Genomic DNA, 57,671 nt, shown 5'->3' with positions numbered 1-57,671 from the left:
CAACAGGCCGAGCTGATCAAGCAGATGCAAGCCGGTCACGCCCGCGGTGTGGTCTCGGCCCAGCGTGTAGACAGCGTCGCCCGCGTCCTGGCCGATCAGAGCCTGGGCAAGACCGACGAGAAAACCGCCCAGTCGTTGCTCGAAGGCATCGCCCCCGGCTACCCCGCTTCCTGGGTCAGCCTGGCGCAGCTGCTTTACGATTTCCCCGAGCTGGGTGACGTCGACAAGATGATGCAGTACCTGGAAAACGGCCGCGCCGCCGACCAGCCGCGCGCCGAGCTGTTGCTGGGCAAGCTGTATTACGAAGGCAAGTGGGTGCCCGCCGACGCCAAGGTCGCCGAGGCGCACTTCCAGAAAGCCGTGGGCCGTGAAGTGGCGGCCGATTATTACCTCGGCCAGATCTATCGCCGTGGTTATCTGGGCCAGGTGTACTCGCAAAAGGCTCTGGACCACCTGCTCAAGGCCGCCCGCAACGGCCAGAACAGCGCCGACTACGCCATTGCCCAGCTGTTCTCCCAAGGCAAGGGCACCAAGCCCAACCCGGTCAACGCTTACGTGTTCAGCCAGTTGGCCAAGGCACAAAACACCCCGCAGGCCACCGAGCTTGCCCAGACCCTCGAAGCACAATTACCGCCGGAACAACTTGCACAAGCGCAACGCCTGCTACAACAAGAGCAGGCCATTCGCGGCGCCATGAGCCCCGATACGCTTGAACTGCAAGCCCTAAAAGAAGATGACGGCGAGGAACCTCTATGAAGCTTTTGAAGCTCAACCCTTTTGTACAGGCTGGTATTGGCCTGTCGTTTGCCCTGCTGTGGTCCTGCCCGACCCTGGCGGCGCTGACCGAAAGCAAGAATTTCGGCCTGGAAGTGAAGATCACCGGCCAGTCCGAAGATGACCGCGACCTCGGCACCCAGAGCGGTGGCGACGTCAACGGTATCGGCCTGGACCTGCGCCCTTGGATCTATGGCGAAAGCGGTAACTGGAGCGGCTACGCCATGGCCCAGGCCGTGACATCCACCGACATCATCGAGACCGACACGCTGCAGCAGTCGGATGACGCGACCCAGCAAACCGACAGCGGTGATCGCGAAGCCGAAAAAAGCTACCTGGCAATGCGCGAATTCTGGATTGGCTACAGCGGCCTCACGCCTTATCCGGGCGAACTGTTGAAGTTCGGTCGCCAGCGCCTGCGCAACGACGACGGGCAATGGCGCGACACCAACATCGAAGCCCTGAACTGGACCTTCGACACCACCCTGCTGCGCGCCAACCTGGGCGTGGCCGAGCGTTTCAGCGAATACCGCACCGACCTCAAGGAACTGTCGCCCCAGGACGAGGATCGCCTGCACGTCTACGGTGACGTGGCGTACCAATGGATGCCAGGCCAATGGGCCGGGATCCGCGCGCACCACACCCATGACAACGGCAGCCTGGACTACCCGACCCCGGGCGAAGCCACCGACACCCTGGACAAGACCCAGAACGGTGACCTGACCTGGCTCGGCCTGGAAGCCAACAGCGATGCCTACAACTGGCGCAACACCAACACCGTCAATTACTGGGCAAGCATCACCGGCATGACCGGCGACCGCGACACCGTCAACCCGCTCGACGCCGACGGCACCCGCCCCGCGCAGCTCAAGCGCAGCGACGACGTTGACGGCTGGGCCACCGACCTGGGTATCCGCCTGCGTCTGGATCCGCAATGGCAAGTCGGTGCGGCCTACGCCCGCGCCAGCGAGGACTACGAGCAGAACGGCCTGCAGAGTAACCGCTCGAACTTCACCGGCACCCGCTCGCGCGTCCACCGTTTCGGCGAGGCCTTCCGTGGCGAAATGGCCAACACCCAGAGCGCCAGCCTGTTCGGCTCCTGGCAACTGCGCGACGAATACGACGCCAGCCTCGTGTACCACAAGTTCTGGCGCGTGGACGGCAACAAGGCGGTGGGCAGCAACGGCATCAATGCCGTGCAAAACAACACTGACGACGTGACCGGCGCCATCTTGTCCACCTCGACCCTGCCGCTGCGCGACGGCGAGAAGGACCTGGGCCAGGAAGTCGATCTGGTGGTCACCAAGTACTTCAAGCAAGGCCTGTTGCCGGCTGCGCTGAGTCAATCCATAGATGAGCCGTCGGCGCTGGTGCGCTTGCGTGGCGGCGTGTTCAAGCCAGGCGACGCCTACGGCAAAGAGGTCGATTCGTACATGCATCGTGCCTTTGTCGACGTGATCTGGCGCTTCTGATGCGAACGGCCATGGGAGTGCCCGATATGAACCGCTACCTCAGGAACAGCCAGGCGATGAAAGGTTCGATCAGCCTGTTGGCCGCAGCGATGCTGCTGGCCGGCTCATCGGCGTTCGCCAACGTTGAACCGGCGGTCAAGCCGGGCAACGTGGTCAAGGAGCTGCAACGAGCCAAGACCTACACCGTCAGCAGCGCGCCGACCGCGCCGCTGGAACTGGCCGCGCCAACCCTGCCCGACCTCAAGGGTTATACCGCCGAAGCGGTCGCGGCGAAGATCGTGCGCAGCAAGCCCGGCAAAGTCAGCGTGCGCCGGATGATGCAGGAAAACGCCTTGAAGGACTTCATCGGCGGCGACAACAAGATGGCCGAGTGGGTGGTGCGTCAGCACGGCATCCCGCAGGCCATCTTCATCGACGACGGTTACATGAACCTCAAGGACCTGGTCAAGAAAGTGCCTAAGCAGTACCTCAAGGAAACGTCGCCAGGGGTGTTCCTGGCGCGAATTCCGATTGTCGTGGGCGAAAAAGGCATCCTGGAAATCGACAAGCAGACCCAGGAACTGCGCCTGTCCCAGGAGGGCGGCTCGTTCCTGGTCAACGATGGGCACATGTTCATCCGCGACACCAAGGTCACCGGCTGGCGCGAAAAGGACAACGGCCCCGCCACGTTCCGTTCGCCCAACGAGTTCCGTCCGTTCCTGCTGTCCTGGGGTGGTACCGAGACCTACATCGTCAATACCAAGATGGCCAGCTTCGGCTACGCCAACAGTAAGTCGTACGGCGTGAGTATTTCCCAGTACACGCCGAACATGGCCAAGGTCCTCAAGCGCCCGGAACCGACCGGCTGGATCATCGGTTCCGAGTTCTCGGACATGTGGTACGGCTTCTACTGCTACGAAACGGAAGACTTTGTGATCAAGGGCAACACCTACAAAGACAACATCGTCTACGGCATCGACCCCCACGACCGTTCCCATCGGCTGATCATTGCCGACAACACCGTTTACGGAACCAAGAAGAAGCACGGGATCATTATTTCCCGTGAGGTCAATGACAGCTTCATCTTCAACAACCGCAGCTACGACAACAAGCTCTCGGGCGTGGTGATCGACCGCAACAGTGTGAACAACGTGATCGCCTACAACGAGATCTACAAGAACCACACCGACGGCATCACGCTTTATGAGAGTGGTGACAACCTGTTGTGGGGCAACAAGGTGATCAGCAACCAGCGCCACGGCATCCGGATTCGTAACAGCGTAAACATCCGACTGTACGAAAACCTGTCCATGGCCAATGGCCTGACCGGTCTGTATGGCCACATCAAAGACCTGTCCGACACCGACCGGGACATCAAGCTCGACCCGTTCGACACCGAGGTGTCGCTGATCGTGGTCGGCGGCGAACTGGCCGGCAACGGCAGCGGCCCGCTGTCCATCGACTCGCCTTTGAGCGTCGAGCTGTACCGCGTGTCCATGCTCGCGCCGACCAAATCCAGCGGCATCAGCTTCACGGGGATCCTGGGCGAACGCCAGGACGAAATCCTCGACCTGCTGGTGCGCCAGCAAAAAGCCGTGCTGATCGACCCTGTTGAAAGCCAGACCGAATTGCGGGACTGAGGAATGACCTTTATGAACCCACACATGATCAAACTTCTGGGCCTGTCCGCCCTGACCGCCGGCATTCTCGCCGCCGCAAGCGGCGCGCGCGCCGATGAAGTCAAAGCACCGACCTTTACCGCCGAACCTTGCTGCAACCTGTGCCCGGCTGCCCATGACGCGAAAAACTACACCACGCGCTACCAGCAGAACTTCACCACGCTGGTCCAGGCCCAGGGCGATTGGCTGTTCCGTACCCAGGAAGACCTGCGCACGGAGTTCAACACCACGCCGGCCGGCTACAAGCGCATGCAGCAGTTGCACGATGCGTTCAAGAAAAAAGGCGTAGAACTGGTGCTTGTCTACCAGCCGACCCGGGGCCTGGTGAACCGCAACAAGCTCAACCCGCAGGAAAAGGCCGCCTTCGACTACGAGAAGGCGCTGACCAACTACAAAACCATGCTCGGCCGTTTCGCCCAGATGGGTTACGTGGTGCCGGACCTGTCGCCGCTGACCAACGAAAACCTGCCCGAAACCCTGCCGGCCCATGATTTCTACTTCCGTGGCGACCAGCACTGGACCCCGTACGGCGCCCAGCGCACGGCGAAGATCGTGGCCGAGAAGGTCAAGCAGATCCCGGCATTCGCCGACATTCCCAAGCGTGAATTCGAGACCAAGAAGTCCGGCCGCATGGGCAAGACCGGCACCCTGCACAACATGGCCGGGCAACTGTGTGGCACCAGCTATGCGATCCAGTACATGGACCAGTTCACCACCGAGCCCAAGGGCGAGGCGGGCGATGGCGACCTGTTCGGCGATGCGGGCGACCCGCAAATCACGCTGGTGGGCACCAGTCACAGCGGCAAGAACTACAACTTCGCCGGGTTCCTGCAAGAAGCCATCGGCGCCGACATCCTCAACGTAGCCTTCCCGGGCGGCGGTTTCGAGGGTGCGATGATCCAGTACCTGGGCAGCGAAGAGTTCCAGAAGAACCCACCGAAGATCCTCATCTGGGAATTCTCGCCGCTGTATCGCCTGGACCAGGAAACCATCTACCGCCAGATGATGGCGCTGCTGGACAACAACGGTTGCGAAGGCAAGCCGGCATTGATGAGCAGCAAAGCCAAGCTCAAGCCGGGCAAGAACGAATTGATGGTCAACAGCAAGAATATGGACCTGCGTAACGGCAGTCACCAGATCGACATCCGCTTCGCCGACACCTCGGTGAAAACCTTGCAAGCCACCCTCTGGTACATGAATGGGCGCCACGAGGACATCAAGATCGAAAAACCGAACACCTCCGAAACCGACGGACGTTTCGCCTTCCAATTGCGCACCGACGAAGACTGGGCCTCGCAGAACCTGCTGGCTGTCGAAGTCCAGGGACCCGAAGCCGGTAAAGAACCACTGCAAATCGAAGCGAAAGTCTGCAAACGCAATGCATCTCCGCAAGCCGAGCAACAAACGGCTCAAATCGGACAATGAGGTCTCGTCTCATGACCAGAACCATGCGCACCCGAACGTTGAAAACGCTGCTGGCTCCGTCCCTGCTGACCCTGGCGATGTTCGCCGGGGCCACGCAGGCCGCGGCGCCACTGCGCCCGCCACAGGGCTACTTCGCACCGATTGAAAAGGTCAAGGAAGGCGACGGCGGCAAGGGCTGCGAGGCAGTGCCGACGCCATACACGGGCTCGCTGCAGTTTCGCAGCAAATACGAGGGCTCCGACAAAGCTCGCGCAACGCTGAACCTGCAATCGGAAAAAGCCTTCCGCGACAGCACCGCCGACATCACCAGGATCGAGCGCGGCGTGAGCAAACAAGTCATGCAGTTCATGCGCGACGGTCGTCCCGAGCAGCTTGAATGCACGCTGAACTGGCTGACCGCCTGGGCCAAGGCCGATGCGCTGATGTCCAAGGACTTCAACCACACCGGCAAGTCCATGCGCAAATGGGCCTTGGGCAGCATGGCTTCGGCCTATGTGCGCCTGAAGTTCTCCGAGTCGCGCCCGCTGGCGAACCATCAAGAACAGGCGCAACTGATCGAAGCCTGGTTCAGCAAGATGGCCGACCAGGTGGTCAGCGATTGGGACAACCTGCCGCTGGAGAAAATCAACAACCATTCGTACTGGGCCGCCTGGTCGGTCATGGCCACGTCCGTGGCGACCAACCGTCGCGACCTGTTCGACTGGGCCGTCAAAGAATACAAGGTCGGCGCCAACCAGGTTGATGCCGAGGGCTATCTGCCCAACGAACTCAAGCGCAAGCAACGCGCCCTGTCCTACCACAACTACGCCCTGCCACCGCTGGCGATGATCGCCAGCTTCGCCCAGGTCAACGGCGTGGACCTGCGCCAGGAAAACAACGGTGCCCTCAAGCGACTGGGTGAACGAGTGCTCGCCGGGGTGAAAGACCCGGACATCTTCGAAGAGAAAAACGGCGAAGAACAGGACATGAAGGATCTGAAGATCGATTCGAAATTCGCCTGGCTCGAACCGTTCTGCAGCCTCTACACCTGCTCCGAGGACGTGCTGGAACGCAAGCACGAAATGCAACCGTTCAAGACCTTCCGCCTCGGCGGGGACTTGACCCGGGTGTATGACCCTTCGCGGGAGAAAGGCGAGAAAGGTAGTTAAGACTCAACACATTTGCTGTGGCGAGGGAGCTTGCTCCCGCTGGGGTGCATAGCGCCCCCAAGCCTGACGATGCGACTGCTTCGCAGCCGAGCGGGAGCAAGCTCCCTCGCCACAGGTAAGCAAGCGTTCGAAATGCAATAACCCCCCGGTTTTCATGGGGGGGTTTGGGGGGGCTCTGGCCCTTGACTGTTGATTCAACAAGGAGAGATCGGGATGGTATTTTCATCCAATGTGTTCCTGTTCCTGTTCCTGCCGATCTTTCTCGGCTTGTACTACCTGAGCGGGCAACGCTATCGCAACCTGCTGCTGCTCATCGCCAGCTATGTGTTCTATGCCTGGTGGCGCGTGGACTTCCTGGCCCTTTTCGCCGGTGTCACCCTGTGGAACTACTGGATCGGCCTGAAAGTCGGTGCCGCCGGCGTGCGCACCAAGCCGGCCCAGCGCTGGCTGCTGCTCGGCGTGGGCGTGGACTTGGCCATCCTGGGCTACTTCAAGTACGCCAACTTCGGCGTGGACAGCCTCAACGCGATCATCACCAGCTTCGGGCTCAACCCGTTCATCCTGACCCACGTGCTGCTGCCGATCGGCATCTCGTTCTACATTTTCGAGTCCATCAGCTACATCATCGACGTGTATCGCGGTGATACGCCGGCCACGCGCAACCTGATCGACTTCGCGGCATTCGTGGCGATCTTCCCGCACTTGATCGCAGGCCCCGTGCTGCGTTTCCGTGACCTGGCCGATCAGTTCAACAACCGCACCCATACGCTGGACAAATTCTCCGAAGGCTGCACGCGCTTCATGCAGGGCTTCATCAAGAAAGTCTTCATCGCCGATACCCTGGCGGTGGTGGCGGACCACTGCTTCGCTCTGCAGAACCCGACCACGGGCGATGCCTGGCTTGGCGCCCTGGCGTACACGGCGCAGCTGTACTTCGACTTCTCCGGCTACAGCGACATGGCCATCGGCCTGGGCCTGATGATGGGTTTCCGCTTCATGGAAAACTTCAAGCAGCCCTACATCAGCCAATCGATCACCGAGTTCTGGCGTCGCTGGCACATCAGCCTGTCGACCTGGCTGCGCGATTACCTCTACATCACCCTGGGCGGTAACCGCAAAGGCACGCTGATGACCTATCGCAACCTGTTCCTGACCATGCTGCTCGGTGGTCTGTGGCACGGCGCGAACATCACCTACGTGATCTGGGGCGCGTGGCACGGGATCTGGCTGGCGATCGAAAAAGCCGTGGGCATCGACACCAACCCGCGCAGCATCAACCCGATCCGCTGGGCACTGACGTTCCTGCTAGTGGTGATGGGCTGGGTGATCTTCCGCGCCGAGAACCTGCACGTCGCCGGCCGCATGTACGGCGCGATGTTCAGCTTCAACGACTGGTCGCTGTCGGAACTGACCCGCGCCAACCTCACCGGTTTGCAGATCGCCACGCTGGCGGTGGCCTACATCACCCTCGCCTTCTTCGGCCTGCGGGACTTCTACACCAACCGTCCGCCGGTCAAGGCCAAGCCTGAGGTGAGCGCCGAAGCCAATGGCCCGGCCACCGCGCAACCGGGGCTGATCAAAGCCGTACCGGGCGACAACCCGTCGACCATCCATGAACCTGGCTACACCGTGGGCCTCGAAGCCCAGGTGCAACCGGCCTACTGGACCGTGGACTGGTCACGCTATGTGATGCGCGCCCTGGTACTGCTGTTGTTCATCGCCTCGATTCTCAAACTGTCGGCGCAAAGCTTCTCGCCGTTCCTTTACTTCCAGTTCTGAGGGATCCGGACATGACCCGCTCATTACGCATCTTCTACGTCGCGCTGTTTATGTTGATCCTGACGGCGCTGGGTATCTGGTCGATGCGCAGCTTCCTAGGCTTTAGCACCAACCCCGATGCGACCGTGCTCAACGGTCGCTGGGCCAAGGCCGTGGAAACGCACTACGACGATGAATTCCCGATCAAGCGCCTGGGCACCAACATCTGGGCCGCGCTGGACTACAAACTGTTCAACGAAGGCCGCAAGGGCGTGGTCCTGGGCCGCGACCAGTGGCTGTTCAGCGACGAAGAGTTCAACCCGATCGTCAACGAAGAGCAGAACCTGCAAGGCAACTACGCGCTGATCGAAGGCGTGCGCCAGAAGCTCAAGGAACAAGGCATCACCCTGGTCATGGCGATCGTGCCCGCCAAGGCGCGGCTGTATCCCGAGCACCTGGGTGAAGTGAAGCCGTCGAGCATCCACGCCAACCTGTACCAGGACTTCCACGCCCGCGTGGCGACGGACAAGATCCTCGCTCCTGATCTGCTCGGCCCGCTGCAACAGGCCAAGCAGAGCGGCCAGCAGGTGTTCCTGCGCACCGACACTCACTGGACGCCGGAAGGCGCGCAAATTGCCGCGGAACATCTGGCCAAAGCCATTGCCGAACGCACACCACTGAATGGCGAACCACAGCGTTTTGTCACCGAGCCTGCGGAGAAGATCATCCACAAGGGCGACCTGCGTCAGTTCCTGCCGCTCGATCCCCTGTTCGAAAACCTGATGCCGGCCCAGGAGCCGCTAGTCAAGCGCAACACCCGCGAAGCCGACGACCAGCCGGCCAGCGATGACGCGTTGTTCGCCGATGCCCAGGTGCCCGTGGCCCTGATCGGCACCAGCTACAGCGCCAACCCCAACTGGAACTTCGTCGGTGCTCTCAAGCAAGCGCTGCACAGCGACGTCGTCAACTACGCCGAAGACGGCCATGGCCCGATTCTGCCGATGCTCAGCTACCTCAAGAGCGACGCCTTCAAGAACAGCCCGCCACAGGTGCTGATCTGGGAGTTTCCTGAACGTTATCTGCCCGTGAACAACGAGATCGGCGACGCCGATCCGCAATGGGTCGCCGAACTCAAGCAAGCCGGCACCCGCCAACAGAACGTAGCTGCTAACACACAATCCGAGACGCCCGACCGGGCGCAAAACTGAAAGAGAGGTCCATCATGACTTTCAACACTACTCCTCGTCGTCTCGCTGCTCGCTCCTTCAAGGCCGTTGCCCTGGTCGCCAGCATGAGCGCCCTTTCCTTCTCAGCCTTCGCCGGTGACTCGGCCCTGTATGGCCCTGTCGCGCCGAAAGGCTCGAGCTTCGTGCGGGTCTACAACGCCAGCAACGCCGAAGTCAGCGCCACCGTCGGCAGCACCAACATCAGCGACGTGGCCCCCTTGGCCAGCAGCGACTTCAGCTTCATGCCTGGCGGCGACTACAGCGCCAAGGTAGGCAGCCAGACCGTACCGGTTAAACTGGCCTCCGATCACTATTACACCCTGGTCAACAACGCCAGCGGCCAGCCACAACTGATCGAAGAACCACCGTTCAAGAACAAGCAGAAATCCCTGGTCCGCGTACAGAACCTCAGCGACAAGAAGCTGACCCTCAAGACCGCCGACGGCAAGACCGACGTGGTTAAGGAGGTAGCGGCCAAGGGCCGTGGCGAACGTGAAATCAACCCGGTGAAGGTGTCCCTGGCTCTGTACGAAGGCGACAAGAAAGTCGGCGATGTGAAGCCAGTAGCCCTTGAGCGCGGCGAAGCGGCCGTACTGTACGTGACTGGTTCTGGCAGCAGCCTGTCGCCTGTCTGGGTCAAGCGCCCGGTGTCCACCCGCTGATGAGTTTTTCTGACTGACGCTTCACCTGTGGGAACGAGCAAGCTCGCTCCCACAGGACACAGGTGTCATTCGGATACGGAACAAAAACAAGAGAGTGAAACGACAGAACGCAGTAGCTCTAAAACCATTTTTGCTTCAAAGGAGTAACAAACATGATTCCGGTGATCTTGTCAGGTGGTAGTGGCTCACGTCTTTGGCCGCTTTCGCGCAAGCAATTCCCTAAACAGTTCCTGGCCCTGACCGGCGAACACACCCTGTTCCAACAGACCCTCGAGCGCCTGGTGTTCGAAGGCATGGACACGCCGATCGTGGTCTGCAACAAAGAGCACCGTTTCATCGTCAACGAGCAGCTGTCCGCCCAGAATCTGGAAGCCCAGCGCATCCTGATGGAACCGTTCGGTCGCAACACCGCGCCGGCCGTGGCTCTGACCGCGATGATGCTGGTCAACGAAGGCCGCGACGAACTGATGCTGGTACTGCCGGCGGACCACGTCATCGAGGATCAGAAAGCCCTGCAACGCGCATTGGCCCTGGCCACCGTGGCGGCCGAGCGTGGCGAAATGGTGCTGTTCGGCGTCCCGGCCACCAAGCCGGAAACCGGCTACGGCTACATCAAGTCGACCAACGACGCCTTGCTGCCTGAAGGCGTGAGCCGCGTGTCCCACTTCGTCGAAAAACCCGACGTCAAGCGCGCTACCGAGTTCGTCCAAGCCGGCGGTTACTTCTGGAACAGCGGCATGTTCCTGTTCCGCGCCAGTCGCTTCCTCGAAGAGCTGAAGAAACACGATCCGGACATCTACGACACCTGCCTGCTGACCCTTGAGCGCAGCGAGCAGACCGCCGACACCATCACCTTCGACGACGCCACCTTCGCCTGCTGCCCGGACAACTCCATCGACTACGCGGTAATGGAAAAAACCCAGCGCGCCTGCGTGGTGCCGCTGTCGGCGGGCTGGAGCGACGTCGGTTGCTGGGCATCGCTGTGGGAAGTCAATGCCAAAGACACCAACGGCAACGTCACCAAGGGCGACGTCGTGGTCCAGGACAGCCGCAACTGCATGATCCACGGCAACGGCAAGCTGGTGTCGGTGATCGGCCTGGACAACATCGTCGTGGTCGAGACCAAGGACGCCATGATGATCGCCCACAAGGACAAGGTCCAAGGCGTCAAGCAGCTGGTCAACACCCTCAATGCCCAGGGCCGCACCGAAACCCAGAACCACTGCGAGGTCTATCGTCCGTGGGGTTCCTATGACTCGGTGGACATGGGCGGTCGCTTCCAGGTCAAGCACATCTCGGTCAAGCCGGGCGCGTGCCTGTCGCTGCAGATGCACCACCATCGCGCCGAACACTGGATCGTGGTCAGCGGCACCGCTGAAGTGACCTGCGACGAGAACGTGTTCCTGCTGACCGAAAACCAGTCGACCTACATCCCGATCGCGTCGGTTCACCGCCTGCGCAACCCGGGCAAGATCCCGCTGGAAATCATTGAAGTGCAGTCTGGTAGCTACCTGGGCGAAGACGACATCGAGCGCTTCGAAGATATCTACGGTCGTTCCACCCCACTGGAGCGCGGCGTGTCGGTGAAGACTATCGCCCAATAAGATCAGCAACGATCAGCCAGACAAGAAGCCCTCATCCAGCCCACTGCGTCCCCTATCCGCAGTGGGTTGGGTGGGGGCTTTTTTTGCCTGGTCACATTCTCAGAGGTCTTCGATTCTGCTTGGCAAAGTCTTGCCATTTTGACATTGATGAAGCTGACAATTTTTTCAGCTTCCCTGTTCGAAAGTACCCATTTTCCAAGTCGGCACGCGTTAGATGGCCAGAGTCAATCATATATTTAGCCATGTTACCGCCCCAATGCAGGTATCCATTATTCCCACTTGTAAAGTAGCCGGTCTTGTAGACTCTACCGGGAAACATTTCAGTAAAAATCTCATTGGCGAAATAGTCCGTTACGTATTCATCATAATTACCGTGCGCCACAGTCATATCAGTTACCGCCTGAAGACCTACATGTTCAAAGGAGGAAAAATGCAGACTTTCGTGAATGATGGTCGATATGATTTTATCCGCATCAATCTGACCGTTATTCGAATAATCCGGTGCGGCCGCCACCATATAAATCCGCCCGTCGGGTGCCGTCCATGCGGGAGCTCCAAACTCATTAAACTCTCCGTCTGGACTCATTCGCCTATCCGCACTCATCAATGTATTAAGTCTATGCTGTGAAACTTGCTCTAAGGCAATTACCTGTCTTGGCAGCTTGAACCTATCGCTTATCTTCCTGGAAAGCTCAGCAAGATCCACATAATTTTCTACGTTCCACGAAGCTGTGGGCTCATAATCCCGCACCTCAGGAGGCGCTAAGTTAATGGGCGAAAATATTTCGCCCTGCTCCGGTGGACGAGCCACTGATAAAGCGGATGACGCGCCTGCCGCAGGTGGGGGCGGAGGGCCCGGCGCTAAAGGCGGTGGCGGAGGAGGCCCCGGCGCAGAAGGCGGTTGGGGAATAACTGATAGCGGCATGAACGGGGGAGCACTGGGTATAAACGGTGTTGTGCCTCCTTTATCACTCGCCGCCTCTTCCTTTATGCGCCCATCCGTATCCACAAATGTCAGCGGATTGTTTCCCACCATCGCGTATAGATTCAAACCGTCCACCGCCCCCGCCGGATCCGGATTAACCCAACGCTGCAACCACGGGACGTAATAACGAAAGCCATAGTAATAAAGCCCCGTTGCATCCCGCTCCTTGCCTGAATAACGAACGGTCTTATAGCCCACCTCAATCGCATTTTCCCCAGCCGAATAGGCCGTCTCGCCAAAAGGATAAAAATGCTCACGGCTGATAATCCGCCCATCAAGGGCGACCTCCAGGCCGACCGAGCCCAGATGATCGGCAACGCTGAACCGGTAAGCGTCGTTCTCTCCGGTCGGCGGCGTACTTTCCCAATGCAGGACCCGAACCTCGCTGAGCCCGCCCTGGGCGACGATCACTTGCAATGCCTCGCCCGTGCCGCTGTCGGCACGCAACTCCAGCCCCGGCAGATATCGCACCTCGGCAGCCAGCGTGCGGGTGCCGGTCTGCAAGGTGCGAAGTTTGCGCGCCCGTTGTCCGCCGCCGTCGTAGACATACGCTTCGCTGTCGTTGAGCCCCGAGTCGCGCTCGATGGGCGTGACCGACCTCAACTGGTTGCGCAGATCCCAGGCCAGGAACCGACCGGCGTCCAGCTCCAGGCAATTGCCCTGTGCATCGAACGCGGCGGCGATTTCATCCTCGGTGGGCGGCACGCCGTTGCGGTAAGGCAGGCAGCGATTGCTGTGGCGAGCCGCTTTGATTTCCCGGCCATGGCTTTGGGCGCCGACGTGAGTCAGCTCCAACAGGTTGCCAGCCTCGTCGTAGCGGTAGGCCTGTCGGTAATTGCTGACCGCCGCCGGGTCGTTGCGTCCCACCGAATCCGGGCCCTGGTTGACCGTTCCCGCCTCCCAACCCGTGGCTTCGATCAGTTGGTAAAGACTGTCGTACGTGAAGCGGCTGATCGGATCGATGCGCTGGTTGGCGAAGTAGCGGATCGGCAGGATTTGGTCTTCGATGCCCAGCACATTGCCCACTGGGTCGTAGTCGTAGCGCAAATGTTGCAGCACATGGTCGGCACGCATGGCTTGGCGTTCCGACAAGCGTCCGTCCTCTGGGTCATACGTGAGTGAAGTCAGCACGCCGTTGCCGGCTGTTTCCTGCTCGATTTGTCCTTGGGCGTCGTAGCGAATGTCGCTCACCAACGCCTGCCAATCGTCTTGCCCCTCCAACAGCAATTGGCTGCCTGACAGCCGGCCATCGAGCGTAAGGCCTTGCCGTTGTCGATTGCCCCTGGCGTCGACCCGCTCCAGCACATCGCCCAACGGCCCAACGCGCCACGTCGAAACGGCGCCGTCTCCCGGCTCCAGCAGGTGCTCGCGATCGCCCTCGGCTTCCGGCCAATCGGGCAGAGCCGCATCGAGGATGAAGCGGCGCTCCTGCAGGAGGTTATGCCCGGTCAAGGCAAAGGATGCCAGTGACAAGGTGCCCGCCGTGTCGTCGTGGCGGATCAATTGCCCGTACTGATTGTGGTCCTGATCGCCCTGGCCCGGAGAGCCATACGTCAGGCGTTCGGTACACCGGCGCGGCTGCCCGCTGCCTTGTTCGAACACCGCCACGGGGCGAAGCAGTTCGTCATGGAGCAGGTCGCGCTGCGTCCCTCGGCTGTCCCAACCCAGTAGAACTTCACCGGCGAGACCCGACAGATCGGTTTGCCGGCCGGCATCGACGCTGTCTGCCTGCAGCGTAGTGCCGGACAGCGAATAAACCGCTGAAAGATTGGCGGGCGTCGATTCGCCCGTTTCCTGCAAGGCCCACAAGCGTGGATCCCACTGTTTCAACGTGTGCCCAGCCACGTCAAAGAGGCTGCGGTTGATGCGCCGCTGCGCGGGGCTATCCGCACGGCTGCGGCAATAGCCAATCGAACGAACCGGCAAGCTACGCGAGTCGACAGCGATTAACGTCGGCGTTCGATAATCCATGCCCATCAGCAGCAGCTCCGTAAAGTGCCAGGTAACCCGGCACATCTAACCAACGGTCGCGCAAGGCTGCCTACTGTCATGTATGACAGTGACGACGGACGGTGCAGGGCAGATGAATATCCATCCCCCGCGCCCTTCGGTAGGATGTGGCGATAGGAACGGAGGCTTCAACATGCTTATCGGCGTCGCGCTGGTCATCACCTGGCTCATCCTGCTATTGCGCTACCCGGCCAAGGCCTTGCCGGTTTCCCTGGCGGCGTTCGTCGGGCTGGGGCTGGTCGCGGCGTGGGTGCTTTGGCAGGAAAACCGCGAAACCCGGCAACTGGATCGCCTGGATGTGCGCATTGCCTATGCGCCTGAGCGCTGCCCTGCTGATCGTCCGCTGTCGTTGAGCCTGAAAAATGGCAACGACGTGCCGTTGACCGAGCTGCACTGGCGTATAGCGGCCTACGCGCCCGGCGACACCATCAACCTGGCCGAAAACGTCTACAGCTCACCCCGCTATCGCGGCCCTGGCGAACTGCAACCAGGCGCCGACTGGCAAGACTGCCTGCCGTTGCCGCCGTTGCGCCCCGGCTATCGCCCGCAAACCTTGGAGTTTCGTGCCGAGCGGTTGCAGGGTAGTTTTTCCAACTGATTCCATCACAACGTTACCCAAGGAAAGCGCCATGCCCGTTGCGTTGATCACCGGATGTTCCAGCGGCATCGGCCGCGCCCTCGCCGACGCGTTCAAGGCCGGCGGTTACCAGGTCTGGGCCAGCGCGCGCAAGACCGAAGACGTGGCGCAGCTAAGCGCTGCCGGCTTCACAGCGGTGCAACTGGACGTCAACGACGGCCAGGCATTGGAGCAGTTGAGCGAGCGGATCAACCAGCAACACGGCGGCCTCGACGTGCTGGTGAACAATGCCGGCTATGGCGCCATGGGCCCGCTGCTGGACGGCGGCGTGCCGGCCATGCAGCGCCAGTTCGAAACCAACGTGTTCGCCATCGTCGGCGTGACCCGCGCATTGTTCCCCGTGCTGCGCCAGGCCAAGGGGTTGGTGGTCAACATCGGCAGCGTGTCCGGTGTGCTGGTCACTCCATTCGCCGGCGCCTACTGCGCCTCCAAGGCAGCGGTACACGCCCTGAGCGATGCGTTGCGCATGGAACTGGCGCCGTTCGGCATCCGCGTGATGGAAGTCCAGCCCGGCGCCATCGCATCCAGCTTCGCCAAGAACGCCGGGCACGAGGCCGAACAGTTGATCAGTGAGCAATCGCCCTGGTGGCCGCTGCGCGACGGCATTCGTGCCCGCGCCAAGGCATCCCAGGACAACCCGACCCCGGCCAGCGAATTCGCCGCCGCGCTGCTCAAGGCTATCCAACAGCCCAAGCCACCCCGCCTGCTGCGCCTGGGCAATGGCAGTCGTGCGTTACCGCTGATGGCCGGCCTGCTGCCCAAGGGGTTGCTGGAGAAAGGCTTGATGAAGCGGTTCGGTTTGGGTCGGTTACTGTAATCGTTCCGGTCTTATTTGCCGTTGTGGCGAGGGAATTAGCGGTGACTGTATGGCTCCACCACCACGGTGCAGGTCATCCCCGCCGCCAGCAGCACGTCATCCGGCACTTCGTCCAGATGAATGCGCACCGGCACCCGTTGGGCCAGGCGTACCCAGTTGAACGTGGGGTTCACGTCGGCGATCAATTCACGGCTCTGGGGATTGTCACGGTCGTAGATCCCCCGGGAAATACTTTCCACGTGGCCCTTGAGCACCTCGCCACTCATCAACTGCAATTGCGCGGAATCCCCGACCCGCACCTTGGGCAGCTTGGTCTCTTCGAAGAAGCCATAGACCCAGAACGAATTCATATCCACCACGGCCATTTTTGCCTCGCCGATGCGCGCGTAGTCGCCACGGTGCACGTTGAGGTTGGTGACGTATCCGTCGACCGCCGCGCGAACCTCGGTGCGGGCCAGGTTCAGCTCGGCCGCCTCCAGCTGCGCCTGGGCGTGCTGGTAGTCAGCCTGGGCTGAATCGGCGATGTTGCTGGCGTCGTCACGGTTCTCCCTTGAGATCACCAGGCTGTCCAGATCGGCGCGCCGATGGGCATTGACCTTGCGCATCTCCCAGGTGGCCTTGCGTGACGCCACCAGGGAGCGCGCCTGCTTCACCGCGATGCGGTAGTGCTCGGGGTCGATGCGCATCAACAGGTCGCCTTTTTTCACCAACTGATTGTCGCGCACCGGCACCTCGACCACCTCCCCGCTGACATCGGCAGCGACATTGATGATGTCGGCCCGTACCCGGCCGTCGCGGGTCCAGGGCGTGTTCATGTAATGCACCCACAATGTCCGGCCGATCCACAGCGCCAGGGCCACGATCAACAACGTCGCCAGCAGGCTGAAAAACTTTTTCATCGCATCGATCTCAACGGTAGACCGTCAGCGCCAGCGCGCCGAACAGACAAGTAAACAGACTCAGGCGCAGCAGCGCCGGGTGCCAGAAAAAACGGTACAGGTCCAACCCCGACAGGAACCGATCCAACGCCCAGGCCAGGCCGGCGGCGATAAAGAACATCAAGGTCATGGTGGGCATGTAGACGCCGTGGAAGGCGATTTCACGGGGCATGTTCAGGTTCCTGGGAAAGCGGCATGGCATGGCCGGCCAATGGCGATTGCGGGTCGAGCAAAGAGGTACGGATGAAGTGCAGGTAGCTTTTCACCCGGCGCAGGGCCGAGGTGTCGAAATGCGGGGCGAAAGGTTCGTCGGTGGCCTGCACGCGGCTGATGGCGTGGTCCACCGCCACCAGCGCGCGCTCCAGATTGTTCTGGCCGGGCTGGCGGAACAGCCGCACCAGCGCACGCCCCATCCCCCGAATCGCCTGGCGCCATGGCTGGCTCTCGGCGTAGGCCGGATGCACCGGTAGCGTCGCCTGCTCCTTGCGCAACTCGATGATTGCGTGGCCGATTTCCAGCACTACGAACATCCAGCGCAGCAAATCCCGTTGCACCCGGGGTTGCCCCGCCGCCAGTCCGTAGGCTTGGTGCAGCAAGTCCCGGCTGCGGCTCTCGAAACCCGAGGCCAAGCCCTTGAGCTTGCCGCTGATGGCGAACACCACCTGTTCGCGCAGGTCCTGTTCAAGCCGACGCCACAGCCAGCGGCTGTTGGGCGGCAGGATAATCGCGCCGGCGGCGGCACATACGAGCATGCCGAGGATCATCGCAATGTAATCGTTGATGAAGGTGTACGGGTTGTAGACCGTCAGGTTGTCCGGCACCGAGCCGGTGCAGAAAAAGATCAGCAACCCCAGCCCGACTCCGGCGTATTGCGGGCGGGAACTGAGGAATGAGCCCACGACAATCACCGGCGTCAGCATCACGCAGAGCAAGGGGAAACCGTCGATCAATGGAAAGACGAAAAACATTTCGACGAAGCCGATCAGCGCCCCTAACAACGTGCCGCAGGCCATCTGGAACGCCATGCGCTTGGGGTTCGGCGTGGCGGCGGACAGCCCGACGGTGGCAGCGGCAATCATCGTCATGGTCGCGCCGCTCGGCCAGGCGGTGGCGACCCAATAGCTGCCCAGCACCAAGAGGATGAACGCAGCGCGAAAACCGGAAGCGGCTGCCGCCAACCCGTTGGTCTGCGACACGAAGGGCTCGTCCCAGCGTTCGCGTTCGTGGCGGTGGTCGGCCAGGGATGCGTGGGTCTGGGCGTAGCCGTGCAGGTCTTCGACAAACCGATATAACAGCTCGTAGGCGGTATGAAAATCCAACTGCTGCGCGTCACTGGGATCCGTCTCCAAAAACTGCGCGCGCAATCGACGGACCTGGGCCGGCAAGTCGGCCTTGTAGTCTGCCAACGCGGCCGCCAAGCGCGCCGCATCAGCATCAATCAAGGGCCGTGCGCTGAAACCGTCGAGCAGTTCGGCGAGGGTTTGCAATCCAGGCTCGATGGCGCTCGCCACCGAGTCCGCCGTGCCAGTGCGCAATCTTTCGAGCAATTGGTGCAAGGCGTTGAATCGGGTAGTGATGCCCATGAATTCGCTGTTCAAGCGACTGAGCCGGCCGTTGCGCCGGCGCATGTGCGGGTCTTCGAACACCGTCACGCTGCGCAGGCCCTCCAGGCCCACCGCTTCGGCGATGAAACCGACGTTACGCGCCTCGAATGCCTCGGGTTGGCTGCGCCCGCGCAAGCCGTCGGTGACGAACAGGGCGAACACACCAAAGCGCTGGTAAAGCGCGTTGCGCATGGCGGCACTGGCGGTTTGCGGCAGGATCGCGGCGCTGACCGCGGTGGAACAGAGGATCCCCAGGGAAATTTCCAACACCCGCCAGACCGCCGCCATGAAGGCACCCTCGGGATGGGCCAGGGCCGGCAGGCCGATCATCGCCGCGGTGTAGCCGGCCAGCACGAAACCATAGGCGCGAAAGTTGCGATAACGCGCCGCCCCCGCCGAACAGATGCCCACCCAGATCGCCAGGCACCCGAGGAACAGCTCGGTGTGCTGGGCGAACAAGGCGATTAACGCAACCATCACCGCCGAGCCGGCCAACGTGCCGAGCAAGCGATAGAAACTTTTGGCGAACACCTGCCCGCTCTGCGGTTGCATGACGATGAACACCGTGATCATCGCCGTGCGCGGCTGCGGCAGCTCCAGGCGCATCGCCAGCCACAACGTGAGGACCGCGGCCAGCAAGACCTTGAAGATATAAACCCAGGTCACACCGTCGCTGCGAGCCCAATCGAAGAAACCACGGCGCCATTCGAGGCGAGACAGCATGAGTAGATACGTCACGGGAGGGACACTCGCCACGGGCCATCACTTGCCACAGGCATGTCGCTGCCAGCCTCCAGCCCGCCGCCCAACGCGGTGACCAGATCGGCATGGGCACTCAGGCGCGCCGCCTCCACCCGTTGTTGCACCTGTTGTCGCTTGAACAACAGGCTTTGGGCATTGAGCACGTTGAGGTAATCGGTGAGCCCACGCTGGAACGCGACCAGCGCAATGTCATAGGTGCGCTGTGCCGCGGCAACGGACTCGGCGGCGAAAGCCTGTTGTTTGTCCATCGACTCGCGGCGGATCAACTGGTCGGAAATGCTCTTGAGTGCGTTCACCAACGTCTGGTTGTAGTGCGCCACGGCAATATCGTAGCCGGCGGTCGCCTCGCCCAATTGCGAACGCAGGCGACCGCCGTCGAAGATTGGCAACGAGATCGCCGGGCCGACGTTGTAGGTGAGTTTCTTGCCGGTCAGGAACTCCAGCGCCCCGCCGCCGGTGGCCATGTAGCCCAGGCTGCCTACCAGATCGACGTTGGGGTAAAAGCCGGCCCGGGCCACATCGATACCCCGTGCCTGGGCTGCCACTTGCCAGCGTCCGGCAACCACATCCGGGCGTTGGCCGAGCAGTTCGGCGGGCAACGTGGACGGCAGCTTCAAGGCAGCACCCAAGGCCAGGGTCGGACGGTGCAAGCGAGCACCGTCTCCCGGTCCCTTTCCCGCCAGCGCGGCCAGTTGATTGCGGCTCAAGGCGATGGCTTCGTCGAGGGCGTCGAGTTGACGATGGGTTTCGGGCAATGGCCCTTGGGCTTGGCTGACTTCGAAGTGCGTGCCGATGCCACCATCCAGGCGTTTCTGTGCGAGTTCGAGGATCTGCTCTTGCTGACCTAGGGTCGCAGCGACGATGTCGCGCTGGGCATAGTGCAGCGATAACTGGATATAGGCGCGCACGATGTTGTTCTGCAATTCCAACTGCGCCTGGCGCGCCTCGGCGACGCTGACATGGGCCAGGTCGACGGCCCGCTCGCTGGCATTGCGCTCGCGACCCCACAAGTCCAGGGCGTAGCTCAACCCCAGGGCGGCGTTATTGTCCCAAGTAGTGGTATCGGCCAGCCCGCCAGGGCCGTAGAACTGGTCGGTGGGCCAGTTGTGGCGCTTGAGTGTGGACTCGCCATTGATCTGCAGTGACTCGGCGGCCTCGGCGATTCCGGCCATGGCCCTGGCCTGGCGGACCCGCGCGGCGGCCATGGCCAGGCTCGGGTTGTCTGGCACGGCCAAATCGATCCAACGGTCGAGTTGCGGGTCGCCATAGGCTTTCCACCACTGGCGGTTGGGCCAATGAGCGTCGTGGGCAGCCTCGCGAATCGCCTCGTCGGTCGCCAATTGGTCGGGCGACAACGCCTTGCCTTGCGGCGCAATTGCTCCCGTGCCGATGCAACCACTGATGGTTAACGTCAAAACCCAAACACTGAGAGTCTTCAGCTCTCTGCTGATGCAACGCGGCACAGGCGCAATATTCCTAAAAGAAGGGGCTGACGACGGTCTGCGGATGACTGCAAGGCCTGTGGGAGCGAGCTTGCTCGCGATGGGGTCCTCGCATACAACACTGAAGTGAATGCACAGACGCCATCGCGAGCAAGCTCGCTCCCACAGGTCCTTGACACCAGATCGCTCCGCATTGGCAGCAATTCTAGGGACCGCCCCCAATAGCGATAAGCCGACCTTTCTGTGAATCTTTGTTACCGTAAACGCGATAATCAATAAGTCGGGTCCCGTCACGCTGTAACTTCATGTCACAATTTGACACCTCCCAAGAGAGCCCTCCATGGACACCTTGCAAAACATGCGTGCGTTCAGCTGTGTTGCCGAAGCCGGCAGCTTCACCGCCGCCGCCGCGCAGCTCGACACCACCACGGCCAATGTCTCGCGTGCGGTTTCCAACCTGGAAGCCCATCTGCAAACCCGCCTGCTCAATCGCACCACCCGACGCATCGCCCTGACCGAGGCCGGCAAGCGCTACTTGCTGCGTTGCGAGCAGATCCTGGCGTACGTCGAAGAAGCGGAAGCGGAGGCCAGCGACGCCCATGCGCGTCCGGCCGGGCAATTGAAAGTGCACACCATGACCGGCATCGGCCAGCATTTCGTGATCGACGCCATCGCCCGGTATCGCAAGACCCATCCGGATGTCACCTTCGACCTGACCCTGGCCAACCGCGTGCCGGACATCCTCGACGAGGGTTACGACGTCTCGATCGTGCTCGCCAGCGAACTGCCCGATTCAGGCTTCGTCTCCCAGCGCCTGGGAATCACCTACAGCATCGTCTGCGCATCGCCCGCCTACGTGAAGGCCAGCGGCTGCCCGCAGAAACCCGCCGACCTGCTCAACCATGCCTGCCTGCGCCTGGTCAGTCCGGTCATTCCGCTGGAGAAATGGGTGTTCGACGGCCCGGAAGGCCAGGAAATGGTCACCGTCAACAATTCACCGTTCCTGGTGAATTCCGCCGATGCCATGAAAACCGCCATCACCAGCGGCATGGGCGTGGGTGTGCTGCCGGTGTACGCCGCCATCGAGGGTCTGCGCAACGGCACGCTGGTGCGGGTCATGCCCAACTACCGTTCCCAGGAACTGAACCTCTACGCCATCTACCCATCGCGCCAGTACCTGGATGCGAAGATCAAGACGTGGGTCGAGTACCTGAGGGGATCGTTGCCGGAGATTCTGGCGGCGCACCAGGCCGAATTGACGGCTTATGAATTGAGTGGAAGCCTGACGGGGCCACGGGTCGCGAACTGAATCCGCGACCGGCGCCGGGGACAATATCAGCGTTTGCCCATCGAGCGACGCGTACCGGGAGGCGCGGCGCCGGGGGTCTTGGTATGGCCGTTCTTTGCGCCATTCTTGTACCAAGGCTGTTGCCCGGCCCCCTTGGCGGCCGCCAGTTCGCCGGGCTTGAAGGGAAACTTGAACGCCGGGATCGCCGGTTTTTCTTCAGCGCTGGAAACATCGCTGTCCGTCTGGGCAGACGGCTCGCCTTGCAAGCGTTCGTCCGCGGACGATGGTGTCGGGGAAGTCATGTAAGGCTCCGGGCGGGTATGCCGGGCTCGCTAGGTGAGCCGCGAAACGCAGCAGTATACCCGCCCGGATCGCGGTGCCACGAAGCAGATTCCATGGCGGCGCTCCGTCCGACGGAAAACCGGGACGAAACTGACAGCCCTGACAGCTAGCCGTCACCTTCCTGACCGCCTCGCAACGCTATATAAGACAGATAGAAATCCCACCGTCCCGAACCGGCTCTTCGCATCCATGCACATTCAGAAAAAAACCGTCCTGCTCGTCGCGCTGTTGGTCGCCTTGGGCGCACTGGTCCTGTGGTTCTCGATGAAACCCGCCGCCACCAGACCTAGTGCTGCCAGCGCCGTACCGGTAAAGGTCGTAAGCGTGGTGGAAAAGGACGTGCCGCGCTTTGCCAGTGGGATCGGCACGGTGTTGTCGCTGCACAGCGTGGTGATCCGTCCGCAGGTCGACGGCATCCTTACCAAGCTGCTGGTCAAGGAAGGACAATTGGTCAAGAAAGGCGATCTGCTGGCAACCATCGACGACCGCTCCATCCGCGCCAGCCTCGACCAGGCCCGCGCCCAACTCGGCGAAAGCCAGGCACAACTGGCGGTGGCCCAGGTCAACCTCAATCGCTACAAAGTGCTGAGTGTCGATGATGGCGTATCCAGGCAGACCTACGACCAGCAACAGGCGCTGGTCAACCAACTCAAGGCCACCGCCCAGGGTAACCAGGCGGCCATCGACTCGGCGCAGGTGCAACTGTCCTACACCCAAATCCGCTCGCCGGTGACTGGCCGTGTCGGCATTCGCAATGTGGATGAAGGCAATTTCCTGCGCACCAGCGACACCGAAGGGTTGTTCACCGTGACCCAGATCGACCCGATCGCCGTGGAGTTTTCCCTCCCGCAACAGATGCTTCCGACGCTGCAGCGACTGATCGCTGCCCCGGACCAGGCACTGGTCAAGGCCTACATCGGCGCCGACGGGGCCACCGGGCAATTGCTCGGCGAAGGCCGACTCAGCCTCATCGACAACCAGGTCAATACCAGCACCGGAACCCTGCGGGCCAAGGCCGAATTCAATAACGCCGCACAACGGTTGTGGCCGGGGCAGTTGGTCACGCTGAAAATCCAGACCGCCGTCGACAAGGGTGCGCTGGTGGTGCCGCCGACCGTCGTCCAACGTGGGCTGGAGCAACCTTTCGTCTACCGGGTCAACGGCGACAAGGTGGAGAGCGTGCCGGTTGAAATGGTTTACCAGGACAGCGACATGCACATCATCAACGGCGTGAACGCGGGTGACCAATTGGTGAGCGACGGCCAGTCACGGCTCAAGCCAGGCGCCAGCGTCCAGGTGATCGGCGACCCGCCCGCCGTGGCGAAGACCGGGCAGGCGCAACCATGAAGGGGCGTGGTTCGGTATCGGCGTGGTGCATCGACCATCCCATCGCCACGGTGCTGTTGACGTTCGCCCTGGTGCTGCTGGGGCTCATCGCCTTTCCTCGCTTGCCTGTCGCGCCCTTGCCCGAAGCGGAATTCCCGACCATCCAGGTCAATGCGCAACTGCCCGGTGCCAGCCCCGAGACCATGGCTTCGTCGGTGGCGACCCCGCTGGAGGTGCAATTCAGCGCCATCCCCGGCATTACCCAAATGACCTCCAGCAGCGCGTTGGGCTCGACCAACCTGACCCTGCAATTCAGTCTCGACAAGAGCATCGACACCGCCGCCCAGGAAGTCCAGGCCGCCATCAACACCGCCGCTGGCAAGCTGCCCAACGACATGCCGAACCTGCCGACCTGGCGCAAGGTCAACCCGGCGGACAGCCCGGTGCTGATTTACAGCATCAGCTCCAACCTGATGCCCGGCACCGAACTGAGTGACTACGTCGAGACCCTGCTCGCCCGCCAGATCAGCCAGATCGATGGCGTCGGGCAAATCTACATCACCGGCCAGCAGCGCCCGGCGATCCGGGTCCAGGCCTCGGCCGACCGACTCGCGGCCATTGGCCTGACCTTGGCCGACGTTCGCCTATCCCTCCAGCAGGCCAGCCTCAACCTGGCCAAGGGTGCGCTGTACGGCGAGTCGAGCATCTCTACGCTGTCCACGAACGATCAGTTGTTCAAGCCCGAGGAATACGGTGAGCTGATCGTGGCCTACCGGGACGGGGCGCCGGTTCATCTCAACGACATCGCCAAAGTCGTCAACGGTTCGGAAAATGCCTACGTCCAGGCCTGGTCCGAGGATCAGCCCGGGGTCAACCTGGTCATCTTCCGCCAACCGGGGGCGAACATCGTCGAGACCGTCGACCGCATCCAGGCGGCGCTACCCACCCTGGAGGCCATGCTCCCCGCCGCAGTGCAGGTCAAGGTCATGATCGATCGCACCCAGACCATCCGCGCCTCGTTGCATGAAGTGGAAATCACCCTGCTGATCGCGGTGCTGCTGGTGGTGGCGGTGATGGCGCTGTTCCTGCGCCAGCTCTCGGCGACCCTGATCGTCTCGGCGGTGCTCGGGGTGTCGTTGATCGCCAGTTTCGCCCTGATGTACGTGATGGGCTTCAGCCTGAACAACCTGACCCTGGTGGCGATTGTCATCTCGGTGGGATTCGTGGTGGACGATGCCATCGTGGTGGTGGAGAACATCCACCGGCACCTGGAAGCCGGCGAGGGCATGCGCGAGGCGGCCATCAAGGGCGCCGGGGAAATCGGCTTCACCGTGGTGTCCATCAGCTTCTCCCTGGTGGCGGCATTCATTCCGCTCTTGTTCATGGGCGGCGTGGTCGGGCGCCTGTTCAAAGAGTTTGCCTTGACGGCTACCTCGACCATCCTGATTTCGGTGGTGGTGTCCTTGACCCTGGCGCCGACCCTGGCCGCCTTGTTCATGCGCGCGCCAAAGCGCCCCGCTCACGCCCAACCGGGCTTCGGCGAACGCCTGCTGGGCTGGTATGAACGAGGCCTGCGCCGGGCCCTGGCTCACCAGAAGCTGATGATCGGTGTGTTCGGCCTGACCCTGGCGCTGGCGGTGGTGGGCTACGTGTTCATCCCCAAGGGCTTCTTTCCGGTACAGGACACGGGCCTGGTGCTCGGCACCAGCGAAGCCGCCGCCGACATCTCATTCCCGGACATGGTGGCCAAGCACAAGGCCCTGGCCGAGATCGTTGCCGCCGACCCGGCGGTGCAGACCTTCTCTCACTCCGTCGGTGTCTCGGGCAACAACCAGACCATCGCCAACGGCCGTTTCTGGATCGCCCTGAAGCCTCGGGGCGAGCGCGATGTATCAGCCAGCGGCTTCATCGATCGTATCCGACCCAAGTTGCTGAAGATTCCCGGCGTGGTGCTGTACCTGCGGGCCGGGCAGGACATCAACCTCAGTTCCGGCCCCAGTCGCGCCCAGTATCAGTACGTGCTCAAGAGCAACGACGGGCCGACCCTCAACGCCTGGACGCAGAAACTCACCGACAAGCTACGCAGCATTCCGGCGTTCCGCGACATCTCCAATGACCTGCAACTGGGCGGCAGCATCACCCACATCAACATCGACCGCAGTGCAGCGGCGCGCTTCGGCCTCACCGCCACGGATGTCGACCAGGCGCTGTATGACGCGTTCGGCCAGCGGCAGATCAACGAGTTCCAGACCGAGACCAACCAGTACAACGTGATTCTCGAACTCGACACACAACAGCGTGGCAAGGCCGAAAGCCTGGCGTATTTCTACCTGCGCTCGCCCCTGACCGGGGAGATGGTGCCGCTCTCCGCCCTCGCCCGCTTCGACGCTCCCACCAACGGCCCGTTGTCGATTGCCCACGATGGCATGTTCCCGGCCGCCAACCTGTCGTTCAACCTGGCACCAGGCGTGGCATTGGGGGATGCGGTGCGGCTGCTCGACCAGGCCAAGAACGAAATCGGCATGCCTGCGGCCATCACCGGCAATTTCCAGGGGGCGGCCCAAGCCTTCCAGAGTTCGCTGAAAAGCCAGCCATGGCTGATCCTCGCCGCCCTGGTGGCCGTCTATATCATCCTCGGCGTGCTCTACGAGAGTTTCGTGCATCCGTTGACCATTATCTCCACGCTGCCCTCGGCCGGCCTTGGCGCGCTGATCATGCTGTGGCTGCTGGGTCAGGATTTCTCGATCATGGCGTTGATTGGGCTGGTGCTGCTGATCGGGATCGTCAAGAAGAACGGGATCCTGATGATCGACTTCGCCATCGACGCCCAGCGAAACGGCGGGATGACGGCCCAGGATGCGATCTTCCAGGCCTGTATGACACGGTTCCGCCCCATCATCATGACCACCCTCGCCGCGCTGCTCGGTGCGCTGCCGCTGATGCTCGGCTATGGCGCCGGCGCAGAGCTGCGCCAGCCGTTGGGCATTGCCGTGGTCGGTGGCTTGCTGGTGAGCCAGGCGCTGACGTTGTTCACCACACCGGTCATATACTTGTGGCTTGAACGACTGTTACATCGACCCGCCCCTCGAAACGGCCCTGCGCCGACGGCGGCGCTGGCGAATACAGACTGAGGCCGGGCCATGCGCGTTCTGATCATCGAAGACGAAGAAAAAACCGCCGACTACCTGCACCGCGGCCTGACCGAACAAGGCTACATCGTGGACGTGGCGCGCGATGGCGTCGAAGGGCTGCACCTGGCCCTGGAAAGCGATTACGCAGTGATCGTGCTCGACGTCATGCTGCCAGGCCTGGACGGTTTTGGCGTGCTGCGTGCGCTGCGCGCCCGCAAGCAGACACCGGTCATCATGCTCACCGCCCGCGAACGGGTCGAGGACCGTATCAAGGGCCTGCGCGACGGGGCCGACGATTACTTGGGCAAACCGTTTTCCTTCCTCGAACTGGTGGCGCGCCTGCAAGCGCTGACCCGCCGCAGCAGCGCCCACGAGCCGGTGCAGGTGAGCATCGCCGATTTGTGGATCGACCTGATCAGCCGCAAGGCTACCCGGGCCGGGCAGCGCCTGGACCTCACCGCCAAGGAGTTTTCGCTGCTCAGCGTCCTCGCCCGTCGCCAGGGCGAAATCCTTTCGAAGACCGCCATTGCCGAGATGGTCTGGGACATCAACTTCGACAGCGACGCCAACGTCGTGGAAGTTGCGATCAAGCGCCTGCGGGCCAAGCTGGACGGTCCTTTCGAGCACAAGCTTCTGCACACCATCCGTGGGATGGGGTATGTGCTGGAGAATCGAGGTGAGTAACAGCATCGCGCTGCGCCTGAGCGGGCTCTTCACGCTGGTGGCGGCGCTGGTGTTCCTGTTGATTGGCGGTGCACTGTACCAGCAGGTCGACAAAGGCCTGGGCCTGCTGCCGGAAGCGGAGCTCGACGCCCGCTACAGCGTGCTTGAATCCACCGTGGGTCGTTATGGCACGCCCGAGCATTGGGTGAAGATCAACAACAAGCTGCGGTTACTGGGGGAGGAAGACAAGCGCATCCATTTCTGGATCGTCAGCGGCGACCCGCGCTTTGAATATGGCAGCCCCGATCCTCGGATTCGCGCCGTCGCCCAGGGCCCCTTGGGCAAGCATGACCTGATGTTGCCCGACCGGCACTATCCAATGAAAGTCCTCGTGAGCCAGTTCCCCGCCAAGGACCAGCGCCCTCCCCTGCGATTCATGATCGGCATCGATACCGAGACGTTCTACCAGACCCAACACCACCTGCTGGTGGCCCTGGTGAGCCTGGCCTGTATCGGTGTGCTGCTGGCCTCGTTGCTGGGTTATTGGGTGGCGCGCATCGGGCTCAAGCCGCTCATCAAGTTATCGGACGAAGCCCAACGCCTGGCGCCACCGCGCCTTTGCGGGAGGCTGCGATTGTCTCCATTGCCACCGGAGCTCGGCCAGTTCGTCAGCTCGTTCAACGCCACTCTCGACCGGGTCGAGCAGGCTTACTCCCGGCTGGAATCATTCAACGCCGACGTTGCCCATGAACTGCGTTCGCCGTTGACCAACCTGATCGGCCAGACGCAAGTGGCGCTGACCCGGGGGCGCTCGGCGGAGCATTACTTCGAAGTGCTGCAATCGAACCTCGAAGAGCTGGAACGCTTGCGCTCCATCATCAACGACATGCTGTTCCTGGCCAGTGCTGACCAGGGCAGCAAGGCCACCAAGCTGATCACGACCTCCCTGGCCGACGAAGTGGCAACCACCCTCGACTACCTGGACTTCATCCTGGAAGACGCCCAGGTCGAGGTTCACGTCAGTGGCGACGCCCAGGCCACCATCGAAATCGCCCACCTGCGAAGGGCCTTGATCAACCTGCTCAGCAACGCCGTCCAGCACACCGCGCCCGGCCAGGTGATCGCCGTGCGCATCGAAGCCATCGGCGATCAGATCACCCTCGCCGTCACCAACCCCGGCGCGCCCATCGATGGAGAGCACTTGCCGCGCTTGTTCGAGCGCTTCTATCGCGTCGACGCCTCCCGCAGCAACAGCGGCGCCAACCATGGATTGGGCCTGGCCATCGTCAAGGCCATTGCGCTGATGCATGGCGGCGACGTTTTCGTACACAGCGAGCGGGGCGCAAACACCTTCGGGATCCGTTTGCCGGCTTGAAATAAGCCACGATGTGGATTGCTCAATTCCGGTGTCACAAGCACAATCTTGCAAAAGGCCAGCATTGTTTGATGCCAGTCATCCGCGGCTGTGGATGAGCAGCCTATGGGAAGGATCCCAGCCATATGACAATGCAGATCGGAATCATGAGCGCGAGCACTGCAACACCCGCCAATATCCCACTTCCAATACGTTCGGAACGGGTACTCGTCTTGGCCAGCTCGCTGGCTGTGATTGCCATCCTGAGTATCGTGACGTTCTTGCTGATCCGTGAACACGCCAGCGCCCAGCAGGCCGCGATCCGTGCGGCGAGCAACATCGTGCAACTGATCGACGCCGACGTGCTGCGCAATGTCGAACTCTATGACTTGTCATTGCAAGGTCTTGTCGCTGCCGCAAAGCGCGACGACCTGAATGATGTATCACCCACGATCCGTCATCTCGCTCTCTTCGACCGCGCCACCGCCGCGCCTTATAAAGGCGACATATTGCTGCTCGACAAGCGTGGTGATGTGATCGCCGATTCCGCCTCGATCCAGCCACGCAAAGGTAATTACGCCGACCGGGAGTATTTCCAGTCTCATCTCCAGGATCCACGCCCGGGCATGATGATCAGCCGGCCCTTCCGCGCCCGTAGCGAACCCCACGACTGGCGGATCAGCTTCAGTTATCGCTTGAACGACGAACGTGGCGAGTTCATGGGCGTGGCCGAAGCCGCGATGCGCTTGAATTACTTCAACCAACTGTTCAAGAGCCTGAACATCGGTCACGGCGGGACGGTCAACCTGGTCAGCCGCGACGGTATCCTGCTGGCGCAAGAACCGCAGTTGGCCGAAGACGTGATCGGCAAGGATTTCAGCAAACGGCCAAACTTCGTACGCATCCTGCGCGAAGGCGACGGCAGCTTCACAGGCCTATCCAGCGTTGACCAGACCCAGCGTCTGTATACCTTTTCCCAGGTGGGTGACTTGCCGTTGATCGTGGTGGTCGCGCTCTCTTCCCAAGAAGTCTTCGCCTCGTGGCAACGCACGGCGCTTCTGGTCAGTGGCGCCACTGGCGCGCTGTGCATCAGCCTGCTCTGGCTCACCTGGCTGCTGCGCCGGGAATTGAAACGCCGCCGCAACGCCGAATGGGAGTTGGCCCAGTTGGCGTCTGTCGATCCTCTGACCGGCCTGGCCAACCGTCGAACCCTGGACCACATGCTGCAACTGGAATGGCTGCGCGCCCAACGCTCCGGCCAGCCGTTGTCAGTCCTGATGATCGACGCGGACCACTTCAAGACATTCAACGATCGCCTCGGCCATCAACGCGGTGACGAGGCGTTGCGAAGCCTGGCTCAGTTGATTGGCGAGCATGTCCGTCGCCCCGCCGACCTGGCGGCGCGTTACGGTGGCGAGGAATTCTCGGTGGTACTGCCGGAAACCACGACGGCCGGGGCATTCACGACGGCGCAGAACATTCGCGAGGCCGTGGAACAGATGCCTGGCGAGATGCCCATGACCGTCAGTATCGGCATCGCCACCTGGGTCCAGGGGCCTTACAGCGAGTTGGAAGAATTGCTGTTCGCCGCCGACAAGGCGCTTTACCAGGCCAAGGCCAGCGGACGCAATCGGGTCGTCTGCGCGATGTAGATCTATCCTTCCGCCGCCCCGCGCCCATCCAAAAATATCCGCCCCGGCAACGTAAACCCTCGCAACTTCAAAAGCGCCATCGGCCCGGCATCCAGTTCGGTGCGCAGGTGCCACGTCAGGCCCAGGCCATCGGGCGCCTTGAGCACCATGCGGTAGCGGCTGTCGCCATCGTCCAGCGCGGTGAACGTGGCCTGTTCCAGCAAGCGGATCAGCCCCCAGGCGCCGGCGTAGTCGGCGAACAACCGTTCGCCGGTGTGGACGCTGGTCCACGTCAGGCTGACGCCGGGGTAGTCGCTGCGTCCTGGCCAGCCGAAGCGCTGCCAGCGCTCCTTCTGGTTGAAGTAGTGGTGTTTCTCTCCGTTGAGGATGAAGGTGGTTTGCACCACATCGCGCACGCCTTTGCCGCTCAGTTCAAAACTCAAGCCCAGGCCGCCGTCGGTGTAGAGCACGTCGGCCAGATCGCTCAGTTGATTGACCGCCTCCAGGAATTGGGGATTGACGCGCAAACCGCGACCGTGGTGGGGATCGGCCACCCAGCGGTTGCCTTCCTTGCGCAACACGCCGCTCAACTGGCTGTGGAGAAAACGCTCGATGCGCCCCGTGTCGGCGCGGATCATTTGCCCCAGCATCGGCAACGAAGCATCGCTGGCCGTCGCGGCGAAGGGATAACGCCCGGTAAAGGCCGCATTCCAATGCTCGACGATCGAGCGCCGCCATTGGCTGTTGAGGCCCGCCGCCGACGGTTGCAGCACTCGCTGCCAGGCCTGTTCCAGCGGTTGCACGAACAGCGTTTCGCCCACGCCGGCCCATTGCGCACCGAGGCTGGCGGCCATCAGACGGCCATAGGACTGGGTATCGGTGAGGTCGATGCCCCGGCCCTGGAACACCGTCTGCGCCAGGGCCTGGGTCATTTCCATGGGGTCGCTGGCCGTGTTGATCTGTTGCAGTTTCAGGCGCACGCGGGTCACTTGGGTGAGGTAGGCCTGGAGGCTCAAATGGTCAGCGCCACCCTTGCCCAGCAAGGCCAACAACGGGCCGAACGTCGGAACCAGCGGGCCGCTCGGCAGGTCGGCCAGCGGGTCTATGGGCGGGGCCTTGTCCGGGCCGATGAGCTTGTGCGCGGACCTCATCAGCGAGTCGCCCAGGGCCGGGGCGCGGGTGCCCGCTTGCCCTTGATAGGCCAGGGTATTGATCAACGCGAGCAGCGGCGATTGGCGCACGTCGCTCATCAGCGTCAACTGGTCGATGACCTGTTCCAGGCTTTTGGGTTGATTGCCCCGCAGGCTGTTGAGAAATACCAGCCAGGCGCCCGCGTAGTCCTTGAAATAACGTTCGGTCAGGCGCGCCTTGAGCTCGCCGGGCGTCAAGCGCACATCGATGTCACCGGGGCGATCACTGAGCACCCAATCGATTTCTTCGCGGCGCGCCTGGGTGATGTCATCGATGGCCTGGCGCACCTGGCCCTCCCAGGCCTGGCGCGTGAACACTCCCGGCACGCTGGCCTTGCTGGAAAACAACCCAGCGGCTTCGGTGTCGCCCACCATCTGTTGCAGGCCCAGGGCTGGATAGTGCTGGGTGGCCTCGTCCAGCACCCGTTGATACAGGCTGGCCTCGGCGTTGCGTTGGCCCAATTGGTCGAGCAGCACCTGGCGCACCTGCGCCACCAACCGCGGGTCGGCCTCGATGCGCCAGTCCGGGTGCGCGGCCAGTTGCTCGGCGTAGAACTGCCACAGGTTCGGTGCGAGGGTCTGCCAGAGCCCTGACGAAATTCCGTCACGCGTGGGTTCGGCGTGGCCCAGGGTCTTGACCAACAGGGGCGCCTCGGCTTTGTCCGGGCGCGCCATCATCAGGTAAGCCTTGAGCTGATCGTAGGCCATACGCGTACGCTCAACGCGCTCGGGGCTGCCCGGCGCCAGCTTGACCAGCGCCTCCAGTTGCCCGCGCAACCTCGCCGCCGCCGGGTCGCGCACCAGGCGGTTATTGGCCTCGACATACCGGGGCCACAACAGTTCGAGCAAGGTTTCATTGCGGTTCAAGCCAAAGCGCTGGTACCACGGCGCACCGGACACGACACGGTGATCCAGGCGAGCCAGCACGTGGACGAGCGCTTCGAGCGCCAACAGTTGCTCCTCTTGGGTGGATGACTGTTGTAACGCCGTCGACAAGGCCTGCGCCTCGACGATCTGCGCCCGATTGCTCACAAAGGACAGCGCCATCCCCGCGCCCCACACCAGCGCCAGGCCCATGAACAGCCCATAGACGACTCGCGGCGCGCCCCACCCCAACCGCGCGCCGACGGCCTTGTCGCGCTGCACGCCGTGCCACGCCGGGTCCGGCCACCAGAAATGCTCGCCGTCAGCGCTTTGCGTCACGCGCAGTGGCAGGCTGAACCACAACCCTCGCAGCATCACCCCCGGGTTGAACCCACTCAACGACGGCGCCAGCGCCTGCCGCCAACGGGCAATGCCCTCGGCCTGCAAATCTCGGGACAGGCGCAGCAGGAAATCGTGGTGCATCCGCTTCTTGATCTTCATCTGGGCAAAGCCCTGGCAACGCAACGGCTCGACCAGATCCTCCAGGCACGCCTCCAGCAGCGACGGCGTCACCTTGGCCGGCAACAGACAACCCACCGGCTGGCTCTCGCGCCCGTCCTGGGACCAGCCGCTCTCGCACACCTGCCACAAGTGCAACGGCAACCGTCGGCGTAGCCGCCGAGCCAGCCCCTGCAACTGCCGCATGCCCTTGGCCAGCGCCACCGCATCGGTGCTTTGCGGTTTGTCCAGCGCCCAGACCACCCCGTCCAGCGCCCGCCAACGGCGTAGGGTGAGCCATGGATTCAACAGTGGGGTTTGCAATTCTTCCTGGACGCTGCCGCCCCATAGCAGCACGGTGCGTTCGCCTTCGAGCCATTTCTTTTTCGCCAGCTCCGGGGCGATGGCGGCGATCTGGGTGGGCTCGCCGACGATGAGCAGCAGACGGACCTTGTGGCGCCAGAGGGGGCCGTATTGGAAGTGGAGGTTTTCGCGTAGCCTGGCCAGCTTCTCTTCGTCGTCTTTCAAATCCGGCTGTGGATTCAATCGGGACGCAGCGACGCTGCCAATGCCTCCCGGCGTGGACCGCTGCGCCTGGCGTACCGTCAAACGATCCCAGGCCAATAAAATCATCGGGCAGAACCAAAAGAGCGCAACCCATGTCCCCAGCCCCCACAACATCAATTGCAGGAACGCGACTGGCGGCAATTCCAGGTGATGGCCCGCCAAGCGATACAGCAGGCAACCGAGCAGCACCATGAATGTCATGACCAGCAGGTAGCCTGACCCCAACCCTATCAATGAGCCCTTGGGCTCGCCGTTATCCCTTGCCATGAGGTTTTGCCACTCCAATTGCCAATCGTTTGTCCGCATCCTGGCTCAGCCAGCCACAGGGCTGTCCGGCCTCCTTTGCATGCAACAACGCCAACGACATGCCGATAAACGGCGCCAGATGCGCCAATTCACCCCAGTGCGCTTCCAATTGATGCTCGATCGCCGACCAGCCGCCGGCCATGAAGGCTTGCTGGCTGGCCTGGTCCATGGCCAGACAGGTCGGCGGGGCTTGCAGCCCGGCATAACGCTGCATCTGTGCGCTGAGCTCAGCGGGGGGGTCGTCAGTCTCGCCCGACAGGTATTCACCACGATGCAACAGCTGCCGCCCTTGACGACTCACCACCCACAAAAAACCACCTTCGCCAGGTGGCGTTGCCGCTTCGGCGCCCTGCACCGAAACCACCCCGGCGCACAGCAGCCAGTCCTCGGCGTGACGGCATTCTTGATTGAATATGTCGATCAGTTCGTCCAGATCCGCCAGGTCTTGCAACGGCAAGCACACCTTTGGCAGCTCGGTGCCGTGGCTGCCCAGCACCTTCTCGAAGGCAGCCAGTTCGATTTCGTCGCCCGCCCAGACAATCGCCCGCAACCTCGGCCACCGCTCCAATATTCCGGTTTGCTCAAAAACCAACCGAGCCAGGTGTTGCGCCAGCGCCGGAGCACGCTCGGCGGACTGGCTGAGTATCACCGGGCAATTCAATGACGGCACCGCAGCCTTGGATCGCGCCATGGGCGTCGGCAGCGGCGTGTCGTTCATCAAGCCCCGATAGTGGATTTGATCATCACCGGCCGGCCCCAACACCAGCACCTCTTCCACCGGCAACCCCAGGCTTCGCCAGCGCCACCAGCGCTGTGTGTCGTCGTCCTGGGTGCGGCGAAACACGTCGTGCCTGAACAAGCCGATCTGCCATGGCAACACCCGCAACGACAACGCCAGCGCCCAGCTCAAGGGCAACACAGCGCTCCACAACCACAATGCCAGGCGTGGCTGATCTTCGGGCCAGAACGGCACCAGGATTGCCAGCTGGGCAACCCACAGTAGCGGCAACGCCAGCCACCAGCGGCCCCAGCGCGGTTCCCTTGGCTGGGCGAACGGCGGGTAACGCGGCGGGCGATTCATGGCTTCACCGATATAAACGACAGCGCCAAGGAGCTGACCAACGTACAACCGCAATCGCAGCGGTACCCGTCCAAGGCCAACAACTGCCCGTTGAAGCTGAACCCTCCCGCGCCTTGGGCGATGCGATTCTCGCCGTGCTTTTCGCAGCGGACCTTGTCCCCCACGCAGGACAGCGGCCGGCCGATCGCCAGGAAACGACCTTCGAGCACTTTGCCGCCGAAGGGGTGTAGAGAGTCGCCTAGGCGGATCACGGGCATCATGGCGCCACCTCCCCATCAAACTCCACCAGCACGCCGGCGAGCCGCAGCATCTCGTCGGTCCGATCGAGGCGCTGCAGATAGTCGTCCTGGGCGATCTGTTTCTTCTGCTCGATAACCACTTCGCCGATATGGCGCGTCGGCTGCAAAATCTTTTCCGCCCCCGGCAGAAACGGCACCACCGCCCCGCTGACCTGGTCGATCACCTGATAACCAATGGTCGCCGCGCCCATACCGGCCGCCACGCCACCCACCCCGCCCAGCGTGCCGCTGCGCTTGATGCCATACACCGTGGCGCCCGCCAGCACCGCCACCCCCAGCATCCGCCCGGCCACCACCACCGGAGACAGGTCACGACTGTTCTCATTGCCGAAATAGGTCATGCGATAAAAGAAGTAGCCGGCCCATAGCTCACGGGATGCCAACTTGTCGTGCATGAACCAGGCCCGTGAATCGTGGATGTGGTCATCGAACAACGCCACCAGCAGCGCCAGGCCAGGGTCCCGGCTGGGCCTGCCGAACCTGTCATCGAACAGTTGCTCGTAACGCAGCTCGCCCGCCGCCTTGATGCTGGCGTGGTCGCGCACCTCATCGTTCTCGTTGAGCAAATAGATCGTGTCGCGCATGACCACGTCCAGGACCGTACCGTACTTGCTGGTTTGTTTGCGTTCGATATCCAGATAGTCGTGCTTGAACTCAGTGGCGGCCTGGCTCAGTTGGGTCTGGTCGATCTGCGGTTCGTAGATCGGCGGGCCGGGATGATTCATCGCCGCCACGGGTTCTTTCTGGCGGTTCTTCAGCACGGTCCGTTTCTTGTCTTCATACTCGCTACGCTGTTGGTCCGTATCGTAGGCCGTGGCTTCCTGGGCCTCGGTGAAGAAAGGTTGATGCTTGTAGCTGTCGTCGTATCGATAGTGATCTTCAACCTGCTCGCGGTCATTGGCATAGCGGCCGATGCGCCAGCCGGTGATCCAGCCCAGTTGCTCGGCCAGGGTGTCTTCGACGGTGGTCGTGAGCAGCAAGGGGTGGTAGCCGTCAGTGGAAATGCTGCCCTGGTCCTCGGGCGAGGTCGTTTGCAGGGTCTGGTGGTGCCAGGCGTTGAAGCGTTCGATGACTTGAGGGCTTATATCGAATTCCTCTGCCACATCCAGCCCCAGCGCTCGCCAATGTTTCTGACTCCTCAGGCTGTCCGGCAGCACTGTTCCCGGTACCTGCAATGGCGCCCCGGCGGCGAAGGCCGCGGCATACAAATCGTGCAGGACGATCTGCGACACCAACTCATCCGTACCGCCACGCGCCTTGCCCTGGTCGTTTTTCGGGTACCCACCGCCCACATCGGAGTGCACGCCGGGGTACACCACTTCATAGGTATTGGATGGGTAGTTGCCGTCCTCGTTACGAACCGAGTCCAGTGGGAAACAGGCACGTTGTTCGAAGGCCGCCACAAAGTGCCGGCAGCATTTGACGAAATCGGGAAATGTCTTCGCGTCCGGCAAGAGCTGGGTGTCATCGGCCCAGTCCATGTGCCCGGCAAAAAAAGGCGTGACATGGGCGATACCCACCGACGCCACGGTATCCAGCAGGCCGAGGAACTCGATGCTCACCGGCAGGCCCAGTAAAGTCTGTTCCGGTTTCTCGGCCTCATCCGGCGTGTCGAACAGCTGGCTCAGCCAGCTCACGAAAGTGCGCGCTTGCGCCGCGCCGCGGGAAAATCCATAGACGAAGAGCTTGACGCCCAGGACTTCAGGCCTGGCTTGACGGACATGGGTTTTCAGGGGTTCCAGCAGGCCCTGCATGACTTGGCGCCGCCGACCAGCGCCGAAGATGCTCATCATAGGAGCTATGTACGTGTCCATGGACTCGACGGCTTTTGCTCGACGATCTTGGGACAATGGCTTTTTGATCAGGGCTGTATGCAAGGCATCAGCCAAAGAAACAAGGGCCCAATTGATACGGTTTTCGCCACCTGTGGCGAACTTCAACCCCTCCTCGCTGTAATCCAGCTCGCCGATTTCTGGAAAAGGGGTTCCGACTCCGGGCATGTAGTAGGAAAAATAGCCACGTTCTTTTGCCGGCGTACCTCTGAGCGACGCATGGAACAGCTTCGCAATATTACTGGGATGCCCTTTCTTCGTATCGTTGTCCTCGTTATTGTTGGTCCCATCAAAAAACAAACTGATGTGCAAACTGTAGCAGCACGCGGAGTGCCGCTTTTGCCCTCGGGCATTGGTCGTTCGACGAAAAGCATTTTTCTCTGCAGTTTGTTTATTGTAGTTCTCGGTCACCTTTCGCATCTCTACGGGCAGACGTCCCCCGACGGGAAAAATCGGCGGCGCCCAAGCCTTAGCCTTCGAGTTATTGACTTTTACTTCGGGCATGTGGAGGGCTCCTTTATTTCCAACAGTTCTTTAATAGGGTAATTGGGTTGACCGTATACCGCACACGCGGTAGTAACCTTGAGTCGATTACAAGTCAGGAAATGCACTTTCAGATCACAGGACTCCGTCCCCAGCCATTCCGGAATTTCTACCGTAGCGCTATGCCGCCGGTAGTTAGCCGAATGCTTGGCATATGCTTCGCGAAACTCAATTGAGGTGACCGAAGGTAATTTTGCGTGTCGATTAGGATCCACCTCCCATTCAATATAAGCCTTCAACCCTGGACGCCATTTGGTCGGCATAATGATGCAACATGAACTGCCTCCTCCCCCGTCCGCCCTATATCCGTTAACCGACAACCAATTGATCGCATTCAACGTATGGTTAACGGCTTCTATATTCCCACCCGCCATCTCGTTGTCCGGTGAAGAACACCCATGCAGCATCAATCCCAGCGAGGCATAGAGCCCCTGCGACGCCCACCTTCTGAGCACCAACAACGGCCGCACTCTGTATGCCTTCGAATTAGTTTTTATTTCGGGCATACGGCTGGCTCCTTCATCTGTTTTTTTTCTTTGATGGGATAGTTTGGCTGGCCGTACACCGCACACGCGGTAGTAACCTTGATTTGATTGCAAGTCAGGAAATGGACTTTCAGATCGCAAGACTCCGTTCCTGGCCATTCCGGCATCTCCACCATGGCGCTATGGCGCTGAAATTTTGCCTCGTGGGCAGCCCAAGCTTCTTCATCGAAACCGAAACCAGCGGTCTTTCGCTTAATTCTTGCAAAACGATTAGGATCTACTTCCCACTCGATATAAGCCTTCAACCCTGGACGCCATTTGGTCGGCATAACGATGCAGCACGAGCTGCCCCCACCGCCGTGAGCCCTATAACCATTAACTGAAAACCAATTAATTGCGCCCAAGGTGTGGTTGACGGCAGCCAAGTTCCCTCCCGCCATCTCGTTATCCGCAGAAGAACACCCCAGCAGCATCAATCCCAGCGAGGCATAGAGCCCCTGCGACGCCCACCTTATGAGCACCGACAACGGCAGCACTTTGTAAGCCCTCGAATTAGTTTTTATTTCGGGCATACGGCAGGCTCCTTCATTTCAAGCGGTTCTTTAATAGGATAATTGGGTTGACCGTATACCGCACACACGGTAGTAACCTTGATTTGATTACAAGTCAGGAAATGGACTTTCAGATCGCAAGACTCCGTTCCTGGCCATTCCGGGATTTCTAACGTTGCGCTATGCCGTTGATAATTAATCTTGTGCCTTACCATAAAAACTCGAAATTCATCGGTTCCTAAAGGCGGTGCATCCGCAAAAGGATCAGGATCCACCTCCCATTCAATATAAGCCTTCAACCCTGGACGCCATTTGGTCGGCATAATGATGCAACACGAACTGCCTCCTCCCCCGTCCGCCCTATATCCGTTAACCGACAACCAATTGATCGCATTCAACGTATGGTTAACGGCTTCTATATTCCCTCCCGCCATCTCATTATCCGCAGAAGAACACCCATGCAACATCAACCCCAGCAAGGCACAAGAACCTCGCACTATCGATTTGCGGAACATCAACTGCCTCATGGAAAAGTCCTTTTTATCAACTTCCTAAATCACGCAAAAAACCGCTTCGTCCGGAATCTTTTTTTTGCATGCGATCCGTTATGCAGCAATAGCCACCGCGACCATTGCCGGTCCTCCTTGGAACTAAAAAGCGCGGTTGCGCACATACTCGCTGAGATCGTTGAAGTAATTCTCTTTGGCTGCCTTTACGACCAGCCGATATAACAACGCGAAACGCTGCTCCTGACTTTCCTCAAGCTGATCAAATTGGCCGCTATCAAAAAGCTGCTGCGCATCGGAGATGCATCCGATCAGGTCGCATTGCTCATCACTCAGTTCGACGGTGGGCGGTATGTCGATGCGCCCCCGTGTCTGGCTGGCGCCCCGTCGCCATTGCGGCTGGCCGTCCCGATCCAGCCAGCTCCAGTAACTGACAGGGAGCAGGAATTGGAGGCGCTGTTGGTCGCTCAAGATGGAGGAAATCAACAGAGGGAAGATTCGCGGGTCGTAGTACCGCAACAAGCCTGGCTGCCCACCCCAGTTCATTTGGGACAAGGTTTGCAGGGCCAAGCTGAGCGCGTCGAAGGGCAACGGGGAGATCGCGACCAACAGCCGGGCATCGGCTGCACAGTGAGTCATGAGTTCTTCCAGCCAGGCTCGATGTTGCCAATGCGCCAGATCCAGCCGCATCAACAGCGGCGCTTGCTCCAGCAGGTTTTCCTCCGGTGTACCGGTAAACAACGAATGCCATGCTATCTCTGGCATTATTTGTTTCAGGGCCGGGATAGCGCAGCTGTCCCAGTCGGACTGGTCCAGCAAAAGGTCCACTCGCTGTATGTCCGCAGTCACGCAGACGTGTTCTATCTGCTGTTGCCATTCGCTTGGCGCTGCCATGTATGTATTCCTTATTTCAGCTTTCACGCGGAAGAATTCCCACGGCGTTTTCGCGGGCCATCTCCAGGCATTCCTTGCACACCGATTGCGGCAAATCCGCCAGTGCAAAAGATTGCCCGGCAGGCAGTTCCCAGACGTGCTGCCCCTTGAGGTTCAGCTTGCCGGGGCTATGGATATCGATTGCGCCGGTCGGGGTAATCCGAATGAACCCACCCCCACACGCCAGGGTGAGGCCATTCTTCGCCGTCACCTGCACATGCCCCTGCACCGACTGCACGGTGATGTCCTGCTGGGCTTTCATGCCCATCCCATCGCCGTGGGATTCGATGTCCAGGGGTCCTTTGCCGGAGACCAGGCGCAGGCCTTCCTGTTGGGCCAGCAGCGAGATGCCCTGGTTGGCGTGGGCCGACAGCCGCTTGGCGGCGGCGAGGTTGATTTCGTTGTGGCTTTGCAGGTACAGCGCGTCGCCGCTCTTGAGCAGCAGGCTGGCCGGGGTGACGGCGCCGATGCCCTGGGGGGCGCTGAGCAGGATGGCGGCGGCCGAAAGGTCTTTTGCGTCGGCCTGGAGTTGTTCCAAGCCGCGCAGGTCGGGTTTGCGGCTGTGGTGGGCCTGGGCGATGTCCTGCCATTCGGCCATCTGCTGTCTGGCACCTTCGACCTGGGCGGTGGCCGGGTCCATGCTGAGGACGTCGCCCTTGGCCTGGGTTTGCTCATCAGCACTGATAAACACCCCCTTGCCCGCACGAAGGGCGCCATGTCCATCGGTGCGCAACTCAAACCCTTCCCCCCGCTTCGTCTGCTCGGCATCCACCAGATGCCCCAGGTTCAACTGGCTCTTGCCGCTGTGCTCGGTGCTGAGCTTGATGTGCTCCTGCCCGCGGGTGTCGTCCATGCGTAGTTTGTTGTTGGTCGGAGTGCGCAGCACGTTGCGGCGCTCGTTGCGGGCGGTGACGGGGTTCGGGTGCCGGTCGTCGTGCAGGGCGTGGGCGATGTAGGGGCGGTCGGGGTCGCCGTGCTCGAAAGCCACCGCCACTTCGGTGCCGGCCTGCAGCGGGAAATGCAGGCCGTGGGTGTCGCCGCCGTAGGGTCGGGCCAGGCGCAGCCAGGCGCTTTCGCGGCCGGCTTGCCAGGTGTCGCGGTCGAACAGGAAGCGCACCTTGTAGCGGCCCTCGAAGTCGAGGTCAGCGTACGGCGGGTTGACTTCCGGGTGACTGACGCGGGCGGGAATGGTGCCGCTGATGCGCGGCTTGGGCGGCAGCGGTGGGCGAAAGCACACGGTTTCCGAGTAAGGAATCGCTTGGAAGGTGGCGATGAAGCTGCGGTCCCGGGCCGCTTCGGTGCGCAGGCTGACGATCACCGCGCCGAACTCGAAGGCCTGGGGCGCGCCGCCGGTGATTTCGAGCATCTGGGCCAGGGCCAGGGTGGCGCTGCTGGTGGTGCCGCTGAGGCGGGTCTGGTCATTGAGGTAGAGTTCATGGCGCAGGCGCGCGTAGAAAAAACCACTTTCGCTTTGCAGGTCCTCGTCCAGGGCGTAGCGCTCGCCCAGCACCGTGTAAGGTTCGCCGTAGTGATAGGCCTCGCCGTAGGTGCCCTTGGCGCGGCGGGTATGGTCGACCTCGCCGTCGAGGAACGCGTAGGCCTCGCGATGGTGGTAGGCGCGAAAGTTGATGTTTTTTTCCACCACCTGGTGGGCGGTTTGCAGGTGCCAGACCGCGTCCTGCTCGTTGGCGCACAAGCCGGACGGCGGGCGACACGGCAACTTGACGCCGCGCTGGTAGTGCCGCTGATCGTCGTGAAACTCCACCACGTCGATGCTCAGGCGGTCATCGCTGACCACCCGGTACCAGATGCCGACATCAGCCAGCAGGCGCTCGATGAAGGCCAGGTCGCTTTCGTCGTATTGCATGACCTGTTCACGCCGGGGGTAGTCGCGCACCACATTGAAATAGAAATGCTGGCCCCGGAAATCATGGCGCGTGCGCAGGATGTGTTCGACGATCTGCGGCACCGACTGGTGCTGGTAGATCCGAAACTGCTTGCCCCGCGCCAGCAGCGCGAAACGCGGTTGCAACGTGATTTCGTAGCGGGCTTCGTCGTTGGAGCCGGACAGGCGCTTGAACGCCGTGATCGCGCCATTGAACGTGCGCAGCGGCTTGATCTCCGGCGGCGCGAAGCCCTTGGGCGTCGGCGGTGGCGGCAGCGGGTAAAGACTGAAGTAGGCATCCCGGTTGAGCAGGTCGGTGACCACCAGGTCGCGCTCGGTGCAGGTGAATTCGATGCGGTAGTGGTAGGGCCGGCTCAGGTGCTCCTCGCCGGTGAAGGCCAGGACGTCGAGATGGGCTGTGAGGTCGCAGACGCTCAGGGTGTGGCGGCTGTGGTCGAAGAAGGTGGGCCGTTGATCAAGCATGTTGCCGATCCCCCCAGGCGTTTGCAGCCGCTTGTTCCAAGAGGGAACGTGACGGGGCAAAAACCGTGTCGGCGTCGCTTTGATTGAAATCGAGTTGGTGCTGTTCAGATCGGTCTGCTGGCATGACTTCCCTTGGTGCCCGCGTCTTACGCGGGATTGGTTTTCAAGGGCATTCAGCGTGACTTACTTCAGAGGGTTGTTCCATCGAGTAACAACGGGTTCGGCGACGTTTGGGAAGCGTCCTATAGGGGAATATCGCAATCCCTTAGGAAATGACCCACACGGGGTTCATTGCCGCCATAAAAAAGGGCCACCCGAAGGCAGCCCTTAAAAAACTAGAGAGGTTTTTTGCTTACACGGCCGCGACAGGACGCATGTAAGAGATGGGTGCGGTGCTGGCGTCTTCGAACGTCACGACTTCCCAAGCATCTTTCTGCTCAATCAACTTGCGCAGCAGCTGGTTGTTCAGTGCGTGGCCGGACTTGAAGCCCTTGAACTCACCAATCAGGCTATTGCCCAGCAGGTAGAGGTCGCCGATTGCATCGAGGATCTTGTGCTTGACGAATTCGTCTTCATAACGAAGGCCGTCTTCGTTCAACACGCCATCGGAGTCGACCACGATCGCATTTTCAACGCTGCCGCCGAGTGCGAGGTTGTGCTTGCGCAGGTACTCGATGTCACTCATGAAACCGAAGGTACGGGCGCGGCTGACTTCTTTTACGAACGAAGTGCTGGAAAAATCCACGCTTGCACTCTGGGTGCGGTCACGGAAAACCGGGTGATCGAAATCGATCTCGAAGCTCACCTTGAACCCTTCGAAAGGGACGAAAGTGGCGCGCTTGTCGCCGTCTTCCACTGTCACTTCCCGCAGGATGCGGATGAATTTCTTGGCCGCGTCCTGCTCTTCCAGGCCAGCCGATTGAATCAGGAATACGAAGGGTCCGGCACTGCCATCCATGATCGGGACTTCGGACGCGGAGAGCTCGACGTAGGCGTTATCGATGCCCAGGCCAGCCATGGCCGAGAGCAAATGCTCCACCGTGTCCACTTTGACGTCACCGTTGACCAGTGTGGTCGACATAGTGGTTTCACCGACGTTTTCCGCGCGAGCAGGAATCTGCACCACAGGGTCGAGGTCGGCACGACAAAACACGATGCCGGTGTCGACAGGCGCGGGCTTGAGGGTCAGGTAGACCTTCTCGCCGGAGTGCAGGCCGACACCTGTGGCACGGATAATATTCTTCAGGGTGCGTTGTTTAATCATGGCATGGGCCGCTTCAGCGCAAATTGCGAACTGGTATCAACAAAGGCTGGCGATGATAGCAGACCAGACCTTTGCTGAACACCAATCACCCGTATACCCCTGATACATTCCATCAATCGGCCTGACGACGCAGGAAAGCCGGGATGTCCAGGTAATCCAGATCATCTTGCGGATTCATCTTCGCGGCAGTCGCAGCACCCGCCTGGGCCTGGTTGCGCATGACGGTCGGACGGTCCAGGTCACGGTAGTTCACCGCAGGCGTTTCCTGACGAGCGGCAGCTGGCTGCTGTGGCTGCGAAGCCATGGCAGTCTGCACGGTGTTGTCGATCACCTTCATCGGCTTCTCGATTTTCGCGCCCAGGCCAGTGGCAACCACGGTCACGTGCAGCTCGTCACGCATGTCCGGATCGATCACGGTGCCGACCTTGACCATCGCGTGGTCGGAAGCGAATGCCTCGATGATGCTACCCACGTCGGAGTACTCGCCCAAAGACAAGTCCGGACCGGCGGTGATATTCACCAGGATGCCGCGGGCGCCCTGCAGGTTTACATCTTCCAGCAGCGGGTTGCGGATGGCCGCTTCGGTGGCTTCGCGAGCACGGTTCGGACCGCTGGCGCAGCCAGTGCCCATCATTGCCATGCCCATTTCGGACATCACGGTGCGCACGTCGGCAAAGTCGACGTTGATCATGCCTGGACGCTTGATGATGTCGGAGATACCGCGAACGGCACCGGCCAGTACATCGTCAGCCTTGGCGAAAGCCGACAGCAGGCTTGCGTCTTTACCCAGGATGGTCAGCAGCTTCTCGTTGGGGATGGTGATCAACGAGTCGACGCTTTCGCTCAGCGCGCGGATGCCTTCATCGGCGATCTGCATGCGCTTGCGGCCTTCGAACGGGAACGGACGGGTCACCACCGCAACGGTGAGGATGCCCATTTCCTTGGCCACTTCGGCAATGATCGGCGCTGCACCGGTACCGGTACCACCGCCCATGCCCGTGGTGATGAACACCATGTTGGTGCCGGCCAGGACTTCAGCGATGCGCTCGCGGTCTTCCAGGGCAGCCTGACGGCCAACCTCGGGATTCGCGCCGGCACCCAGGCCCTTGGTCACGCCGGTGCCCAGTTGAAGGATGGTCCGCGCGCCGATGTTTTTCAGCGCTTGAGCATCGGTGTTGGCGCAGATGAATTCGACGCCTTCGATGTTGCTCTTGACCATGTGGTTGACAGCGTTGCCGCCGCCACCGCCGACACCGATTACTTTGATAACCGGGCTAGCGGGGATGTTGTCTACGAGTTCGAACATGTTCCCTCTCCTTTCATTCTCTAGTTTTTTCGCCTACTGCGTTTTATTGCCGTCTTGCAACGCCGAGCCTGAAACCCGGCGCCTGAAGCTTGAATCTTTAGAAATTGCCTTTCACCCAGGCCTGGAGCCGCTCGAACAACGGAGCCTTGGGCTCGTCGCTGCTGTAGCTATCGCGGCTGCCAATCCCTGAGAACGAGATCCCGTCGGATTGCTTCTGCAGGCCGTACATCAACAGGCCCACGCCGGTGGAATAGATCGGGTTGCGGACCACGTCGTCCAGCCCCTTGACGCCATGCGGCACGCCCAGGCGCACCGGCATGTGGAAAATCTCTTCGGCCAGCTCGACCGCGCCTTCCATCTTCGACGTACCGCCGGTCAGCACGATGCCGGCCGGGATCAGGTCTTCGTAGCCACTGCGACGCAGTTCGGCCTGGATCAGCGTGAACAACTCGTCGTAACGCGGCTCGACCACTTCGGCCAGCGCCTGGCGCGACAGTTCGCGCGGCGGACGGTCGCCGACGCTCGGCACCTTGATGGTTTCACCGGCACCGGCCAGTTTCGCCAGGGCGCAGGCGTAGCGGATTTTGATTTCCTCGGCGTACTGGGTCGGGGTGCGCAGCGCCATCGCGATGTCGTTGGTCACCTGATCGCCTGCGATCGGGATCACGGCCGTGTGGCGAATCGCGCCTTCGGTGAAGATCGCGATGTCGGTGGTACCGCCGCCGATGTCCACCAGGCATACGCCCAGCTCTTTCTCGTCGTCGGTCAGCACCGAGTACGCCGAGGCCAGCTGCTCGAGGATGATGTCGTCGATTTCCAGGCCGCAGCGGCGCACGCATTTCTCGATGTTCTGCGCGGCGTTCACCGCACAGGTCACCACGTGGACCTTGGCTTCCAGGCGCACGCCCGACATGCCCAGGGGCTCGCGCACGCCTTCCTGGTTATCGATCACGTAGTCCTGCGGCAGGGTGTGCAGCACGCGCTGGTCGGCCGGAATCGCTACGGCCTGGGCCGCGTCGAGTACGCGCTCGAGGTCGGCGGAGCTGACTTCGCGATCACGAATCGCCACGATGCCGTGGGAGTTCAGGCTGCGGATGTGATTGCCCGCCACGCCGACGAACGCCGAGTGGATCCGGCAACCGGCCATCAGCTGCGCTTCTTCGATGGCGCGCTGGATCGATTGCACGGTGGACTCGATGTTCACCACCACGCCTTTTTTCAAGCCGCGGGACGGGTGTGTACCGATTCCGACGATGACCAGCGTGCCGTCGTCCGCGACCTCGCCTACCAGCGCAACCACCTTGGAAGTGCCGATATCCAGACCGACGATCATTTTCCCGCTTTGCACGTTTGCCATGGGTCCTGCCTCTTCTTAATTCTTCGCGACGGCGGGTTCGGCCGTCGTCGGCGCTACAGGTTCCCGCCAGCCAACAGCGAGGCCGTTGGCGTAGCGCAGATCGATGCGCGCAATGTTCGTAATCTGTTCTTTGAGCGTCTTGTCATAGATGGCGATGAAGCGGCGCATCTTTTCCACCAGGTTGCCGCGCCCGAGCAGCAGCTCGATGCCCGGCCCCGAGCTGCCCGCGCCAGTGGTCAGGAACCAGCTGCCGCGTTCACGCAATTCCAGGCGCGCGATGGAGAAGCCCAATGGCCGCAACATCTGGCTCAACACCTGGTATTGCTGCATCACTTGTTGCTGGGCCCGCTGTGGACCGAACAGTTGGGGCAAATGTTCATAATTGGCCAGTTCCCGTGGCGTAAACGCCTGGCCCTGGTTGTTCAACAGCGACTCGTCGCCCCAACGGGCCACCGGCAATTGCTCTTCCAGGCGGATCGACACCTGGTCCGGCCACACTCGCCGGACTTCGGCGTGGGCGATCCAGGGCATCTGCTCCAGTTCCGTGCGCATGCCCGCCAGGTCGATGGTGAAGAAGCTCGACGCGACGAACGGGGCAATCCGCTGCTGCACCGCCTGCTGGCTGATGTAGCTCAGGTCGCCCTGGACATTGATCCGGGCAATCGGCCGGTCGGCATAAGGCAGCAACCGTTGCGCGCCTTCATACGTGCCGAACCCCAACGCCACCAGCAGCACCGGCCAGAACAGGCTCTTGAGAAAACCAAAATTGGCTTTCGGCAAGCGCGCCGACATCGGCTCTTTGGCCACCATTCGGCTGGCACCCCGCGGCACCGGCTTGCGACCGGGTGCGGATGGCTGATGACGAAGCGATGCGCCTTGCATGGCTTAACCTCTTGGCTCTTGATGGCCGACACTGGCAGCCAGGATCGCCAGCACCAGTTGCTGGAAATCCAGGCCGGCGGCACGCGCCGCCATCGGCACCAGGCTGTGATCGGTCATGCCGGGGGCGGTGTTGACTTCCAGGAACCAGAACTGCCCATCGGCGTCCTGCATCACGTCCGCCCGGCCCCAACCGGCGATGCCCAGCGCCTCACAGGCCTTGGCCGTGAGGTCCATCAGTTCTTTTTCCTTGGCGGCATCCAGCCCGCAGGGGATGCGGTACTGGGTGTCATTGGCGATGTATTTGGCGTCGTAGTCGTAGAACGTGTGGGGCGTGCCCAGGGCAATCGGGGGCAACACCTGATCACGCAGGGTGGCGATGGTGAACTCCGGACCGGTGATCCATTGCTCGACCAACACTTGCGAATCGTAGGAACTGGCGTCCTTCCAGGCTGCGGTCAACTCAGGCAGCGAATTCACTTTCGCCATGCCAATACTGGAACCTTCATGGGCCGGTTTGACGATCAAAGGAAAGCCCAGTTCCGTGGCCGCCGAAATACAATCGGCCTCGCTGGCGAGCACGGCGTGACGCGGCGTCGGAATGCCGAGGCTGTGCCAGACCTGCTTGGTGCGCAGCTTGTCCATCGCCAGGGCCGACGCGAGGATGCCGCTGCCGGTGTAGGGAATGCCCAGGCATTCGAGCAGCCCTTGCATGCTGCCGTCTTCGCCGCCGCGACCGTGGAGAATGATGAACGCACGGTCGATTTTTTCGCTCAGCAGGCGCTGCAGGAAATCGTCGCCCACGTCGATGCCGAAGGCGTCGACGCCAGCGCTCTGCAAGGCTTGCAGCACGGCGTTACCGGACTTGAGGGACACCTCGCGCTCGGCACTCTTGCCGCCGAACAGCACGGCGACGCGGCCAAAGGCTTTCGGGTCAAGGGTCGAGGCCAGGTTGGCGTATGCAGCAGTCATTTCAGTTTCCCCTCGCTGGAGGCCACGATGGCTCCGGCGAATAACGGACTATTCAACAATTTCGGGGCCAGGCCACCGATGTCACCCGCGCCCTGGCACAGCAGGATGTCCCCAGCGCGCAGCAATGGCTTGACCAGCGGCGCGAGGTCCACGCCACGGTCGATGTAGATCGGGTCCAACTGGCCACGCTGGCGGATGCTGTGGCACAGCTGGCGGCTGTCGGCGCCGGGGATCGGCTCTTCGCCGGCCGGATAGACTTCCATCAACAGCAGCACGTTGGCATCGGCCAGGACCTGGACAAAATCGTCGTACAGGTCGCGGGTGCGGCTGTACCGGTGCGGTTGATAGACCATCACCAGGCGCCGCTCCGGCCAGCCACCGCGCACGGCCTTGATCACCGCCGCGACTTCGGTCGGGTGGTGACCGTAATCGTCCACCAGCATCACGTTACCGCCGTCCACCGGCAGCTCGCCGTAGACCTGAAAACGTCGGCCCACGCCCTGGAAGCCCGACAAGCCCTGGACGATGGCTACGTCGCTGACGCCTTCGTCGGTGGCTATGCAGATGGTGGCCAAGGCATTGAGCACGTTGTGGTTGCCGGGCATGTTCACCGAGACGTCCAACGGCTCGCGGTCAGGACGCAACACGGTGAAGAAGGTCTGCATGCCCTTCTGGCGCACATTGATGGCGCGCACATCGGCTTCTTCCCCAAAGCCGTAGGTCACGGTTGGGCGCTTGATCAGTGGCAGGATTTCACGAACCACCGGGTCGTCCAGGCACACCACGGCCAAACCATAGAACGGCAGGTTGTGGAGGAACTCGACGAAGGTTTTCTTCAGTTTGTTGAAGTCGCCGTCGTAGGTCGCCATGTGGTCGGCGTCGATGTTGGTCACCACGGCCACCAGCGGTTGCAGGTGCAGGAAGCTCGCGTCGCTCTCGTCGGCTTCGGCGATCAGGTAGCGGCTGGTGCCCAGCTGGGCATTGGTGCCCGCGGCATTCAGACGACCACCGATCACAAAGGTCGGGTCCAGACCACCGGCGGCGAACACCGAGGCGATCAGGCTGGTGGTGGTGGTCTTGCCGTGGGTGCCGGCGACGGCGATGCCGTGGCGATAACGCATCAGCTCGGCCAGCATCTCGGCCCGTGGCACCACGGGAATACGACGTTCCAGGGCGGTGGCAACCTCCGGGTTGGAGGTGTTCACGGCGCTGGACACCACCAGCACGTCGGCATTGGCGGCGTTCTCGGCACGGTGGCCGATAAAGATCTGCGCACCGAACGATTCCAGGCGTTCGGTGACCGGGGAAGCCTTCAGGTCGGAACCCGAGACCTGGTAACCCAGGTTCAGCAACACCTCGGCGATCCCGCACATGCCCACGCCGCCGATACCGACGAAGTGGATGCGACGGATGCGGCGCATTTCCGGTTGTGGCATGGCTTTGCGATTCTCAACCATGGGCCACCTCCAGGCAGGTGTCGACCACTTGGGCCGTGGCATCGGGTTTGGCCAGGCGGCGCGCGGCGCGAGCCATGTCTTCGAGTGTTTGCGGCTGCATCAAGACCTCTGTCAGGCGCGCGGCAAGATCCGCGGCGCCAGTCGTTCTTTGCGGCATCAGGAAGGCAGCGCCTTCACGGGCCAAATAATCGGCGTTGCGAGTCTGGTGATCGTCGATGGCATGGGGCAAAGGCACCAGCATCGAGGGCAGACCGGCGGCAGCCAGTTCACTGATGGTCAGCGCGCCTGCGCGACAGACCACCAGGTCGGCCCAGCCATAGGCCTGGGCCATGTCTTTGATGAAGGGCTGCACTTGCGCCTCGACGCCAGCGGCGCGATAGCGTTCGGCAGTCACTTCATCGTGGTTTTTGCCGGCCTGGTGAAACACTTCCGGCCGCAGTTCGGGGGCAACCTGCGACAGGGCTTCGGGCAGCAGCTTGTTCAACGGTTCGGCCCCCAGGCTTCCGCCCAGGACCAGCAAACGCGCCTTGCGTCCGGCCAGGGCCGGGCGCGGTGCAGCGAGGAACAGCTCCGTACGCACGGGATTACCCGTGGTGCGACGGCTGCCCGACAGGGTAAAGGTGTCCGGGAAGGCTTCACATACCCGGGCGGCCAACGGCACCAATAACCGATTGGCGGTACCGGCCACGGCATTCTGCTCGTGGACGATCACCGGCACACCGGCCAGTTTTGCCGCAACACCGCCGGGGCCGGTCACATAGCCACCAAAACCGACCACGCACACCGGCCGCAGCCGACGAATGATCGCCCGCGCCTGCCAGACCGACTTGAGCAGCATCAGCGGCGCCTTGAGCAGCGACAGCTTGCCTTTGCCCCGCAGGCCGCTGGCATTGATCCGGTGCAGCTCCAGGCCAGCGGCGGGCACCAACTCATTCTCGATGCCCCGTGGCGTACCCAGCCAATGCACGGTGTAGCCGCGCGCCTGGAACTCCCGGGCACAGGCCAGCGCCGGGAACACATGCCCGCCGGTACCGCCCGCCATGATCAGCACGTTAGCGCCCATGAGTCGGCTCCTCGGCGAAGTCGCTCTCCTGGAATTCCATCTCTTCGCTGCCCAAGTGGGTTCGGCTCTCCCATTCGATGCGCAGCAACAGGCCGAGACAGGCACAGCAGATCACCAGGGAGCTGCCGCCATAACTGAGGAACGGTAGCGTCAGGCCCTTGGTCGGCAACAGGCCGACGTTCACGCCGATGTTGATCAGGAACTGGCCGATCCACAGGAACGACAGGCCATACGCCACATACGCGGCGAAGAACTGCTTGGCCTTCTCGGCCCACAAGCCGATGTACATGCCACGCACGCAGACGAACACGAACAGTGCAACGGTGCACAAGGAGCCCACGACGCCGAGTTCTTCGGCCAGTACCGAAAACACGAAGTCGGTATGCGCTTCCGGCAGATAGAACTGCTTCTGCACACTGTTGCCCAAGCCCACGCCCAGCCACTCGCCACGGCCGAAGGCGATCAAGGCCTGGGTCAATTGATAGCCGGAACCGAACTGGTCGGCCCACGGATCGGTAAACGTGATCAGACGCGCCATTCGATACGGTTGTGCCTGCACCAGCACGGTCACCGCCGCCACGGCCAGCGCCACCATCAGGATGAAGCGGAACAGCCCGACCCCACCGAGAAACAGCATCGCCGCAGCCGCGCCCATCATCACTACCGTGGCGCCGAAGTCCGGCTCCATCAGCAACAGGCCTGCCATGGGCAGCAACACGATGAATGGCTTGAAGAAGCCCATCCAGCTTTCGCGCACTTCCTTCTGGCGACGCACCAGGTAACCGGCAAGGAAAATCACCACGAAGACCTTGGCGATTTCCGAAGGCTGGACGTTGAAAAAACTGAAGCCGATCCAGCGCATCGAGCCGTTGACCTCGCGGCCGATGCCCGGCACCAATACCATGACCAGCAGGCCGAAGGCCCCCAACAGCATCATCCAGCCCAGGCGTTGCCAAGTGGCGATCGGCACCATCATGGTCACGATGCAGGCACCCAGGCCGATCACCAGGTAAATCAGATGGCGGATCATGTGGTAAAGCGTGTTGCCCGACTGAACGGCAGCCACTTCCGACGACGCAGAGGTTATCATCACCAGGCCCAGGCCGAGCAATGCCAGGCAACCGGCGAGCATCGGGAAATCGAGGTCGATGCCACGGCCGGTGATCAGCGGCGACGGGTACGGCTTGATGATGTTCAGCAAGCTCATGCCAAGTCCTCCACGGCCTGGGCGAACTGGCGCCCGCGCTCTTCGTAGTTCTTGAACATGTCGAAACTGGCGCAGGCCGGCGACAACAGGACGGCATCGCCCGCTTGCGCGAGGGCGCGGCATTGCTGCACTGCCTCATCCAGCGAAGCGACACGAACCAGCGGCACCGCATCGCCCAACGCCTGGGCGATCAGTTCGCGGTCGCGGCCCATCAGCACCACGGCACGGCAATTGGCGGTCACGGGGCCGCGCAGGTCCTTGAAGTCGGCGCCCTTGCCGTCACCACCGGCGATCAGCACGAGCTTGCCGTCGATGTCCGCGCCCAGGCCTTCGATGGCCGCCAGCGCGGCACCGACATTGGTGGCCTTGGAATCGTTGTACCAGGCCACGCCATCCAGATCGCGCACCCATTGGCAGCGGTGTTCCAGCCCTGCGAACTGGCGCAAGGCCGAGAGCATGGCGTCGAACGGCAGACCGACCGCGTGGCCCAGGGCCAGCGCCGCAAGGGCATTGGCCTGGTTGTGGGCGCCGCGGATTTTCAACTCACGCACTGGCATCAGGTTCTGGAATTGGAAAGCGAGGTATTTTTCGCCGTTCTCTTCACGCAAGCCGAAGCCTTTGAAATCCGGAACACCCAAGCCGAAGGTCCAGCACGGCAGCCCTTCGCCCATCAGCGGACGGGTCAACGCGTCCTGGCGGTTGAACACGACCTGGCGGGCGCCACGGAAAACCCGGTGCTTGGCCAGGTGATACGCCGGCAGGCCGCTGTAGCGGTCCATGTGGTCTTCGCTGATGTTGAGCACCGTCGCCACTTCGGCGCCGAGATGGTCGGTGGTCTCAAGCTGGAAGCTCGACAGTTCCATGACATACAGCTCGATGTCATCGCCGAGCAGGTCCAGGGCCGGGGTCCCCAGGTTGCCGCCCACGGCGACGCGCTTGCCGGCCGCCGCGGCCATTTCACCGACCAGAGTGGTGACGGTGCTTTTCGCGTTGGAGCCGGTGATGGCGACAATCGGCGCCTTCGCGTTGCGGGCGAACAGCTCGATGTCGCCGGACAGTTTCACGCCTCGGGCAGCCGCAGCCTGCAGCGCCGGAGTCGCCAGGGCCAGGCCGGGGCTCACGTAGAGCTCATCGGCGCGGCACAGGAACTCGACGTCCAGCTCGCCACAACGCACGTCCACCTGCGGATAGTCACGGCGCAGCGTGGCCAGCTCAGGGGGATTTTCCCGCGTATCGGCCACGGCAAACGACACGCCCCGGTTCGCCAGGAAGCGAACCAGGGACATGCCGCTCTTGCCGAGGCCGACAACGATGCGGAAGTGGTCAGAAGCGATCAGGGACACTCGTTCTACCTCAGCTTCAGGGTGGCAAGGCCGATCAGCACCAGAATCACGGTGATGATCCAGAAACGGACGATCACGCGCGGCTCGGGCCAGCCCTTGAGTTCGAAGTGGTGGTGGATCGGCGCCATGCGGAATACCCGGCGGCCGGTCAATTTAAAGGAAGCAACCTGAATGACGACTGACAGGGTCTCCATCACGAACACACCGCCCATGATGAACAGGACGATTTCCTGGCGAACGATGACGGCAATGGTGCCCAGGGCCGCGCCCAGCGCCAACGCGCCGACGTCACCCATGAAGACTTGCGCCGGGTAGGTGTTGAACCAAAGGAAACCGAGGCCGGCACCGATCAGCGCGCCGCAGAACACGATCAGCTCGCCCGCGCCCGGTACATAAGGGATCAGCAGGTATTCGGCGAATTTCACGTTGCCCGACAGGTAGCAGAAGATCCCCAGCGCGCCGCCAACCATGACCGTCGGCATGATCGCCAGGCCGTCGAGGCCATCGGTGAGGTTGACCGCGTTGCTCGATCCAACGATGACCAGGTAGGTCAGCACGATGAAGCCAGCGCCCAGCGGGATGCTGTAGTCCTTGAGCATTGGCAGGATCAGGGTGGTTTCCACCGGCGAAGCGGCAGTCATATAAAGGAAGATCGCCGCGCCGAGGCCGAACACCGACTGCCAGAAATATTTCCAGCGGCTTGGCAGCCCACGGGAATTCTTCTCGATGACCTTGCGGTAGTCGTCTACCCAGCCGATGGCGCCGAAGAACAGGGTCACCAGCAACACGACCCAGACATAGCGGTTCGCCAGGTCGGCCCAGAGCAAGGTGCTGATGCCGATGGACGAGAGAATCAACGCGCCGCCCATGGTCGGGGTACCGGACTTGGACAGGTGCGATTGCGGACCGTCGTTGCGGACCGACTGGCCGATCTGCAGGTTCTGCAAGGTGCGGATCATCCACGGGCCCAGGAACAGCGACAACGACAGCGCGGTCAGCACACCCAGGATCCCGCGCAGGGTCAGGTACTGGAAGACCGCGAAGCCTTTGTGGAACTGTTGCAGGTACTCCGCTAGCAGCAGCAGCATTAATGTTTCTCCATACGGGTGCCGCACAAAGCCGCAACGATGTTTTCCATCGCTGCACTGCGTGAGCCCTTGATCAATAAGGTGGTGTTCGGGTCTTGCTCGGCACCCAGGGCCTGGATCAACTCGGCCTGGGTGGTGAAATGCTGTGCATGCTCGCCAAACGCCGATACCGCATGGGCCATCATCGGGCCAACGGCGTACAACGCATCGACCTTGCCGCGGGCATACGCGCCGACATCATGGTGGCCTTGCTGCGCCCACTCACCCAATTCGCCGATATCGCCGAGCACCAGCACGGTGCGGCCGGAGAAACCGGCAAGGATGTCCACGGCCGCGCACATCGACGTCGGGTTAGCGTTGTAGGTGTCATCGATGACGCGCATGCCGTTGCTCGCCAGTTGGGCGACGGTGCGTCCCTTGACCGGTTGCACCGCGTTCAATCCCGCGGCGATGCCTGGCAACGAAACACCCAGGGCATGGGCGGCGGCGGCGGCGGCCAGGGCGTTGGCAACGTTATGGGTGCCGAGCAGGTTCAACTGCACGCGCTCGGCCCCGTCGGGGCTGTGGAGGTTGAAGGCCGGGCATCCGCGAGCATAGCGGTCCAGGTCGCTGGCGTAGAAGTTCGCGGCAAGGTTGCTCAAGGCAAAGGTCAGCACCTTGCGCTCGCCCGCCCGGGTTTTCCAGATTTCGAAGGCCTTGTCGTCGAGATTCAGCACGGCGACGCCATCGGCAGCCAACCCCTCGATGATCTCGCCCTTGGCCTCGACGATCTTTTCCGGGCCGCCGAACTCACCCACGTGGGCGGTCCCGGCGTTGTTGAGCACCGCCACGTGGGGCTTGGTCATGCCGACGGTGTAGGCAATCTCGCCGAGCCGCGAAGCACCAAGTTCAATGACGGCGGCGCTGTGCTCAGGCGCCAGCTCAAGCAGCGTCAGCGGTACACCGAGGTCGTTGTTCAGGTTGCCACGGGTCGCCAATACCGGGCCGCGCGTGCGCAGGATGCTGGCGAGCATTTCCTTGACCGTGGTCTTGCCGCTGGAGCCGGTGATGGCTGCGACCGGGTTGGTGAACGCCGCGCGATTCAACGCGCCGAGCTGGCCCAGGGCCTGGCGGGTGTCGCTGACCAGCAGTTGCGGCAGCGTGCTGTTGGTGACTTCGCGCTCGACCAACGCCGCGACCGCGCCTTTGCCAGCCACTTCGTTCAGATAATCGTGGCCGTCGAAACGCGGCCCGGCCAGGGCGACGAACAATTGGCCCGGCGCAATCGCCCGGCTGTCGATGCTGACGCCGTTGAACGTGGCGTCCGCCGCGATCAGGCGCGCATTCAGGGCGTTGGTCAGCTCGCTGAGTTTCAGGGCCTTAAGCATGGGCCACCTCCCATGCGGTCAGGGCGTGATCGGCTTCCACCAGGTCGGAGAACGCATGGCGTTCGCCGTTGATTTCCTGATAGTCCTCGTGGCCCTTGCCGGCCAGAACGATGACGTCATCCGCCGAAGCACTGGCAATCAATTGCGCAATGGCCTGGCCGCGTCCGGCCACGAAAGTGACGTTATCCTGCCCCGAGAAACCGGCGCGAATATCGTCGAAGATCCGCGAGGGGTCTTCGCTGCGCGGGTTATCGTCAGTGACGAGTACTCCATCGGCCAGCCGCTCCACGACTTGCGCCATCAGCGGACGTTTGCCACGGTCACGGTCGCCGCCACAGCCGAACAGGCACAGCAGCCGACCCTTGGCGTGAGGACGCAGCGCCGTGAGGACTTTCTCCAGCGCGTCTGGCGTATGGGCGTAATCGACCACCACCAGTGGCTGGGTGCCTCCGCCCAAGCGCTGCATGCGCCCGGCCGGGCCCTCGAGCTTTGGCAATACCTTGAGAATTTCATCCAGCGCGTAGTCCAGCCCGAGCAAGGCCCCGATGGCGGCCAATACATTGCTCAGGTTGAAGCGGCCCAGCAACGTGCTGCGCAGATGGTGTTCGCCCTGGGGCGTGACCAACGTGGCACGAACGCCTTCGTCGTCGAACTGTGCCTGGCGTACATAAAGGTAGGCGCCTGCATCTTCGAGGCTGTAGGTGATCAACCGCGACTCGCGACTCTCGGCGGCCAGCTGGCGGCCGAATTCGTCATCGACATTGATAACCCGGCATTTCAGGTTGTTCCAGGCAAACAGCTTGGCCTTGGCCTCGCCGTAGGCCTGCATCGTGCCGTGGTAGTCCAGGTGATCGCGGGACAGGTTGGTGAGCACGGCAACGTCGAAGGCCAACGCGGTGACGCGACCTTGATCGAGGCCATGGGAGGAAACCTCCATCGCGACGGCCTTGGCGCCAGCCTTCTTCAGGTCGGCCAGGGTCGCCTGCACGGCGATCGGGTTTGGCGTGGTGTGCAGCCCGCTCTTCAGCGCCCCGTGGAAACCGTTGCCCAGCGTCCCCACGATGCCACAATGCTGCCCGAGCAAGTCGAGCGCCTGTGCCACCAGTTGCGTCACGCTGGTCTTGCCGTTGGTACCGGTCACGCCGATCAGGTTCAGGTGACGGCTCGGCTCGCCATAAAAACGCCCGGCGATATCCGACAACTGCGCCACCAGGCCCTTGACCGGAATCAGCGGGACATCGGTGATTGGCAGCACGGTCGCGCCGTTCACTTCATAGGCCACGGCAGCCGCACCGCGTTTCAAGGCATCAGCGATATGGTCGCGGCCATCAACACGGGCGCCCGGCACCGCCAGGAACAGGTCCCCGGCACGCACGTCGCGACTGTCCAGCGCCAGCTCGCGAATCAGCAGGTCATGACCGGCATGGGCAAAAATCTTGTTCAGGCTCAGGGACATCAGCCACGCCCTCCGTCGGCTTTCAAGGGAACGACCGGGGCGGTACTCGCCTGCTGGGTCGGCGGCAGATTATCCGGAGTAATGTTCATCAGGCGCAGGGTGCCGGACATCACTTTGCTGAACACCGGCGCAGAGACCAGGCCACCGAAGTAGCCTGCCTTGCTCGGTTCGTCGATAACCACCACGATGGCGTAGCGCGGGTCGCTCATCGGACCGAAGCCGGCGAACAGCG

Annotated in this window: 45 protein-coding genes (2 of these 45 only partly in view); 17 read left to right on the top strand and 28 right to left on the bottom strand. The window is 61.9% G+C overall.

What is annotated here, in order from left to right:
- The 9 genes from algK to J3P90_RS04890 form a co-directional block, all read left to right on the top strand.
- Nucleotides 1-756 carry the 3' portion of an alginate biosynthesis TPR repeat lipoprotein AlgK gene (gene algK / locus J3P90_RS04930; RefSeq protein WP_420765392.1) on the top strand. 750 nt of this gene lie to the left of the window's left edge, so 756 of the gene's 1,506 nt are visible here — the last part of the coding sequence; its start codon lies beyond the left edge, outside the window; it ends in the stop codon at nucleotides 754-756.
- Between the two features lie 5 nt (nucleotides 757-761).
- The gene (locus J3P90_RS04925; protein WP_434676544.1) at nucleotides 762-2,246 is read left to right on the top strand and encodes an alginate export family protein; all 1,485 of its coding nucleotides are present in this window, start codon (nucleotides 762-764) and stop codon (nucleotides 2,244-2,246) included.
- A gap of 26 nt (nucleotides 2,247-2,272) precedes the next feature.
- A complete protein-coding gene (gene algG / locus J3P90_RS04920) occupies nucleotides 2,273-3,865 on the top strand; it encodes a mannuronan 5-epimerase AlgG (RefSeq protein WP_420765393.1) in 1,593 nt (530 codons plus the stop codon).
- Between the two features lie 12 nt (nucleotides 3,866-3,877).
- Entirely contained in the window at nucleotides 3,878-5,329 is a 1,452-nt protein-coding gene (locus J3P90_RS04915; RefSeq protein ID WP_434675904.1) for an alginate O-acetyltransferase, read from the top strand.
- 23 nt (nucleotides 5,330-5,352) lie between these two features.
- Nucleotides 5,353-6,477, top strand: a complete 1,125-nt coding sequence (locus J3P90_RS04910; protein WP_420765417.1) for a mannuronate-specific alginate lyase — start codon at nucleotides 5,353-5,355, stop codon at nucleotides 6,475-6,477.
- Between the two features lie 213 nt (nucleotides 6,478-6,690).
- Nucleotides 6,691-8,256: an MBOAT family O-acyltransferase gene (locus tag J3P90_RS04905; RefSeq protein WP_434675903.1), complete on the top strand. Its 1,566-nt coding sequence runs from the start codon at nucleotides 6,691-6,693 to the stop codon at nucleotides 8,254-8,256.
- Between the two features lie 11 nt (nucleotides 8,257-8,267).
- A complete protein-coding gene (locus J3P90_RS04900; RefSeq protein ID WP_434560489.1) occupies nucleotides 8,268-9,443 on the top strand; it encodes an alginate O-acetyltransferase in 1,176 nt (391 codons plus the stop codon).
- A 14-nt stretch (nucleotides 9,444-9,457) separates the two neighbouring features.
- Entirely contained in the window at nucleotides 9,458-10,123 is a 666-nt protein-coding gene (locus J3P90_RS04895; protein WP_420765397.1) for an alginate O-acetyltransferase AlgF, read from the top strand.
- Nucleotides 10,124-10,275: 152 nt separating this feature from the next.
- Complete coding sequence (locus J3P90_RS04890) at nucleotides 10,276-11,727, top strand: mannose-1-phosphate guanylyltransferase/mannose-6-phosphate isomerase (protein WP_420765398.1); 1,452 nt, start codon at nucleotides 10,276-10,278, stop codon at nucleotides 11,725-11,727.
- A gap of 91 nt (nucleotides 11,728-11,818) precedes the next feature.
- On the opposite strand, the gene J3P90_RS04885 is transcribed toward J3P90_RS04890, so the two are convergent.
- The gene (locus J3P90_RS04885) at nucleotides 11,819-14,689 is read right to left on the bottom strand and encodes an RHS repeat domain-containing protein (protein ID WP_434675902.1); all 2,871 of its coding nucleotides are present in this window, start codon (nucleotides 14,687-14,689) and stop codon (nucleotides 11,819-11,821) included.
- A gap of 166 nt (nucleotides 14,690-14,855) precedes the next feature.
- On the opposite strand from J3P90_RS04885, the gene J3P90_RS04880 reads away from it, so the two are divergent.
- Both J3P90_RS04880 and J3P90_RS04875 read left to right on the top strand, forming a co-directional pair.
- Nucleotides 14,856-15,320, top strand: a complete 465-nt coding sequence (locus J3P90_RS04880; protein WP_434560493.1) for a multidrug transporter — start codon at nucleotides 14,856-14,858, stop codon at nucleotides 15,318-15,320.
- 31 nt (nucleotides 15,321-15,351) lie between these two features.
- Nucleotides 15,352-16,176, top strand: a complete 825-nt coding sequence (locus J3P90_RS04875; protein WP_434648856.1) for an SDR family oxidoreductase — start codon at nucleotides 15,352-15,354, stop codon at nucleotides 16,174-16,176.
- A 35-nt stretch (nucleotides 16,177-16,211) separates the two neighbouring features.
- Here the strand turns inward: J3P90_RS04875 and J3P90_RS04870 are convergent, their stop codons facing one another.
- From J3P90_RS04870 to J3P90_RS04855, 4 genes are read right to left on the bottom strand one after another with little or no spacing between them, the layout of a single operon-like run.
- On the bottom strand, nucleotides 16,212-17,075 hold the full coding sequence (locus J3P90_RS04870) for an efflux RND transporter periplasmic adaptor subunit (RefSeq protein WP_434560497.1): 864 nt from the start codon (nucleotides 17,073-17,075) through the stop codon (nucleotides 16,212-16,214).
- Between the two features lie 10 nt (nucleotides 17,076-17,085).
- Nucleotides 17,086-17,286: a DUF1656 domain-containing protein gene (locus J3P90_RS04865; RefSeq protein WP_003205331.1), complete on the bottom strand. Its 201-nt coding sequence runs from the start codon at nucleotides 17,284-17,286 to the stop codon at nucleotides 17,086-17,088.
- The gene (locus J3P90_RS04860) at nucleotides 17,276-19,441 is read right to left on the bottom strand and encodes an FUSC family protein (protein ID WP_434675901.1); all 2,166 of its coding nucleotides are present in this window, start codon (nucleotides 19,439-19,441) and stop codon (nucleotides 17,276-17,278) included. The genes J3P90_RS04865 and J3P90_RS04860 overlap by 11 nt, the downstream gene beginning before the upstream one ends.
- 11 nt (nucleotides 19,442-19,452) lie before the next feature.
- Nucleotides 19,453-20,943, bottom strand: coding sequence for an efflux transporter outer membrane subunit (locus tag J3P90_RS04855; RefSeq protein ID WP_434675900.1), 1,491 nt, complete (start codon nucleotides 20,941-20,943; stop codon nucleotides 19,453-19,455).
- Nucleotides 20,944-21,262: 319 nt separating this feature from the next.
- Here J3P90_RS04855 and J3P90_RS04850 point away from each other — a divergent pair, with 319 nt between their 5' ends.
- Nucleotides 21,263-22,231, top strand: coding sequence for a LysR family transcriptional regulator (locus tag J3P90_RS04850; RefSeq protein WP_420765406.1), 969 nt, complete (start codon nucleotides 21,263-21,265; stop codon nucleotides 22,229-22,231).
- 26 nt (nucleotides 22,232-22,257) lie between these two features.
- On the opposite strand, the gene J3P90_RS04845 is transcribed toward J3P90_RS04850, so the two are convergent.
- The gene (locus J3P90_RS04845) at nucleotides 22,258-22,512 is read right to left on the bottom strand and encodes a hypothetical protein (RefSeq protein WP_420765407.1); all 255 of its coding nucleotides are present in this window, start codon (nucleotides 22,510-22,512) and stop codon (nucleotides 22,258-22,260) included.
- 229 nt (nucleotides 22,513-22,741) lie between these two features.
- Here J3P90_RS04845 and J3P90_RS04840 point away from each other — a divergent pair, with 229 nt between their 5' ends.
- The 5 genes from J3P90_RS04840 to J3P90_RS04820 all read left to right on the top strand — a co-directional run bounded on the left by J3P90_RS04840 (nucleotide 22,742) and on the right by J3P90_RS04820 (nucleotide 30,678).
- Nucleotides 22,742-23,899 carry an efflux RND transporter periplasmic adaptor subunit gene (locus J3P90_RS04840; protein ID WP_434675899.1) on the top strand — a complete coding sequence of 386 codons (1,158 nt, stop codon included), beginning with the start codon at nucleotides 22,742-22,744 and terminating at the stop codon, nucleotides 23,897-23,899.
- The gene (locus tag J3P90_RS04835) at nucleotides 23,896-27,009 is read left to right on the top strand and encodes a multidrug efflux RND transporter permease subunit (RefSeq protein ID WP_434675898.1); all 3,114 of its coding nucleotides are present in this window, start codon (nucleotides 23,896-23,898) and stop codon (nucleotides 27,007-27,009) included. The genes J3P90_RS04840 and J3P90_RS04835 overlap by 4 nt, the downstream gene beginning before the upstream one ends.
- Before the next feature lie 9 nt (nucleotides 27,010-27,018).
- Complete coding sequence (locus tag J3P90_RS04830; protein ID WP_420765410.1) at nucleotides 27,019-27,693, top strand: heavy metal response regulator transcription factor; 675 nt, start codon at nucleotides 27,019-27,021, stop codon at nucleotides 27,691-27,693.
- Nucleotides 27,668-29,047 carry a heavy metal sensor histidine kinase gene (locus J3P90_RS04825; protein WP_420765411.1) on the top strand — a complete coding sequence of 460 codons (1,380 nt, stop codon included), beginning with the start codon at nucleotides 27,668-27,670 and terminating at the stop codon, nucleotides 29,045-29,047. The genes J3P90_RS04830 and J3P90_RS04825 overlap by 26 nt, the downstream gene beginning before the upstream one ends.
- Nucleotides 29,048-29,193: 146 nt before the next feature.
- Nucleotides 29,194-30,678, top strand: a complete 1,485-nt coding sequence (locus tag J3P90_RS04820; protein WP_434611652.1) for a GGDEF domain-containing protein — start codon at nucleotides 29,194-29,196, stop codon at nucleotides 30,676-30,678.
- Between the two features lie 2 nt (nucleotides 30,679-30,680).
- On the opposite strand, the gene J3P90_RS04815 is transcribed toward J3P90_RS04820, so the two are convergent.
- The 22 genes from J3P90_RS04815 to J3P90_RS04710 all read right to left on the bottom strand — a co-directional run.
- Nucleotides 30,681-34,043: an ImcF-related family protein gene (locus J3P90_RS04815; RefSeq protein WP_434675897.1), complete on the bottom strand. Its 3,363-nt coding sequence runs from the start codon at nucleotides 34,041-34,043 to the stop codon at nucleotides 30,681-30,683.
- Nucleotides 34,030-35,019 carry a hypothetical protein gene (locus J3P90_RS04810; RefSeq protein ID WP_434676543.1) on the bottom strand — a complete coding sequence of 330 codons (990 nt, stop codon included), beginning with the start codon at nucleotides 35,017-35,019 and terminating at the stop codon, nucleotides 34,030-34,032. Before J3P90_RS04810 ends, J3P90_RS04815 begins: the two co-directional genes overlap by 14 nt.
- 140 nt (nucleotides 35,020-35,159) lie before the next feature.
- Nucleotides 35,160-35,423, bottom strand: a complete 264-nt coding sequence (locus tag J3P90_RS04805) for a PAAR domain-containing protein (RefSeq protein WP_420767936.1) — start codon at nucleotides 35,421-35,423, stop codon at nucleotides 35,160-35,162.
- Nucleotides 35,420-37,798 carry a T6SS phospholipase effector Tle1-like catalytic domain-containing protein gene (locus J3P90_RS04800; protein WP_434675896.1) on the bottom strand — a complete coding sequence of 793 codons (2,379 nt, stop codon included), beginning with the start codon at nucleotides 37,796-37,798 and terminating at the stop codon, nucleotides 35,420-35,422. The genes J3P90_RS04805 and J3P90_RS04800 overlap by 4 nt, the downstream gene beginning before the upstream one ends.
- Entirely contained in the window at nucleotides 37,786-38,244 is a 459-nt protein-coding gene (locus J3P90_RS04795) for a DUF3304 domain-containing protein (protein ID WP_434676542.1), read from the bottom strand. Before J3P90_RS04795 ends, J3P90_RS04800 begins: the two co-directional genes overlap by 13 nt.
- An 86-nt stretch (nucleotides 38,245-38,330) precedes the next feature.
- Entirely contained in the window at nucleotides 38,331-38,795 is a 465-nt protein-coding gene (locus J3P90_RS04790) for a DUF3304 domain-containing protein (protein WP_434676541.1), read from the bottom strand.
- A gap of 86 nt (nucleotides 38,796-38,881) precedes the next feature.
- Entirely contained in the window at nucleotides 38,882-39,388 is a 507-nt protein-coding gene (locus J3P90_RS04785) for a DUF3304 domain-containing protein (protein ID WP_434676540.1), read from the bottom strand.
- Between the two features lie 135 nt (nucleotides 39,389-39,523).
- Nucleotides 39,524-40,273 carry a DUF4123 domain-containing protein gene (locus tag J3P90_RS04780; RefSeq protein WP_434676539.1) on the bottom strand — a complete coding sequence of 250 codons (750 nt, stop codon included), beginning with the start codon at nucleotides 40,271-40,273 and terminating at the stop codon, nucleotides 39,524-39,526.
- A gap of 16 nt (nucleotides 40,274-40,289) precedes the next feature.
- Complete coding sequence (locus J3P90_RS04775) at nucleotides 40,290-42,680, bottom strand: type VI secretion system Vgr family protein (protein ID WP_434675895.1); 2,391 nt, start codon at nucleotides 42,678-42,680, stop codon at nucleotides 40,290-40,292.
- 352 nt (nucleotides 42,681-43,032) lie between these two features.
- Complete coding sequence (lpxC, locus tag J3P90_RS04770) at nucleotides 43,033-43,944, bottom strand: UDP-3-O-acyl-N-acetylglucosamine deacetylase (protein ID WP_095106092.1); 912 nt, start codon at nucleotides 43,942-43,944, stop codon at nucleotides 43,033-43,035.
- A gap of 112 nt (nucleotides 43,945-44,056) precedes the next feature.
- Nucleotides 44,057-45,250: a cell division protein FtsZ gene (ftsZ, locus tag J3P90_RS04765; protein WP_420765420.1), complete on the bottom strand. Its 1,194-nt coding sequence runs from the start codon at nucleotides 45,248-45,250 to the stop codon at nucleotides 44,057-44,059.
- A gap of 97 nt (nucleotides 45,251-45,347) precedes the next feature.
- Complete coding sequence (ftsA, locus tag J3P90_RS04760) at nucleotides 45,348-46,607, bottom strand: cell division protein FtsA (protein WP_003205342.1); 1,260 nt, start codon at nucleotides 46,605-46,607, stop codon at nucleotides 45,348-45,350.
- 15 nt (nucleotides 46,608-46,622) lie between these two features.
- The gene (locus J3P90_RS04755) at nucleotides 46,623-47,489 is read right to left on the bottom strand and encodes a cell division protein FtsQ/DivIB (protein ID WP_042729561.1); all 867 of its coding nucleotides are present in this window, start codon (nucleotides 47,487-47,489) and stop codon (nucleotides 46,623-46,625) included.
- Between the two features lie 3 nt (nucleotides 47,490-47,492).
- Nucleotides 47,493-48,458: a D-alanine--D-alanine ligase gene (locus tag J3P90_RS04750; protein ID WP_420765421.1), complete on the bottom strand. Its 966-nt coding sequence runs from the start codon at nucleotides 48,456-48,458 to the stop codon at nucleotides 47,493-47,495.
- Entirely contained in the window at nucleotides 48,455-49,915 is a 1,461-nt protein-coding gene (gene murC, locus J3P90_RS04745) for a UDP-N-acetylmuramate--L-alanine ligase (RefSeq protein ID WP_434675894.1), read from the bottom strand. The genes J3P90_RS04750 and murC overlap by 4 nt, the downstream gene beginning before the upstream one ends.
- Nucleotides 49,908-50,978, bottom strand: coding sequence for an undecaprenyldiphospho-muramoylpentapeptide beta-N-acetylglucosaminyltransferase (gene murG / locus J3P90_RS04740; protein ID WP_420765423.1), 1,071 nt, complete (start codon nucleotides 50,976-50,978; stop codon nucleotides 49,908-49,910). The genes murC and murG overlap by 8 nt, the downstream gene beginning before the upstream one ends.
- Nucleotides 50,968-52,185, bottom strand: coding sequence for a putative lipid II flippase FtsW (gene ftsW, locus J3P90_RS04735; protein WP_420765424.1), 1,218 nt, complete (start codon nucleotides 52,183-52,185; stop codon nucleotides 50,968-50,970). Before ftsW ends, murG begins: the two co-directional genes overlap by 11 nt.
- A complete protein-coding gene (gene murD / locus J3P90_RS04730; RefSeq protein WP_434607647.1) occupies nucleotides 52,182-53,528 on the bottom strand; it encodes a UDP-N-acetylmuramoyl-L-alanine--D-glutamate ligase in 1,347 nt (448 codons plus the stop codon). Before murD ends, ftsW begins: the two co-directional genes overlap by 4 nt.
- 5 nt (nucleotides 53,529-53,533) lie before the next feature.
- Nucleotides 53,534-54,616, bottom strand: coding sequence for a phospho-N-acetylmuramoyl-pentapeptide-transferase (mraY, locus tag J3P90_RS04725; protein WP_053124966.1), 1,083 nt, complete (start codon nucleotides 54,614-54,616; stop codon nucleotides 53,534-53,536).
- Entirely contained in the window at nucleotides 54,616-55,983 is a 1,368-nt protein-coding gene (locus J3P90_RS04720; protein WP_434675893.1) for a UDP-N-acetylmuramoyl-tripeptide--D-alanyl-D-alanine ligase, read from the bottom strand. The genes mraY and J3P90_RS04720 overlap by 1 nt, the downstream gene beginning before the upstream one ends.
- Complete coding sequence (locus J3P90_RS04715; RefSeq protein ID WP_434607651.1) at nucleotides 55,976-57,439, bottom strand: UDP-N-acetylmuramoyl-L-alanyl-D-glutamate--2,6-diaminopimelate ligase; 1,464 nt, start codon at nucleotides 57,437-57,439, stop codon at nucleotides 55,976-55,978. The genes J3P90_RS04720 and J3P90_RS04715 overlap by 8 nt, the downstream gene beginning before the upstream one ends.
- Nucleotides 57,439-57,671, bottom strand: partial view of a peptidoglycan D,D-transpeptidase FtsI family protein gene (locus J3P90_RS04710; RefSeq protein WP_420765650.1) — the 3' portion only. 1,507 nt of this gene lie beyond the right edge of the window; only the last 233 of its 1,740 coding nucleotides appear in the window; its start codon lies beyond the right edge, outside the window — the gene reads right to left on this strand; it ends in the stop codon at nucleotides 57,439-57,441. The genes J3P90_RS04715 and J3P90_RS04710 overlap by 1 nt, the downstream gene beginning before the upstream one ends.

Origin of the sequence: Pseudomonas sp. D3-10 (assembly GCF_051132175.1) — a bacterium.
Classification (GTDB): Bacteria; Pseudomonadota; Gammaproteobacteria; order Pseudomonadales; family Pseudomonadaceae; genus Aquipseudomonas.
Note: the sequence above shows the minus strand (reverse complement) of the source record. Positions and strands in the feature narration are given on the sequence as shown.

What these genes read in the sequence shown, in the direction of transcription:
- J3P90_RS04890 (WP_420765398.1), top strand. Translation starts at nt 10,276, where the DNA reads ATGATTCCGGTGATCTTGTCAGGTGGTAGTGGCTCACGTCTTTGGCCG.
- J3P90_RS04895 (WP_420765397.1), top strand. Translation starts at nt 9,458, where the DNA reads ATGACTTTCAACACTACTCCTCGTCGTCTCGCTGCTCGCTCCTTCAAG.
- J3P90_RS04880 (WP_434560493.1), top strand. Translation starts at nt 14,856, where the DNA reads ATGCTTATCGGCGTCGCGCTGGTCATCACCTGGCTCATCCTGCTATTG.
- lpxC (WP_095106092.1), bottom strand. Translation starts at nt 43,944, where the DNA reads ATGATTAAACAACGCACCCTGAAGAATATTATCCGTGCCACAGGTGTC.
- J3P90_RS04755 (WP_042729561.1), bottom strand. Translation starts at nt 47,489, where the DNA reads ATGCAAGGCGCATCGCTTCGTCATCAGCCATCCGCACCCGGTCGCAAG.
- J3P90_RS04875 (WP_434648856.1), top strand. Translation starts at nt 15,352, where the DNA reads ATGCCCGTTGCGTTGATCACCGGATGTTCCAGCGGCATCGGCCGCGCC.
- J3P90_RS04850 (WP_420765406.1), top strand. Translation starts at nt 21,263, where the DNA reads ATGGACACCTTGCAAAACATGCGTGCGTTCAGCTGTGTTGCCGAAGCC.
- J3P90_RS04805 (WP_420767936.1), bottom strand. Translation starts at nt 35,423, where the DNA reads ATGATGCCCGTGATCCGCCTAGGCGACTCTCTACACCCCTTCGGCGGC.
- J3P90_RS04900 (WP_434560489.1), top strand. Translation starts at nt 8,268, where the DNA reads ATGACCCGCTCATTACGCATCTTCTACGTCGCGCTGTTTATGTTGATC.
- J3P90_RS04910 (WP_420765417.1), top strand. Translation starts at nt 5,353, where the DNA reads ATGCGCACCCGAACGTTGAAAACGCTGCTGGCTCCGTCCCTGCTGACC.
- murG (WP_420765423.1), bottom strand. Translation starts at nt 50,978, where the DNA reads ATGGGCGCTAACGTGCTGATCATGGCGGGCGGTACCGGCGGGCATGTG.
- J3P90_RS04825 (WP_420765411.1), top strand. Translation starts at nt 27,668, where the DNA reads ATGTGCTGGAGAATCGAGGTGAGTAACAGCATCGCGCTGCGCCTGAGC.
- J3P90_RS04715 (WP_434607651.1), bottom strand. Translation starts at nt 57,439, where the DNA reads ATGTCCCTGAGCCTGAACAAGATTTTTGCCCATGCCGGTCATGACCTG.
- J3P90_RS04830 (WP_420765410.1), top strand. Translation starts at nt 27,019, where the DNA reads ATGCGCGTTCTGATCATCGAAGACGAAGAAAAAACCGCCGACTACCTG.
- ftsA (WP_003205342.1), bottom strand. Translation starts at nt 46,607, where the DNA reads ATGGCAAACGTGCAAAGCGGGAAAATGATCGTCGGTCTGGATATCGGC.
- J3P90_RS04915 (WP_434675904.1), top strand. Translation starts at nt 3,878, where the DNA reads ATGAACCCACACATGATCAAACTTCTGGGCCTGTCCGCCCTGACCGCC.
- J3P90_RS04775 (WP_434675895.1), bottom strand. Translation starts at nt 42,680, where the DNA reads ATGCTTGATCAACGGCCCACCTTCTTCGACCACAGCCGCCACACCCTG.
- mraY (WP_053124966.1), bottom strand. Translation starts at nt 54,616, where the DNA reads ATGCTGCTGCTGCTAGCGGAGTACCTGCAACAGTTCCACAAAGGCTTC.
- J3P90_RS04720 (WP_434675893.1), bottom strand. Translation starts at nt 55,983, where the DNA reads ATGCTTAAGGCCCTGAAACTCAGCGAGCTGACCAACGCCCTGAATGCG.
- J3P90_RS04785 (WP_434676540.1), bottom strand. Translation starts at nt 39,388, where the DNA reads ATGTTCCGCAAATCGATAGTGCGAGGTTCTTGTGCCTTGCTGGGGTTG.
- J3P90_RS04820 (WP_434611652.1), top strand. Translation starts at nt 29,194, where the DNA reads ATGAGCGCGAGCACTGCAACACCCGCCAATATCCCACTTCCAATACGT.
- J3P90_RS04885 (WP_434675902.1), bottom strand. Translation starts at nt 14,689, where the DNA reads ATGGGCATGGATTATCGAACGCCGACGTTAATCGCTGTCGACTCGCGT.
- J3P90_RS04870 (WP_434560497.1), bottom strand. Translation starts at nt 17,075, where the DNA reads ATGAAAAAGTTTTTCAGCCTGCTGGCGACGTTGTTGATCGTGGCCCTG.
- J3P90_RS04780 (WP_434676539.1), bottom strand. Translation starts at nt 40,273, where the DNA reads ATGGCAGCGCCAAGCGAATGGCAACAGCAGATAGAACACGTCTGCGTG.
- J3P90_RS04750 (WP_420765421.1), bottom strand. Translation starts at nt 48,458, where the DNA reads ATGACTGCTGCATACGCCAACCTGGCCTCGACCCTTGACCCGAAAGCC.
- murC (WP_434675894.1), bottom strand. Translation starts at nt 49,915, where the DNA reads ATGGTTGAGAATCGCAAAGCCATGCCACAACCGGAAATGCGCCGCATC.
- J3P90_RS04835 (WP_434675898.1), top strand. Translation starts at nt 23,896, where the DNA reads ATGAAGGGGCGTGGTTCGGTATCGGCGTGGTGCATCGACCATCCCATC.
- J3P90_RS04815 (WP_434675897.1), bottom strand. Translation starts at nt 34,043, where the DNA reads ATGGCAAGGGATAACGGCGAGCCCAAGGGCTCATTGATAGGGTTGGGG.
- J3P90_RS04905 (WP_434675903.1), top strand. Translation starts at nt 6,691, where the DNA reads ATGGTATTTTCATCCAATGTGTTCCTGTTCCTGTTCCTGCCGATCTTT.
- J3P90_RS04790 (WP_434676541.1), bottom strand. Translation starts at nt 38,795, where the DNA reads ATGCTGCTGGGGTGTTCTTCTGCGGATAACGAGATGGCGGGAGGGAAC.
- algG (WP_420765393.1), top strand. Translation starts at nt 2,273, where the DNA reads ATGAACCGCTACCTCAGGAACAGCCAGGCGATGAAAGGTTCGATCAGC.
- J3P90_RS04795 (WP_434676542.1), bottom strand. Translation starts at nt 38,244, where the DNA reads ATGCTGCATGGGTGTTCTTCACCGGACAACGAGATGGCGGGTGGGAAT.
- J3P90_RS04840 (WP_434675899.1), top strand. Translation starts at nt 22,742, where the DNA reads ATGCACATTCAGAAAAAAACCGTCCTGCTCGTCGCGCTGTTGGTCGCC.
- ftsW (WP_420765424.1), bottom strand. Translation starts at nt 52,185, where the DNA reads ATGAGCTTGCTGAACATCATCAAGCCGTACCCGTCGCCGCTGATCACC.
- J3P90_RS04845 (WP_420765407.1), bottom strand. Translation starts at nt 22,512, where the DNA reads ATGACTTCCCCGACACCATCGTCCGCGGACGAACGCTTGCAAGGCGAG.
- J3P90_RS04800 (WP_434675896.1), bottom strand. Translation starts at nt 37,798, where the DNA reads ATGCCCGAAGTAAAAGTCAATAACTCGAAGGCTAAGGCTTGGGCGCCG.
- J3P90_RS04865 (WP_003205331.1), bottom strand. Translation starts at nt 17,286, where the DNA reads ATGCCCCGTGAAATCGCCTTCCACGGCGTCTACATGCCCACCATGACC.
- ftsZ (WP_420765420.1), bottom strand. Translation starts at nt 45,250, where the DNA reads ATGTTCGAACTCGTAGACAACATCCCCGCTAGCCCGGTTATCAAAGTA.
- J3P90_RS04860 (WP_434675901.1), bottom strand. Translation starts at nt 19,441, where the DNA reads ATGCTGTCTCGCCTCGAATGGCGCCGTGGTTTCTTCGATTGGGCTCGC.